General features: G+C 69.6%; 55 protein-coding genes and 3 pseudogenes (2 of these 58 cut by a window edge). 24 read left to right on the top strand and 34 right to left on the bottom strand.

Annotation, left to right across the window (positions count from 1 at the left end; translation table 11 throughout):
* From BW730_RS03750 to rimP, 3 genes are all read right to left on the bottom strand, one after another.
* Positions 1 to 469 carry the 5' portion of an LTA synthase family protein gene (locus BW730_RS03750; protein WP_077685082.1) on the bottom strand. Its footprint begins 1406 nt before the window's first position, so only the first 469 of its 1875 coding nucleotides appear in the window; its start codon is at positions 467 to 469; its stop codon lies beyond the left edge, outside the window.
* Positions 470 to 539: 70 nt separating this feature from the next.
* Positions 540 to 1514: a transcription termination factor NusA gene (gene nusA / locus BW730_RS03745; protein ID WP_077685081.1), complete on the bottom strand. Its 975-nt coding sequence runs from the start codon at positions 1512 to 1514 to the stop codon at positions 540 to 542.
* Between the two features lies 1 nt (position 1515).
* Positions 1516 to 1995, bottom strand: a complete 480-nt coding sequence (rimP, locus tag BW730_RS03740) for a ribosome maturation factor RimP (protein WP_077685080.1) — start codon at positions 1993 to 1995, stop codon at positions 1516 to 1518.
* Between the two features lie 100 nt (positions 1996 to 2095).
* Between rimP and BW730_RS03735 the strand changes: the two genes are divergently transcribed.
* Both BW730_RS03735 and BW730_RS03730 read left to right on the top strand, forming a co-directional pair.
* The gene (locus tag BW730_RS03735) at positions 2096 to 3025 is read left to right on the top strand and encodes a hypothetical protein (RefSeq protein ID WP_077685079.1); all 930 of its coding nucleotides are present in this window, start codon (positions 2096 to 2098) and stop codon (positions 3023 to 3025) included.
* A 39-nt stretch (positions 3026 to 3064) separates the two neighbouring features.
* Positions 3065 to 3505: a hypothetical protein gene (locus BW730_RS03730; protein ID WP_145952708.1), complete on the top strand. Its 441-nt coding sequence runs from the start codon at positions 3065 to 3067 to the stop codon at positions 3503 to 3505.
* A gap of 3 nt (positions 3506 to 3508) precedes the next feature.
* Here the strand turns inward: BW730_RS03730 and BW730_RS03725 are convergent, their stop codons facing one another.
* The 3 genes from BW730_RS03725 to BW730_RS03715 are packed head-to-tail and all read right to left on the bottom strand — an operon-like array spanning position 3509 to position 6571.
* Entirely contained in the window at positions 3509 to 4342 is an 834-nt protein-coding gene (locus BW730_RS03725) for a carbohydrate ABC transporter permease (protein ID WP_077685077.1), read from the bottom strand.
* The gene (locus tag BW730_RS03720) at positions 4339 to 5229 is read right to left on the bottom strand and encodes a carbohydrate ABC transporter permease (protein WP_145952707.1); all 891 of its coding nucleotides are present in this window, start codon (positions 5227 to 5229) and stop codon (positions 4339 to 4341) included. Before BW730_RS03720 ends, BW730_RS03725 begins: the two co-directional genes overlap by 4 nt.
* A gap of 58 nt (positions 5230 to 5287) precedes the next feature.
* Positions 5288 to 6571 carry an ABC transporter substrate-binding protein gene (locus BW730_RS03715; protein ID WP_145952706.1) on the bottom strand — a complete coding sequence of 428 codons (1284 nt, stop codon included), beginning with the start codon at positions 6569 to 6571 and terminating at the stop codon, positions 5288 to 5290.
* Positions 6572 to 6737: 166 nt separating this feature from the next.
* Between BW730_RS03715 and BW730_RS03710 the strand changes: the two genes are divergently transcribed.
* From BW730_RS03710 to BW730_RS03685, 6 genes are read left to right on the top strand one after another with little or no spacing between them, the layout of a single operon-like run.
* Complete coding sequence (locus tag BW730_RS03710; RefSeq protein ID WP_077685075.1) at positions 6738 to 7133, top strand: RidA family protein; 396 nt, start codon at positions 6738 to 6740, stop codon at positions 7131 to 7133.
* Complete coding sequence (locus tag BW730_RS03705) at positions 7130 to 8362, top strand: alanine racemase (protein ID WP_077685074.1); 1233 nt, start codon at positions 7130 to 7132, stop codon at positions 8360 to 8362. Before BW730_RS03710 ends, BW730_RS03705 begins: the two co-directional genes overlap by 4 nt.
* Positions 8363 to 8404: 42 nt before the next feature.
* Positions 8405 to 9112, top strand: a complete 708-nt coding sequence (locus BW730_RS03700; RefSeq protein ID WP_158522463.1) for a helix-turn-helix transcriptional regulator — start codon at positions 8405 to 8407, stop codon at positions 9110 to 9112.
* The gene (locus BW730_RS03695; protein WP_077685072.1) at positions 9109 to 10236 is read left to right on the top strand and encodes a M20 family metallopeptidase; all 1128 of its coding nucleotides are present in this window, start codon (positions 9109 to 9111) and stop codon (positions 10234 to 10236) included. Before BW730_RS03700 ends, BW730_RS03695 begins: the two co-directional genes overlap by 4 nt.
* Positions 10237 to 10287: 51 nt before the next feature.
* Positions 10288 to 10926 carry a bifunctional 4-hydroxy-2-oxoglutarate aldolase/2-dehydro-3-deoxy-phosphogluconate aldolase gene (gene eda, locus BW730_RS03690; protein WP_077685071.1) on the top strand — a complete coding sequence of 213 codons (639 nt, stop codon included), beginning with the start codon at positions 10288 to 10290 and terminating at the stop codon, positions 10924 to 10926.
* 15 nt (positions 10927 to 10941) lie between these two features.
* Positions 10942 to 12036, top strand: coding sequence for a sugar kinase (locus tag BW730_RS03685; RefSeq protein ID WP_077685070.1), 1095 nt, complete (start codon positions 10942 to 10944; stop codon positions 12034 to 12036).
* 3 nt (positions 12037 to 12039) lie between these two features.
* Here BW730_RS03685 and BW730_RS03680 read toward each other — a convergent pair whose 3' ends face one another.
* From BW730_RS03680 to dxr, 6 genes are read right to left on the bottom strand one after another with little or no spacing between them, the layout of a single operon-like run.
* A complete protein-coding gene (locus BW730_RS03680) occupies positions 12040 to 13800 on the bottom strand; it encodes a proline--tRNA ligase (protein WP_077687507.1) in 1761 nt (586 codons plus the stop codon).
* Positions 13801 to 13816: 16 nt separating this feature from the next.
* Entirely contained in the window at positions 13817 to 14101 is a 285-nt protein-coding gene (locus tag BW730_RS03675) for a hypothetical protein (RefSeq protein WP_077685069.1), read from the bottom strand.
* A 25-nt stretch (positions 14102 to 14126) separates the two neighbouring features.
* Positions 14127 to 14960: a GNAT family N-acetyltransferase gene (locus tag BW730_RS03670; RefSeq protein WP_077685068.1), complete on the bottom strand. Its 834-nt coding sequence runs from the start codon at positions 14958 to 14960 to the stop codon at positions 14127 to 14129.
* A 10-nt stretch (positions 14961 to 14970) separates the two neighbouring features.
* Positions 14971 to 16113 carry a flavodoxin-dependent (E)-4-hydroxy-3-methylbut-2-enyl-diphosphate synthase gene (gene ispG / locus BW730_RS03665; protein WP_077685067.1) on the bottom strand — a complete coding sequence of 381 codons (1143 nt, stop codon included), beginning with the start codon at positions 16111 to 16113 and terminating at the stop codon, positions 14971 to 14973.
* Positions 16114 to 16164: 51 nt separating this feature from the next.
* Positions 16165 to 17448, bottom strand: a complete 1284-nt coding sequence (locus BW730_RS03660) for a M50 family metallopeptidase (RefSeq protein ID WP_077685066.1) — start codon at positions 17446 to 17448, stop codon at positions 16165 to 16167.
* Positions 17445 to 18647, bottom strand: a complete 1203-nt coding sequence (gene dxr, locus BW730_RS03655) for a 1-deoxy-D-xylulose-5-phosphate reductoisomerase (RefSeq protein WP_077685065.1) — start codon at positions 18645 to 18647, stop codon at positions 17445 to 17447. The genes BW730_RS03660 and dxr overlap by 4 nt, the downstream gene beginning before the upstream one ends.
* Before the next feature lie 61 nt (positions 18648 to 18708).
* On the opposite strand from dxr, the gene BW730_RS03650 reads away from it, so the two are divergent.
* Positions 18709 to 19419, top strand: coding sequence for a phosphotransferase (locus BW730_RS03650; RefSeq protein WP_077685064.1), 711 nt, complete (start codon positions 18709 to 18711; stop codon positions 19417 to 19419).
* A gap of 182 nt (positions 19420 to 19601) precedes the next feature.
* Positions 19602 to 20312 carry a peptidoglycan-binding domain-containing protein gene (locus BW730_RS03645; RefSeq protein WP_145952705.1) on the top strand — a complete coding sequence of 237 codons (711 nt, stop codon included), beginning with the start codon at positions 19602 to 19604 and terminating at the stop codon, positions 20310 to 20312.
* A gap of 69 nt (positions 20313 to 20381) precedes the next feature.
* Here BW730_RS03645 and gdhA read toward each other — a convergent pair whose 3' ends face one another.
* From gdhA to rpsB, 7 genes are all read right to left on the bottom strand, one after another.
* Positions 20382 to 21719, bottom strand: a complete 1338-nt coding sequence (gdhA, locus tag BW730_RS03640) for an NADP-specific glutamate dehydrogenase (protein ID WP_077685062.1) — start codon at positions 21717 to 21719, stop codon at positions 20382 to 20384.
* A 111-nt stretch (positions 21720 to 21830) separates the two neighbouring features.
* Positions 21831 to 22952 carry a dual-specificity RNA methyltransferase RlmN gene (gene rlmN / locus BW730_RS03635; protein WP_077685061.1) on the bottom strand — a complete coding sequence of 374 codons (1122 nt, stop codon included), beginning with the start codon at positions 22950 to 22952 and terminating at the stop codon, positions 21831 to 21833.
* A gap of 22 nt (positions 22953 to 22974) precedes the next feature.
* The gene (locus BW730_RS03630) at positions 22975 to 23835 is read right to left on the bottom strand and encodes a phosphatidate cytidylyltransferase (RefSeq protein WP_077685060.1); all 861 of its coding nucleotides are present in this window, start codon (positions 23833 to 23835) and stop codon (positions 22975 to 22977) included.
* A complete protein-coding gene (gene frr / locus BW730_RS03625) occupies positions 23835 to 24392 on the bottom strand; it encodes a ribosome recycling factor (RefSeq protein ID WP_077685059.1) in 558 nt (185 codons plus the stop codon). Before frr ends, BW730_RS03630 begins: the two co-directional genes overlap by 1 nt.
* Positions 24393 to 24424: 32 nt before the next feature.
* Positions 24425 to 25135: a UMP kinase gene (gene pyrH, locus BW730_RS03620; RefSeq protein ID WP_077687506.1), complete on the bottom strand. Its 711-nt coding sequence runs from the start codon at positions 25133 to 25135 to the stop codon at positions 24425 to 24427.
* Between the two features lie 93 nt (positions 25136 to 25228).
* The gene (tsf, locus tag BW730_RS03615) at positions 25229 to 26038 is read right to left on the bottom strand and encodes a translation elongation factor Ts (RefSeq protein ID WP_077685058.1); all 810 of its coding nucleotides are present in this window, start codon (positions 26036 to 26038) and stop codon (positions 25229 to 25231) included.
* A gap of 32 nt (positions 26039 to 26070) precedes the next feature.
* Positions 26071 to 27078 carry a 30S ribosomal protein S2 gene (gene rpsB / locus BW730_RS03610; RefSeq protein WP_077685057.1) on the bottom strand — a complete coding sequence of 336 codons (1008 nt, stop codon included), beginning with the start codon at positions 27076 to 27078 and terminating at the stop codon, positions 26071 to 26073.
* Between the two features lie 301 nt (positions 27079 to 27379).
* Between rpsB and BW730_RS03605 the strand changes: the two genes are divergently transcribed.
* Positions 27380 to 28288 carry a peptidoglycan DD-metalloendopeptidase family protein gene (locus tag BW730_RS03605; protein ID WP_077685056.1) on the top strand — a complete coding sequence of 303 codons (909 nt, stop codon included), beginning with the start codon at positions 27380 to 27382 and terminating at the stop codon, positions 28286 to 28288.
* A 21-nt stretch (positions 28289 to 28309) separates the two neighbouring features.
* On the opposite strand, the gene BW730_RS03600 is transcribed toward BW730_RS03605, so the two are convergent.
* The gene (locus tag BW730_RS03600; RefSeq protein WP_077685055.1) at positions 28310 to 29215 is read right to left on the bottom strand and encodes a tyrosine recombinase XerC; all 906 of its coding nucleotides are present in this window, start codon (positions 29213 to 29215) and stop codon (positions 28310 to 28312) included.
* 99 nt (positions 29216 to 29314) lie between these two features.
* Between BW730_RS03600 and def the strand changes: the two genes are divergently transcribed.
* Positions 29315 to 29920, top strand: a complete 606-nt coding sequence (def, locus tag BW730_RS03595; protein WP_077685054.1) for a peptide deformylase — start codon at positions 29315 to 29317, stop codon at positions 29918 to 29920.
* A gap of 38 nt (positions 29921 to 29958) precedes the next feature.
* Positions 29959 to 31203 (top strand): annotated as a pseudogene (locus BW730_RS19030) (MFS transporter); the annotation flags it as partial.
* Between the two features lie 66 nt (positions 31204 to 31269).
* Here BW730_RS19030 and BW730_RS19025 read toward each other — a convergent pair.
* Entirely contained in the window at positions 31270 to 32043 is a 774-nt protein-coding gene (locus BW730_RS19025; RefSeq protein WP_226997186.1) for a TrmH family RNA methyltransferase, read from the bottom strand.
* A gap of 23 nt (positions 32044 to 32066) precedes the next feature.
* Here BW730_RS19025 and BW730_RS03585 point away from each other — a divergent pair, with 23 nt between their 5' ends.
* On the top strand, positions 32067 to 33734 hold the full coding sequence (locus tag BW730_RS03585) for a bifunctional chorismate-binding protein/class IV aminotransferase (protein ID WP_077685052.1): 1668 nt from the start codon (positions 32067 to 32069) through the stop codon (positions 33732 to 33734).
* A 23-nt stretch (positions 33735 to 33757) separates the two neighbouring features.
* Positions 33758 to 34705 (top strand): bile acid:sodium symporter family protein, encoded by a 948-nt coding sequence (locus BW730_RS03580; protein WP_077687505.1) that lies wholly within the window; start codon positions 33758 to 33760, stop codon positions 34703 to 34705.
* Here the strand turns inward: BW730_RS03580 and BW730_RS03575 are convergent.
* From BW730_RS03575 to BW730_RS03555, 5 genes are read right to left on the bottom strand one after another with little or no spacing between them, the layout of a single operon-like run.
* On the bottom strand, positions 34702 to 35916 hold the full coding sequence (locus BW730_RS03575; RefSeq protein ID WP_077685051.1) for an SPFH domain-containing protein: 1215 nt from the start codon (positions 35914 to 35916) through the stop codon (positions 34702 to 34704). The genes BW730_RS03580 and BW730_RS03575 overlap by 4 nt on opposite strands.
* Before the next feature lie 9 nt (positions 35917 to 35925).
* On the bottom strand, positions 35926 to 36402 hold the full coding sequence (locus tag BW730_RS03570; RefSeq protein ID WP_077685050.1) for an NfeD family protein: 477 nt from the start codon (positions 36400 to 36402) through the stop codon (positions 35926 to 35928).
* A complete protein-coding gene (locus BW730_RS03565; protein WP_077685049.1) occupies positions 36399 to 37184 on the bottom strand; it encodes an ABC transporter ATP-binding protein in 786 nt (261 codons plus the stop codon). The genes BW730_RS03570 and BW730_RS03565 overlap by 4 nt, the downstream gene beginning before the upstream one ends.
* A 36-nt stretch (positions 37185 to 37220) precedes the next feature.
* Positions 37221 to 38234: a LacI family DNA-binding transcriptional regulator gene (locus tag BW730_RS03560; RefSeq protein ID WP_077685048.1), complete on the bottom strand. Its 1014-nt coding sequence runs from the start codon at positions 38232 to 38234 to the stop codon at positions 37221 to 37223.
* A 4-nt stretch (positions 38235 to 38238) separates the two neighbouring features.
* The gene (locus tag BW730_RS03555; protein WP_077685047.1) at positions 38239 to 39234 is read right to left on the bottom strand and encodes an aldo/keto reductase; all 996 of its coding nucleotides are present in this window, start codon (positions 39232 to 39234) and stop codon (positions 38239 to 38241) included.
* Between the two features lie 151 nt (positions 39235 to 39385).
* On the opposite strand from BW730_RS03555, the gene BW730_RS03550 reads away from it, so the two are divergent.
* Positions 39386 to 40411 carry a zinc-dependent alcohol dehydrogenase family protein gene (locus BW730_RS03550; protein WP_077685046.1) on the top strand — a complete coding sequence of 342 codons (1026 nt, stop codon included), beginning with the start codon at positions 39386 to 39388 and terminating at the stop codon, positions 40409 to 40411.
* A 1-nt stretch (position 40412) separates the two neighbouring features.
* Here BW730_RS03550 and fabI read toward each other — a convergent pair whose 3' ends face one another.
* The 3 genes from fabI to BW730_RS03535 are packed head-to-tail and all read right to left on the bottom strand — an operon-like array spanning position 40413 to position 42733.
* The gene (gene fabI, locus BW730_RS03545) at positions 40413 to 41186 is read right to left on the bottom strand and encodes an enoyl-ACP reductase FabI (protein WP_077685045.1); all 774 of its coding nucleotides are present in this window, start codon (positions 41184 to 41186) and stop codon (positions 40413 to 40415) included.
* A 14-nt stretch (positions 41187 to 41200) separates the two neighbouring features.
* Positions 41201 to 41914, bottom strand: coding sequence for a 3-oxoacyl-ACP reductase FabG (gene fabG, locus BW730_RS03540; RefSeq protein ID WP_077685044.1), 714 nt, complete (start codon positions 41912 to 41914; stop codon positions 41201 to 41203).
* 54 nt (positions 41915 to 41968) lie between these two features.
* A complete protein-coding gene (locus BW730_RS03535) occupies positions 41969 to 42733 on the bottom strand; it encodes a DUF2599 domain-containing protein (protein WP_145952704.1) in 765 nt (254 codons plus the stop codon).
* A 54-nt stretch (positions 42734 to 42787) separates the two neighbouring features.
* On the opposite strand from BW730_RS03535, the pseudogene BW730_RS20250 reads away from it, so the two are divergent.
* The 7 genes and pseudogenes from BW730_RS20250 to BW730_RS03505 form a co-directional block, all read left to right on the top strand.
* Positions 42788 to 42949, top strand: a pseudogene (locus tag BW730_RS20250) (DUF3099 domain-containing protein); the annotation flags it as partial.
* A complete protein-coding gene (locus BW730_RS18425; protein WP_158522462.1) occupies positions 42931 to 43107 on the top strand; it encodes a hypothetical protein in 177 nt (58 codons plus the stop codon). The pseudogene BW730_RS20250 and the gene BW730_RS18425, both read left to right, overlap by 19 nt.
* Complete coding sequence (locus BW730_RS03525; protein WP_077685042.1) at positions 43104 to 43874, top strand: SURF1 family cytochrome oxidase biogenesis protein; 771 nt, start codon at positions 43104 to 43106, stop codon at positions 43872 to 43874. Before BW730_RS18425 ends, BW730_RS03525 begins: the two co-directional genes overlap by 4 nt.
* On the top strand, positions 43871 to 44665 hold the full coding sequence (locus BW730_RS03520) for a putative RNA methyltransferase (RefSeq protein WP_077685041.1): 795 nt from the start codon (positions 43871 to 43873) through the stop codon (positions 44663 to 44665). The genes BW730_RS03525 and BW730_RS03520 overlap by 4 nt, the downstream gene beginning before the upstream one ends.
* Before the next feature lie 21 nt (positions 44666 to 44686).
* Positions 44687 to 46072: an AAA family ATPase gene (locus tag BW730_RS03515; protein WP_077685040.1), complete on the top strand. Its 1386-nt coding sequence runs from the start codon at positions 44687 to 44689 to the stop codon at positions 46070 to 46072.
* Positions 46072 to 47432 (top strand): annotated as a pseudogene (locus BW730_RS03510) (glycoside-pentoside-hexuronide (GPH):cation symporter). The gene BW730_RS03515 and the pseudogene BW730_RS03510 overlap by 1 nt, the downstream one beginning before the upstream one ends.
* Positions 47404 to 49374 (top strand): glycoside hydrolase family 13 protein, encoded by a 1971-nt coding sequence (locus BW730_RS03505; protein WP_077685039.1) that lies wholly within the window; start codon positions 47404 to 47406, stop codon positions 49372 to 49374. Before BW730_RS03510 ends, BW730_RS03505 begins: the two are co-directional and overlap by 29 nt.
* Position 49375: 1 nt before the next feature.
* Here BW730_RS03505 and BW730_RS03500 read toward each other — a convergent pair whose 3' ends face one another.
* The 4 genes from BW730_RS03500 to miaA form a co-directional block, all read right to left on the bottom strand.
* Positions 49376 to 51292, bottom strand: a complete 1917-nt coding sequence (locus tag BW730_RS03500; protein WP_077687504.1) for an ATP-dependent DNA helicase — start codon at positions 51290 to 51292, stop codon at positions 49376 to 49378.
* A gap of 67 nt (positions 51293 to 51359) precedes the next feature.
* Positions 51360 to 52793 (bottom strand): GTPase HflX, encoded by a 1434-nt coding sequence (gene hflX / locus BW730_RS03495; protein ID WP_226997043.1) that lies wholly within the window; start codon positions 52791 to 52793, stop codon positions 51360 to 51362.
* Positions 52794 to 52864: 71 nt separating this feature from the next.
* Complete coding sequence (dapF, locus tag BW730_RS03490; RefSeq protein ID WP_077685037.1) at positions 52865 to 53683, bottom strand: diaminopimelate epimerase; 819 nt, start codon at positions 53681 to 53683, stop codon at positions 52865 to 52867.
* A gap of 19 nt (positions 53684 to 53702) precedes the next feature.
* The gene (gene miaA / locus BW730_RS03485; RefSeq protein WP_226997034.1) at positions 53703 to 54617 is read right to left on the bottom strand and encodes a tRNA (adenosine(37)-N6)-dimethylallyltransferase MiaA; all 915 of its coding nucleotides are present in this window, start codon (positions 54615 to 54617) and stop codon (positions 53703 to 53705) included.
* A gap of 96 nt (positions 54618 to 54713) precedes the next feature.
* On the opposite strand from miaA, the gene BW730_RS03480 reads away from it, so the two are divergent.
* Complete coding sequence (locus tag BW730_RS03480) at positions 54714 to 54899, top strand: antitoxin (protein WP_077687502.1); 186 nt, start codon at positions 54714 to 54716, stop codon at positions 54897 to 54899.
* 130 nt (positions 54900 to 55029) lie between these two features.
* On the opposite strand, the gene miaB is transcribed toward BW730_RS03480, so the two are convergent.
* Positions 55030 to 55055, bottom strand: the end of a protein-coding gene (gene miaB, locus BW730_RS03475; RefSeq protein ID WP_077685036.1) for a tRNA (N6-isopentenyl adenosine(37)-C2)-methylthiotransferase MiaB. Its footprint extends 1444 nt past the window's final position; 26 of the gene's 1470 nt are visible here — the last part of the coding sequence; its start codon lies beyond the right edge, outside the window — the gene reads right to left on this strand; the stop codon is at positions 55030 to 55032.

Below are 55055 nucleotides of genomic sequence, written 5' to 3'. Positions count from 1 at the left end.
GCACGACGATGGGGGCGAGGACGGCGAACGCGAGCAGCGCAATGACGCTTGAACTCATCTGCGACTGCAGCAGCGACGACAGCTCGCCCTGCTGGCGCCAGGCGTAGGCCATCTCGTCCCACGTGAGCGGGTTACCTGTGCGACTGACGTACTCGTGGTTGATCACCGTGAACACGCCGACGACGATCGTCGCCAGGTGTGCGAGGTAGAAGACGACGGTGCGGACGGTGCCCTTGGCGAACCAGCAGGCCAGCATCCACAGCAGCATCCACGCCGCACCGAAGGCGAGGTCGGAGGCCACCTTCGCGAGGACCTCGACTGGCCCCGCCGCGGGGAAGAAGTTACCGATCCGCAGCAGCTTCAACCAGACGCCGAGCACGGCGACGGGAAGCAGCAGCACGATCAGCCGCCCCCACACGTGACGGGGGCGGAGCAAACGCTGGGTGAACGTGGGGCGAACGGAAGTCATCGCAGCAAATCTTACGCGATGATCCGACCGCCCCGAAAAGTCCGCATCTTAGCGCGGGGAGAGCCCCGCGTCAGGACTGTGCGGTCACGTCTGGCTGAATGTCGATGCGCCAACCGGTCAGGCGGGCCGCGAGGCGGGCGTTCTGCCCCTCACGGCCGATCGCGAGCGACAACTGGTAGTCGGGCACGATCGCCCTGCAGGCCCGGGCCGACTCGTCGACGACCGTCACGGAGAGGACCTTGGCGGGCGACAGCGCGGCGGCGACGAACTTGGTGGGGTCGTCGGAGTAGTCGACGATGTCGATCTTCTCCTCCCCCAGTTCGTTGGTCACGGCGCGGACGCGCTGCCCCATCGGCCCGATGAAGGCGCCCTTGGATGAGACGTTCGGGTCGTTCGACTTCACGGCGATCTTGGTGCGGTGGCCGGCCTCTCGCGCGATCTCCTTGATCTCGACGATGCCCTTGTCGATCTCGGGCACCTCCAGCGCGAACAGCTTGCGGACCAGGTTGGGGTGCGTGCGCGACACCACGACCTGCGGGCCCCGCAGTTCGCGGCGGACGGTGACGACGTAGACGCGCAGCCTGCGGCCGTGCGAGTAGTCCTCGCCCGGCACCTGCTCGGCAAGCGGCATGATCGCCTCGAGGGCGCCCAGGTCGACGCGGACCGCCTTGGAGTCGCGGTCCTGCTGGATGGTGCCGACGAGGATGTCGCCCTCGCTTCCCGAGAAGTGGCCGAACTTCTGGTCGTCCTCGGCCTCGCGGATGCGCTGGAAGATCACCTGGCGGGCGGTGGCGGCCGCGATCCGGCCGAAGTCCTCCGGGGTGTCGTCGAAGTAGCCGATGATCTCGTCGTCGTCGTCGAACTCGGGGGCGAGCACCGAGACCTTGCCCGAGCGGCGGTCGACCTCGACCTTGACGCCACGCAGCGCGTGGGGGGTCTTGTGGTACGCGTTCAGCAGCGCGTCCTCGAGGGTCTTGAGGAGGTACTCCATCGGGATCTCCCGATCCCGTTCGATTGCCCGAAGGGCAGCCAGATCAACATCCATCTCAGTTCTCCTCGTCCTCTGCGGCCGCCCGGTTCATCTCAACCTGGACCACGGCCTTGTCGATGGTGGGCAGCGCGAGTTCGCGCTGTTCGCCGTCCACATCAAGGGTGAGCGTCTCGCCGTCGACCCCGACGATCCGCCCGATGCTCTGCTCCTCGCCGACCCACACCTTGGCGAGGCGACCGGCGTTGCGGCGGAAGTGCTTGGCCTCCGTCAGCGGCTTGGAGACGCCGCGGGTGCTCACCTCAAGCGTGTAGGGCGCGCTGCCGACCGCGGGGCTGGCGTCGAGCGCGGCCGAGATGGCCGAGGACGCCTCCGCGATGTCGTCGAGCAGGGGGCCGTGACCGTCGGGCCCGTCGCCGTCGACGGTGACCCTCAGCACGGAGCGCTTACCGATGGGGGTCACGTCGAGCCGGTCGAGTTCCAGCCCGTGCGCCGACAGGATCGGCTCAATGAGCGCAACGATCTGCGATTCCTGCATGTCGAGACTCCATATCCGGTTGTTCGCCTTGTTGTGAGGGCCAAGCATACCGGCACCCACCGGGGTCGGCCGCCGCTCAGATGGGCACTAGTCTGGGCCCATGCCATTGACCCGACGCGCCGCCCTCGCCGCCCTTGTCCTGGGCGTGAGCGGCTGCGCGGCGAGCCCCGTGATCTCCGGTACTCCCGCCTTGGCGCCATCTCCCCCGCCGCCGAGTCAGGCGCCGGAGGCGAGCGCCGCGCAGGTCGCCGTCGCCGCGTTGCGGGGCTCGGTCGAGGCGCTCTCGAAGGCGCCCGGGTTCGCTGCCGGCCCCTGGGCGACGGCGGCCCTGGCGCAGTGCGACGCTCAACTTGCGGTGCTCGCGCTGCCCGATCCGTTCGGACCCGAGGATCAGGAGCCGTTCGCGGTTGAGAGCCCCACTCCCGCGCCCCCTGCCTCCGTCGAGGCGGGTGTCGCGGCGGTCGCCGAGCAGGTTGCCGCCGCCGTCAAGGCCCTCGGCGCTGCCGCCAAGTCCGCGCCGGAGGGTGACGTGCGCCTGATGTACGCCTCCGCCGCCGCGGGCGCGACCGCGCTCGCCAACCAGTCGCTCGAGCCCGTCATCGACGGCCCGACGCCGGTGCGACTGCAGCCCGCCACGCTCGAGGCCTCGCTTCCCATCGCGCTCGGGCACGCCTGGGCGCTGATCTACGGGTTGGGCGTCGGGCTGGGCAGGCTCGGCTCCAAGGATCCGCTGCACGCCCTCGGCAGCGCCCGGCTTGCCATCGTGAAGGGCCTGCGCAACGACCTGCGGGGGGCGATCACCGGAGAGGTGCCAGACGAGCCCGCCGCCTTCACTCTTCCCAACGAGATGTCCACTCCGGACGAGATCCGCTCCGGGTGGGCGGCGCTCGAGACAAACCTGCTCGGCGGTTACGCGCGGCTGGTCGCCTCCTCCGACGAGGACGCTTGGCGACAGGCGATGCTGACGCAGGTCGGCCCGGTGCAGGCCGTCGGCGGCAGGCTGGGGATCTGGCCAGGCTGGTTCGCCTGACCCGTTGACGACCGGCGTCCCGTGGGCCATCATCTGCGCATGAGCGTGGCACGCAGCAGGTTGGGTTGGCAGGTGGCTTCGGCGGTGGTTTTGACCGCCGTCGTGGTGTGGACGATCGCGCCGACCTATCCGATGGAGTGGATGGGCGACCCGAACACAGGCGCGGCCGGCCCCGTCACCTTCCACAGTTGGTTCTCTCCGATGCCGTTCGGGTACGGCGCCTTCCACGCTCCCCTTGCCGCGCTGTGCGCGGCCATCTCCGCGATCGGCGCGTGGCTCGGGGTGTACTGGCGCAAGCCGAGCAGGGTCCCGGCCTGGTGGGCGCTGGCCGGGGTCGTGATCCTGGTCGGCTGGTCGTTCGTGATCTCCTCGTGGGGCTGGCAGGTCGTCGCGGCCTGGATCGCGCTGCTGGCGGGCGCGGCGTTGGCCTTGTCGGCCGCCCGCCGCGCCCTCCCGGACGTGATCCGGGATCGGGGTTGAGCCTCAGCCCTTGACCGCGCCTGCCGTCAGACCGGCCACCACGTAGCGGTTGCCGACCATCGCGAGCACCAGCATGGGAAGCGTGATGGTGACGCAGGCCGCCATCAGCGCGCCCCAGTCGATCGACGCGTAGCCCACGAAGTTGAAGATCGCCACGGGGAGCGTGCGGGTCTCCATGCCGGAGAGCACCAGCGCGAACACGAAGTTGTTCCACGAGAAGATCAGCGACAGCACCGACGCTGTGGCGATCCCGGGCATTCCGAGGGGAAGGATGACCTTCAGGAAGGCCCTGATGGGGGTCAGCCCGTCGACCTGGGCGGCCTCCTCCAGTTCCACCGGGATCACCTCGAAGATGCCGATCATGATCCACACCACCAGCGGCACTGCGATGAACATGTGGGAGAGGATCAGCGACGGGTAGGTCCCCACCAGGCCGAGTTTCGCGAAGATGTAGTACCACGGGACCAGCAGCGTGATGTGCGGCACGACCCTGGAGAACAGGATCAGCGACGACGTGTGGCGCATCTTGAACCGGGCGATCGCGTACGCGGCGGGAACGCCGACCAGGAGCGCGAGACCTGTCGACACCAGCGCGACGACGGCGCTGTTGAACATGAAGAACAGGAAGTTCTCCTGCGCGAGCACCTTGACGTAGTTCTCGAGCGTCGGGGTGAAGACCAGCGCCTTTGACGGGTCGTTGATGTCGATGCTCGTCTTGAACGACGAGGCGATCATCCACAGCAGCGGCAGCAGGCAGACGAGTCCGTACACCACCACCACGACACCCGCGAGCTTTGACGACGTGCCCCGACCCTCGGCCGGTTCTGACTTCTTCATCGCTTGTTCCCCAATCCGTTCAGAATGCCGATCACGATGGCGATGAAGGCGAAGAACAGGATCGAGATCGCCGAGGCCGCGCCGTAGTCGTTGTACGAGAAGTTCTGCGCGTAGGCGTAGACGTTGAGCGTCTCCGCCTCATGCCGCGACCCGCCGCCCGCACCCTTGGTGACGTACAGCAGGTCGAAGGTCTTCATCGCGTCGATGCCGCGCAGCAGCACCGCAGCCATCACCGTCGGCCAGATCGTCGGCAAGGTGATGTGCCAGAAGCGGTTCCACCCGGACGCGCCGTCGACCATGGCGGCCTCCTGCTGGTCCTGCGGGAGGTTCGCCAACCCGGCGGACAGGATGAGGATCACCATGGGCGTCCACTGCCACACGTCGACGAGCATCAGCGTCGGCAGCGCGGTCGCAGGCTCGGAGATCCACCCCTGCGCCGGGATGCCGAGCCAGCCGAGCGCCTCGTTGGCGAACCCGATGGTCGGCTCGAAGATCAGGAGCCACATCATCGCGACCGCCACCGGTGTGGCGACCAGCGGAAGCAGGAACGTGATGCGCACGAACGCGCCGGTCTTGAGGCGCGCGTGCAGGGCGAGGGCGACCACCATGCCGAGGATCATCTCGGCGATCAGCGCCCCGGCCGTGAAGATCAGGGTGCGACCGGCCGCCGGCCAGAAGCGTGGGTCGGCGGTCAGCGCCGTCAGGTAGTTCTGGATGCCGACGAAACTGAAGTCGGCCTGGATGGAGCCCCGCGCGTCGGTGAGGCTGAGAAAGGCGGTGTAGGCGAGCGGGCCGACCAGCAGGAGCGCGATATAGATCAGCGCCGGGCCGGCGAAGATCCACTTGCGGTTGCGGTTGGTCCACGCCTCCAAGGCGGTTGAGGTCATCGGGAACCCTTTCGTGTCGGTCGGCCGGCGCGCTCGTGCTCGCCGGCCGACCTGCCCGTCACTCGCCGCCTGCGGCGAGGAACTCGTCGAAGAGGGCGCTGGCCTTCTCGGCCGACGCCTTCACGTCGCCGCCCTCGATCGCGGTGATGATGGGCTCACCGACGATCTCCCGCGAGCGGGCGACGTTGAGCACCACGGGGTGGCTGTAGCCGACGCCGACCTTGGCGCTGGCGGCCTGCACCTCGGCGAGGTCCGCCGGGATGACCGAGTTCGGCGCGGCATCCCAGGCGGACGCGCGGGAGCCGATCACGCCGTTCTCCTGCACGTAGCGGGTGTTGTCCTTGTCGGTCGCCCACTTGATGAACTCCCAGGCGTTGTCCGCGTTCTTCGACGCGGAGGGAACCGCGACGGCCCAGGCGGGCACGTTGGTCGGCCGTGAGCCTGCCGAGCCCGCGGGGAACTGTGCGAACCCCAGCGAGTCGACGACCTTCGACTTCGCGGGGTCGGTCGCGTTGGTGTAGAGCGAGTCCGCCTCGGCGTAGAAGGCGGCTCGTCCCTGGGTGAACACGCCCATCGCCTCAGGCCAGGACATGTTGGTCACGCCAGGGGGGCCGTACTCGCGCAGCAGTCGGCCGTAGAGCTCGTACGCCGCGATGGCCTCGGGGGTTGCGATGCCGGAGGTGCCGTCCTCGTTGACCCAGTCCGCGCCGGAGGAGTACAGGAAGCTCGAGAACTGCGTCACGGCCGCGGAGAGTTGGCCGCGCGCAACGAAGCCGTACACCTCGCCGTTGCTCGACTCGTGGATCTGCTTCGCGGCGGCCTCGAGCTCCTCGAGCGTGGTGGGTATGGCGATCCCTGCCTGATCGAGCAGGTCCTTGCGGTAGTAGAGCACCTCCCGCTCGGTCGAGAGCGGCACCGCAACGATGCGCCCGTCGATGGTGACCGACTCCTGGGGGCCGGGCTGGAAGTCGCTCCAGTCCCACTCGGCGTCACCCTGCGCCTTCTCGGCCAGGTCCGCCAGCCACTTGTTGCGGTCGAAGAGGCGCGCCTCCTGCAGTGGCCGGATCATCATCACGTCGACGTCGGAGGCGCCCGCGTTCAGCTTCACGTTGAGCTGCTGCGACAGCTGGTCCTCGGTGTAGGTGGTCAGGTTGACCTTGATCCCGCTCTGCTGTTCGAACTCGGGGATCTTCTCCTTCATCAGATCCGTCCACGGGTGGTTCGCGAGCACCACGTTGACGCTCTTGTTCCCGCCCTCCCCCTCCGCGGACGGTGAGCATGCGGCAAGGCCTACCGCGACAGCGCCTGTCAGCGCAGCGGCAAGAACCCTTCTTATCGACATTTCGTGTACCTCTCGGATGGGGGCTTCGTCGCCCTCTGAGTGGGTCGCCATGCGTGACAACCCATAGAAACTTCTGCTACCTTAACAGAAAGTACATCTATACCAATAGAATATTTTCCAGATGCGAGACGGTCAAGACAGCCCCTCGCCCACCAGGAGGTAACCAATGACCCTCGACAAGCAGGCCTACATGTCGGCCGATGCACCGCGGCCGGCCGGCCCCTACAGCCACGCCGTCAGCGCCAACGGCCTGCTGTTCACCGCCGGCTTCGGCCCGCAGGACCCGGCCACCGGACAGGTTCCGGACGGGGTCGCCGAGCAGACCCGTCAGGTGCTCCGCAATGTCGGTGCCGCCCTCGCCGAGGCAGGGCTCTCCTTCGAACACGTCCTCAAGACGACCGTCCACCTCCAGGACCTGGACCGGGACTTCGCGGCCTACAACGAGGCGTACAGCGAGTTCTTCACCGCCCCGTACCCGGCCCGCACGACCGTCGGCTCGACCCTTGCGAACATCCTCGTCGAGATCGACGTGGTCGCCGCGGTCCCGCAGGGGCGGGGGTGAGCGGCGCCGAGCCCCGCCTCGGCGTCGAGAAGGGATTCCCCGTCTCCGCCGTCGGAGCCACCGCATCCGAGGTCGTCGACCTTGGCCTCGGGATAGGCGACCTCCTCACCCCGTTCATCGCGCTCAGCCGCGACGACCTCGAACACAACGCGGCGGTGATGGCCGACTGGGTCGAGGCGCGGGGGCTGTCGCTGCAACCGCACGCGAAGACCACCATGTCGACGCCGATGTGGGACCTGCAGTTGCGCAAGGGCGCGATCGGGCTCACCGTAGCGACCCTCCAGCAGGCCGTCGCGGCCGCCCGGGCGGGCATCGCCCGGGTCCAACTGGCCAACGAACTCGCCAGCGTTGATCAGGTTCGGGTCGTGTCGAGCCTCTCCGGAGGGGACACCAGGTTCTGCGTGTGGGCCGACTCCCCGGCCACCGTCGACCTGCTGGAGGCGGGCGCCCTGCCTGGAAGCGCCCCGCTCGATGTGCTGGTCGACGTCGGCGCCGAGGGCGGCAGGACCGGGACGCGATCGCTCGACGAGGCGAGGTCGCTCGCGCTGAGGATCGCCGAGTCCCCCGTCCTCGACCTCGCGGGCGTCGCAGGCTACGAGGGGGCGCTCGCCCACGACCGGACGAGCGAGTCCATCGAACGGGTCCGCGCCTACCTCGCGCTGCTCGGCGAGTTGTCCGACTGGATCACCGCGGAGACCGGCGTCGAGGGCGTGCTGAGCGTCGGCGGGAGCATCTACTTCGACGAGGTCGCCAGCGTCCTCGGCCGCCTCGGGCGTCGGGTGGTGCTGCGTTCGGGCGCATACCTGGTCCACGATCACGGCGTCTACGAACGGCTCTCGCCGCTGTCGCCCCGCGTCGACCCGGGTCTTGACCACCGAGCCTGCCTGGTCCCTGCGGCCCGTGGCTATGCGCGCGTGCAGTCGCACCCTGAGCCGGACCTGTTCATCCTCGAGGGAGGCAAGCGCGAGTTCGCCTACGACGAGGGACTTCCCCTTCCCCTGCGTGTCCAGCGCGACGGGGTGTGGCGCGACCTGGCCGAAGGGCTTGTCAGCGTCGCCACGAACGACCACCACACCTTCCTGCGCGGTGTCGCCGACCTGCGTGTCGGGGACCTCATTGAGCTTGGCCTCTCGCATCCATGCACAATCATGGACAAGTGGCGCTGGATCCCTGTTGTCGATGACTGGGACGGCGGCCACCTGGTCGACGCCTATCGGACCGAGTTCTGATCGGGCGGACAGTGAGAGAGGGAAACCGTGATGGTGAAAGAGATGCAGGCAAGTGGCGCAGCGCCGAGCAGCGGGTTGCAGACCCGGCTCTCGCCCTCCGAGCCGCGGTTCGAGACGATCGAGGACGTGGCGAGTGTCGCGCTTCCGATCATGCAAGCCGTCTGCGAAGCCGTGGGACGACAATGCGAGATGGTCCTGCACGACCTCACCAGCCGCGACCTGAACCACAGCGTCTACGCGATCTACAACGGCAAGCTGACCGGACGCACCGTCGGCAGCCCCTCCACCAGGTTGGGCTTCGCGGCCATGCGTGACGAGCAGAACAACCACGACGCCTTCGGCTACAGCTCACTGACCCAGGACGGTCGCGAGATGCGGTCATCGTCGCTCTACTTCCGCAACGAGGCGGGCAGCATCATCGCCGCGCTCTGCATCAACCATGACCTCTCACCGCTGCAGTTCGCGATGGCCAACCTGCAGTCGGTGATGACGCAGGAGGACCCGAGCAGGCCCCAGGAACTCCTCACCCCCGACATCGGCTCGATCCTTGAATCCATGGTGGAGGAGGCCCTCGAGTCGGTCGGCAAGCCGCCCGCACTGCTGTCCAAGTCGGAGCGCATCCGGGTGATCGCGCTCCTCGAGCAGCGCGGCGCCTTCGACATCAAGCGATCGGTGGACGTGGTGGCCGCCCGACTCGCTGTCTCAAAGGTCACCGTCTACGGCTATCTCGACGAAGTGAGACGAACATGACAGACCCCGTTGACCTGCTGCGACAACTCATCCTGATCCCGAGCGTCAACCCGCGAGACCGCGCAGAGCCGGCAGAGACGCCGCTCGCCGAGTTCGTCCGCGACTGGGCACGTGCGCAGGGCTTCCCGGCCGAACTGCACGAGGTGATCGACGGGCGCCACAACGTCGTGGTGACCGTCCCGGGCGCCGACGCCGGCAGGGCGGTCCTGCTGGAGACCCACCTCGACACCGTCGAACTGCCCGTCGGGGTCGTGACCCCCGAGGTGACGGTCGACGAGGCGACGGTGCGCGGGCGCGGTGCCTGCGACGCCAAGGGCCCGCTCGCCTGCTTCATGGCGGCCATCTCGGAGTTCCGGGTCTCTCCCCCGCCCGTGACCATCCGCCTCGCGGCGGTCATCGACGAGGAGCACCATTACAAGGGCGTCACAGGCCTCCTCGCGGACGGCTCCCTCGGCGGCGAGGACTACGTCGGGGCGATCGTGGGAGAGCCGACCGACACGAGGGTCGTCGCGGCCCACATGGGCGTCATCCGCTGCCGGATCCATGCCTCGACGCGTGGCGGCCACAGCAGCCTCGGACATCTCCAGCCCAACGCCGTCGTGGCGGTCTCCGAGGCGATCCTCGCGCTGCACCGCAACGCGGACGCGATCCTCAACGCGTCGACCAACCCTCTCCTGAGCCGGGGATCGCTCGCGGTCACCAGGATCGAGGGCGGCGAGGGCGACAACGTCATCCCGGCTCACTGCGCCGCGGTCGTCGACCGCCGACTCGCGCCGGGCGAGACGCCGGAGGAGGCCCTCGGGTCCATGCGTGCCATCCTCTCCCGCGACTGCCCCGGCGTCACGATCGACGAGCCGTTCACGCTCGACATCGCGCTCGACACCGACCCGGCCTCAACCTGGGTCCGGAGAAGCACCTCCGCCCTGACCGGCCCGCCCCATCCCGCTGATCCCGTCGGGGCCGGCTGGGGAAGCGACGCGAGCAAGATCGCGGCGGCAGGCATCGGCTGCATCGTGTGGGGCCCCGGCAGCATCGCCGTGGCCCACACGGACCAGGAGCACATCCCCGTCGCGCAACTGAGCTGGGCGACGGACCGGCTCGCCGAGTTCCTGCGCGACCTCTGACCAGAATCCCCACCGCAACGCCGTCACCAACCAGGAAGGCTCTGTTCCGCCATGCCAACTCCCGACCCGATCCTCGCCGAGGCATTCGCCCGGCGCATCGTCCCGGTCGTCGTGATCAACGACGACTCCAACGCGCTTCCGCTCGCGGACGCGCTGATCGCCGGGGACCTGCCGGTCGCCGAGGTCACGCTCCGCACCCCGGCCGCCCTCGCCTCGATCGCCGCGATGTCCACCCGCGCCGACCTGCTCGTCGGCGCAGGCACCGTGCTCAACGTCGCCCAGGCGACCGCCGCCATGGACGCAGGCGCACGCTTCCTCGTGTCCCCCGGCCTGAGCCGCGACGTGGTCGCCGCCGCCCGGGAGCGAGGCGTGCCCGTCATCCCGGGCGCGGTCACGCCGACCGAGATCATGGCGGCCCTCGACATGGGACTGGGCCTGCTGAAGTTCTTCCCCGCAGGCATCTACGGGGGCGTCGCCGCGCTCAAGGCGCTCGGCTCGGTCTTCGGGGGCGTCAGCTTCGTGCCCACCGGTGGCGTCTCCCCCGGCAATCTCGCCGAGTTCCTGGCCGTGCCGTCCGTGGCCGCCGTAGGGGGCTCCTGGATGGTCCCTGCCTCGGCAGTGGACGCAGGCGACTTCGACACCATCACCCAGCTTTGCGCGACCGCCGTCGCGCAGGCCGCCAACAACTGAGCCCAGGAGGACACCATGCTCACCATCCGACCAGCAGAAGAGTGCCGCTACGACGCCGTCAGCCTCGGCGAGATCATGCTGCGCCTCGACCCCGGCGAACTGCGGACCCGCACCGCCCGCACCTTCCAGGCGTGGGAGGGGGGCGGCGAGTACAACGTGGTGCGAGGCCTACGAAAGGTCTTCGGCCTTCGCACCGCCGTCCTCACCGCCCTGGTCGACAACGAGGTAGGCCGGCTCATCGAGGACTTCGTGCTTGCGGGCGGGGTCGACGCCTCGCTGATCCACTGGGTCGACTTCGACGGCATCGGACGCGCCGCCCGCAACGGCCTCAACTTCACCGAGCGGGGCTTCGGGGTGCGCTCCGCGATCGGCGTCTCCGACCGCGGCCACACGGCCATCTCCCAACTCTCCCCCGATGACCTGGCCCTCGACCGGCTCTTCGGCGAGCTCGGCGTGCGATGGCTGCACACCGGCGGGATCTACGCGGCCCTTTCGGAGCAGTCCGCCGAGACGGCGCGTGCCGTGATGGCCGCGGCCAAGCGGCACGGCACCGTGATCTCCTACGACCTGAACTACCGCCCATCGCTGTGGCAGTCGCTCGGCGGTCAGGCGAAGGCGCAGGAGGTCAACCGCGACCTCGCGAGCCTCGTCGACGTGATGATCGGCAACGAGGAGGACTTCAGCGCCTCCCTCGGCTTCGAGATCGAGGGCGTCGACGATGACCTGACCGAACTGCCCATCGACAGCTTCCGCGCGATGATCGAGCAGGCCGCCGCCACCTACCCCAACTTCCAGGTGATCGGCACGACCCTGCGGGCCGTGCACAGCGCCTCAGACAACGACTGGTCGGCGCTCGCCTGGTCCCGCGACGAGGGGCTCGTGCAGGCGAGCGAACGCAGGCTCGAGATCCTCGACCGGGTCGGCGGCGGCGACTCGTTCGCCTCGGGGCTGATCTACGGGCAGCTCACCGGGGAGAGCCTCGCCACCAGCGTCGAGTACGGCGCAGCGCACGGCGCGCTGGCCATGACGACGCCCGGCGACACCTCGATGGCAACCGCCAAGGAGGTGTTCCGGGTCGCCTCGGGAGGCTCGGCGCGCGTGGTGCGCTGAGCCTCAGGCCAGCAGGGCGCTGATCTCGGCGACCGCGTCGCCGACGGCGATCTCGCGCTTGTCACCGCTGCGGCGGTCGCGCAGTTCGAGCTTGCCGTCGGCGAGGCCGCGGCCGATCACCAGGATCACCGGCATGCCGAGGATCTCCGCGTCGGCGAACTTCACGCCGGGGCTGGCCTTCCGGTCGTCGACGAGGACGTCGACGCCGAGGGCGTCGAGTTCGCCCGCGATCCGGGCCGCCTCGTCGAAGACCGCCTGGTCCTTGCCCGTTGCGACGATGTGCACCTGGTACGGGGCGAGCGCGACGGGCCAGCAGAGGCCCTTGTCGTCGCAGGTGGCCTCGGCGACCGCCGCGACGGCGCGGGAGACTCCCACGCCGTAGGAGCCCATCGTCACCGTCGCCAGCTTGCCGTTCTGGTCGAGCACCTTGAGGTCGAGGGCCTCTGCGTACTTGCGGCCGAGTTGGAAGATGTGACCCATCTCGATGCCGCGGGCCAGCGTCAGGGCGCCGGAGCCGTCGGGCGCCGGGTCGCCCTCGCGGACCTCCGCGACGTCGAGGACGCCGTCGCCCACGAAGTCACGGCCCGCGGTGACGCCGCTCAGGTGCTCGTCGACGACGTTGGCGCCGGTCACCCAGTGGGTGCCGGTCACCACGCGCGGGTCGGTCACGTAGCGGATGCCGGTGCTCGACTCCTCGCCGAGCACGCGGGCGCCGTCCAGGCTGACGGGCGAGATGAAGCCGACCTTGAGGTCGGGGAACTTCGCGAAGTCCTCGGGCGTGAACGGGGCGGCCGTGGCGGGCTCGAGGGCGGCCTCGAGGCGCTTGACGTCGATCTCGCGGTCGCCGGGGAGGCCGAGCGCCAGCGGGTAGTCGGTGCCGTCGGGGTTGGTGACGAGGAACAGCACGTTCTTGAGCGTGTCGGAGCCCGCCCAGGGCCGATCCTCGCGTGGCAGGTTCGCGTTGAGCAGGTTGACGACGCCCGCGATGGTGCCGACGGCGGGCGTGGAGACGCGCGCCATCGCCGGCGCCAGAGACACGTCCTGCTCGTCCGGGACGGCGACCTTGACGGCCTCCACGTTGGCGGCGTATCCACCGGGCGAGCGGACGAAGGTGTCCTCGCCGTTCTCGGCGACGGCCAGGAACTCCTCGGACCGGGAACCGCCCATCGCGCCCGCCATCGCCGCCACGATCACGAACTCGAGACCGAGCCGGGTGAAGATCCTGATGTAGGCGTCGCGGTGCCGCAGGTAGGCGGCGTCCAGGCCGTCCTGGTCGAGGTCGAAGGAGTAGGAGTCCTTCATCACGAACTCGCGGCCGCGCAGCAGGCCCGCGCGCGGGCGCGCCTCGTCGCGGTACTTGGTCTGAATCTGAAACAGGGTCAGCGGCAGGTCCTTGTACGACGAGTACAGGTCCTTGACCAGCAGCGTGAACATCTCCTCGTGCGTCGGCCCGAGCAGCAGGTCGGCGCCCTTGCGGTCGACGACGCGGAACAGGTTCTCGCCGTACTCGGTCCACCGGTTGGTCAGTTCGTACGGCTCGCGGGGCAACAGCGCCGGGAAGTGCACCTCCTGGCCGCCGATGGCCTCCATCTCCTCGCGGACGATCGTCTCGACCTTCTGCAGCACCTTGAGGCCGAGCGGCAGCCACGTGTAGATGCCGGGGGCCGCGCGGCGGATGTAGCCTGCGCGCACCAGCCAACGGTGGCTCGGCACCTCTGCGGCGGCGGGGTCGTCGCGCAGCGTGCGGACGAAGAGGGAGGACAGGTTGGAAATCACGGCCTCACTCTAGCGCCCGGCGAAGGGCCGCCACCTCCACGATGCCGCTGGCCAGGCACACCAGGCCGATCAGCACCGACACCGATCCCCACATCCACACGCGCAGCCAGGAACGGTCGTAGACCGTGTAGACCCTCTCGCTCTCGCCGGGGAAGCCGTAGGCCTCGGCCGTCCGTCCCACGTACAGGTCGGCGTTGGCCTCCGCCTCGAGGATCACGCGGCCGTCGTCGGCGCGCCAGGTGCCGCGGGCCTTGCACGCGACGAGCGAACACTTCTTCGTCTCGGCCACGAACTGGCCGTGGACCGCGGGCGGCTCAGTAGTGCACGGTGGCGAGTGCTCCGACCTCGACGAAGCCCAGCTTCTCGTAGGCCCGGATCGCGGGGGTGTTGAAGTCGTTGACGTAGAGGCTGATCGTCGGATAGTCGCGCATCGCCAACCGCAGCATGCCTGAGAGGGCGGGCACGCTGATGCCCTCGCCGCGCCGATCGGGCGAGACCCACACGCCCTGCAGCTGTGCCTGGTCGCGCAGTTTCGGGCCGAGGTCGGCCTTGAAGATCACCTTGCCGCCCTCGACGATGCCGTAGGCCTCACCCGCGCGGAGCCGGTCCATCACGAAGCGTTCGTAGCCGGCGCCGTACTTGAACGGGGAACTGCCGATCTCGTCGGTGTACATGCTCACCGACGCGTCGAGGTAGCTCTGGTAGTCGTCCACCGTCAGCTTGCGCACGCGCGGGTCGGCGGGCGGCTCGGGCGCCTCCTCCAGCAGCATCAGCGGCTGCCGCTTGCGCACGTTCGAGACGCTCCCCCACGCCCCGCGCCACCGCTCCGCGAGGCCGACGAACAGGCCGAGCACCGAGATGGCGGGGCCGAGGATCGACGTGCAGCGCCGGATCGGCCCGAGGTGGGTGACGAATGCTGGCAGGGCCTCGGGGTCGAAGCCCGCCACGAACAGGGTGCCGCCGTCGAGCAGCAGCGAGGCGATCTGCCCGTCGCGCTCGAAGGCGTACAGCTTGCCGAGGCGACGGCGGTCGATCCCGTATGCGTCGACCTTTGACGCGAGGAACAGATTCTCGACGGGGCTACGGGCCAGATAGTCCAGCACGGAGTCCCGATCTGCCGCGCCAAGGGCATGCAGTCGGGGATTCATGAGGGAGACATTAGGAGACGCTGACCTCCGGTTGGCCAACTTCGCCCATCTCGGCCGCGAGCCGGCGCGCCTCTGTGAGCAGCGTCTCGACGATCTGGTCCTCGGGCACGGTCTTGATGACCTCGCCCTTGACGAAGATCTGGCCCTTGCCGTTGCCCGACGCGACGCCGAGGTCGGCCTCGCGGGCCTCGCCTGGGCCGTTGACGACGCAGCCCATCACCGCGACGCGCAGCGGCGCCTCCATGCCCTCAAGGCCCTTGGTGACCTGCTCGGCCAGCGTGTACACGTCGACCTGCGCGCGGCCGCAGGAGGGGCACGAGACGATGTCGAGCTTGCGGGGCCGCAGGTTCAGCGACTCGAGGATCTTGAGCCCGACCTTGACCTCCTCGGCGGGCGGCGCGGACAGCGAGACGCGGATGGTGTCGCCGATGCCCTCGGAGAGCAGCGCCCCGAACGCGACGGAACTCTTGATGGTGCCCTGGAACGCCGGCCCTGCCTCGGTGACGCCCAGGTGCAGCGGGTAGTCGCAGCGTTCGCTGAGCAGTTCGTAGGCGCGCACCATCACGACGGGGTCGTTGTGCTTGACCGAGATCTTGAAGTCGTAGAAGCCGACCTCCTCGAACAGGGACGCCTCCCACAGCGCGGACTCGACGAGGGCCTCCGGCGTCGGGGCTCCGTACTTGGCGAGCAGTCGCTTGTCGAGCGATCCGGCATTGACGCCGATCCGCAGGCTGACGTTTGCCTCTGCCGCGGCCTTCGCGATCTCGGCGACCTTGTCGTCGAACTGCTTGATGTTGCCCGGGTTGACGCGGACCGCCGCGCAGCCCGCGTCGATGGCGGCGAAGACGTACTTCGGCTGGAAGTGGATGTCGGCGATCACGGGGATCTGGGACTTCATGGCGATGATCGGCAGCGCCTCTGCGTCGTCCTGGCTCGGGACCGCGACGCGCACGATGTCACACCCGGTGGCGGTCAGTTCCGCGATCTGCTGCAGGGTCGCGTTGATGTCGGTGGTCTTGGTGGTCGTCATCGACTGGACGCTGATCGGGGCGTCGCCGCCCACCAGCACCTTCCCGACCTTGATCTGACGCGTCTTGCGGCGCGGCGCGAGGGTGACGGGGGCAGGGGCGGGCATACCGAGATTCACGGACATGCCCCCAAGATTAGTACCTGCGCCGAAGAACTCCCGCCATCATCGGCCCGCCTAGAAGAGCTGAATGGGGCTGACGATGTCGGCGATCACCAGCACGAGGCCGCCGATCAGCAGGAAGCCGCCCACGAGATAGGTCAGCGGCAGCGCCCGCGCAGTGTCGACCGGACCCGGGTCCTTGCGCCCGAAGACCTTCGCGAGGTTGCGCTTGAGCCACTCGTAGATGGCGCCCGCGATGTGGCCGCCGTCCAGGGGAAGCAGCGGCACCAGGTTCAGCAGGGCCACGAACAGGTTCACGGAGCCGAGCAGCGACAGCCAGGTCGCGGCCTTGTCGCCCGCCGACATCTGGGTGTCGACGCCGATCTCGCCCGCGATGCGTGATGCGCCGACGATCGACAGCGGCGAGTTGATGTCGCGCGGCTTGCCCGTGACGAGGTCTGCCGCCACGTTGTAGACGCGCACCGGGAAGCTGACGAGGGCGACCGCGGACTGCTCGGTCATCGTCCACATCTGTTCGACGGTCTTGATGGGCCCCCCGTGGGTCAGTTCCTGCGTCGGGGAGACGCCGAAGAAGCCTGCCTCGACGTACTTGCTCGGGTCGATCCGGTCGGGCACGTGGTTGAGCACGGTGTCGACGGTGGCAAGCGTGACCTGCCTGCCGTCGCGCTCCACCACCACGGTCGCGGGCTGGTCGCGGTTCTCGCGGATCAGGTCGCCCATCTGCAGCCAACTGGTCAACTGGACGCCGTTGAAGCTGACGAGCACGTCGCCGACCTCGACGCCCGCCTCCTTGGCGGGGGTCAGCGGGTCGGCAGCGGTGCACTTCTGGTCGGGACGGTTCGCGGGGATCGCGCACTCGGAGACGTTCGCCACGGTCAGCGTCGACTCGTAGGTGCCGTGGAAGACGTTGATGCCGAGGAAGATCAGGAAGGCGAGCAGGATGTTCATCAGGGGCCCGCCGAGCATGATGACGATCTTCTGCCACGTCTTCTTCTGATACATCAGGTGGCCGTCGTCGGCGGGCGTGATGTCCTCGTACTCGAATGAGCGGGCCTGGTCGGCGAGCCGGGTGAGCCAGTTGGGCCTCTCGACGTGCTTCTCCGGCGGGTACATCCCGACGAGCTTGACGTAGCCGCCGAGCGGGACGGCCTTGACGCCGTACTCGGTGCCGCCCTTGGTGCGCGACCACAGCGTCTTGCCGAAGCCGACGAAGTACTGCGTGACCTTCACGCCGAACAGCTTGGCTGGCACCAGGTGGCCGATCTCGTGGAAGGCGATCGAGGCCATGATGAGCGCGAAGAACAGGATCGCGAACACGATGGTGAGGAAGACGGTCATGCGCGGGCCTCCACGAGTTCGGCGGCGCGCTGGCGACCCCAGCGGTCCGCGGCGAGGACGGCGTCGACCGTGAGGTCGGCGTCCGCGACGTGCCCGTCGGCGAGGTGCTCGTCGAGGCAGGCCGCGATGATGTCGGTGATGTCGAGGAAGCCGATCCGGCCGTCACAGAACGCGTCGACGGCGGCCTCGTTGGCCGAGTTGTAGACGGCGGGGGCGGTGCCGGAGGCCTTGCCCGCGGAGCGGGCCAGTTCGACGGCCGGGAAGGTGTCCGAGTCGAGGGGCTCGAAGGTCCAGGCGGCCGGCGTGGACCAGTCGCACGGGCGGGCCGCGTCGGCGAGCCGCTCCGGCCACGTCAGGGCGATGCCGATGGGCAGCCGCATGTCCGGCGGGGAGGCCTGCGCGATGGTCGACCCGTCCTGGAACTCGACCATCGAGTGCACGATCGACTGCGGGTGCACCGTCACGACGACGTCGTCGAGCGCGACGTCGTAGAGCAGGGCCGCCTCCAGCAGTTCCAGGCCTTTGTTGACGAGGGTGGAGGAGTTGATGGTGATGACGCGTCCCATCGCCCACGTCGGGTGGGCCATCGCGTCATCAGGGGTGACGCCTTCGAGTTCGGCCCGGTCGCGGCCGCGGAACGGCCCCCCGGAGGCGGTCAGGATCAGGCGGCGGACCTCGTCGGCCCTGCCAGCGCGCAGCGCCTGGGCGAACGCCGAGTGCTCGGAATCGACCGCCACGATCTGCCCGGGGCTCGCCGCGCCGGTGACGAGCCGTCCGCCGATGACGAGCGACTCCTTGTTGGCCAGCGCCAGTGTGGTGCCAGCGCCCAGGGCCGCGAGCGTCGGGAGCAGCCCAGCGGCTCCGGTGATGGCGTTGACGACGACGTCGCACTGCATCGCCGCGAGGTCGGTGGCGGCGCCCGGGCCGAGCAGCAGCTTCGGCATCGCGAAATCCCCCTGGTTCCAGCCGTGCCCGTCGGCCGCGGCGTACAGCAGCCGCTGCAACTCCTGCGCGGCGCTCGGCTTGGCGAGCGCGACGACCTGGGGACGGAACTCGACGATCTGGGCGACAAGGGTCTCGAGGTTGCCGCCAGAGGCCGCGAGCCCGATGACGCGGAACTGGTCGCGTCGGGTCGAGATCACGTCGAGGGTCTGGGTACCGATGGACCCGGTGGAGCCGAGCAGAACGATGGTGCGCACCGGGCAAGTCTAGGCGTCCTCCGCGCACGACGAACTTGCCCCATGTGACACGATCGGAGTCATGGCTTTGGCAGCTCCTCCCCCGGCAGGCACCCCAGTTCCCGAACTCGTCACCCGGTGGGCGCGCGAGCATCGCCGCGACGTCGCGGAACTGGTGTGGCGAAACGAGCTCGGCGGGATCACTGCCCGGCTGACGGCGCCCGACACCAAGGACCTGTTCGCCAAGTGGAGCCCGGTCGACCTGGAGCCGGAGGCGGAGCGGATGAGCTGGCTCTCCGGCAGGCATCCGGCCCCTCGGGTCTTCGACTACGTCGATGACGGCGACCAGTGGCTTCTCGTCAGTGGCGCGCTGCCGGGCGTCTCCGCCGTCGACCCGCGCTGGACGGCTGACCCCGACCGGGCCGCCGCCGCGATCGGCGAGGGCTATGCGGTGCTGCACTCGCTGGACCCGTCGATCTCGATGTTCGGCGCCGTCGACTGGGTGGGCGACCAACCCGACATCGACCAACTCGTCATCGCGCACGGCGACGCCTGCGTCCCCAACACGATCATCGGGGCCGACGGCCGGTTCGTCGGCCACGTCGACCTCGGATCGCTCGGCGTCGCGGACCGCTGGGCCGACCTGGCGATCGCCTCCTGGTCGCTCGAGTGGGACTACGGCCCGGGTCACGAGAGGGCCTTCTGGGACGCCTACGGCATCGAGCCCGACCCGGACCGGATCGCGCACTACCGGCGGCTCTGGGACGAGCCGGACCCCGCCGTTGACGCCTGACGACGCCGGGATATCGTGTCGCTGCAACCGAGATCCTGGGGGTTGGGATGCGACAGTGTCGCCAGTGTGGAGCGCCGGCCACCGAAGAGTTCTGCGCGCACTGCGCGGTCTGGTTCGCGGCGCCGCCGGAACCCCAGCCCGAGCCTCAGCCTAAGGATCGTGAAGGCAGGTGGCGCGTCGCCGTGGTGGCCAGCCTTGCGGTGATCGGACTGGCTGCGGCCGTCGGGCTGGCGCTGCTCTTCCTCGGCGGCTCGGACCCGAAGGTGGCCTCCCCGGCTCCGCCTCCGTCCGCGACCAAGGCGCAGCCGACCCCGACGCCCGCGCCGCGGCCCACCGTCGTCGTGACCGTGACGCGGACCCCGAGCCCGGCCCCGGCGACGCAGCCGTCCCCGGAGACGCCCACGCCTCAACCGACCGAGCCCTCCGAGCCGCCGGTCGTGGACGAACCGCCTGTCGTGGACGACCCGCCGGTCGCGCCTGTGGAGCAGCGCTTCGACCGGTTCTACCCGTTGGGCCGCGGGGACGGCGGATACGTGGTCGTCGCGCTGCAGGGCCTTCTGGGCATGCAGGGGGTTCGCACCTTCGTCGACGGCGACTTCGGGGCGGCGACCGAGCGCTCCGTGCGCCAGTGGCAGGCTCAGCAGGGGCTGAGCGTGACGGGCGTCGTCGACGACACGACGTGGGAGACCCTGACGCCCGAACTGCGCCAGGGTGACTCGGGCGGGGCCGTGAAGGTGCTGCAGGCGCTGCTCAACGACCGCGGCTACCCCACCATCGTCGACGGCGACTACGGCGAGCAGACGGCCGCGACCGTTCGCGCCTTCCAGAGCGACAGGGGCCTCACCGTCGACGGGTACGTCGGCTCCGAGTCCTGGCCAGCCCTGCTCTCCTGAGTTCCTGGACGCGACGACGCCCCGGCCGGTCGGCCGGGGCGTCGCGCATGTCGATCGGAGCAGCGTCGATCAGACGAGGCCGAAAGCCTGGATCGCCTTTGCGACCCGGTCGAAGCCCGCGATGTTGGCGCCGAGCACGTAGTCGCCGGGGCGGTCGTAGCTCTCCGCCGTGGTGGCGCACTGCTCGTGGATGTTCTGCATGATGTCGGTCAGGCGCTCCTCGGTGTACTCGAAGCTCCACGAATCACGGCTGGCGTTCTGCTGCATCTCCAGGGCAGAGGTGGCAACGCCACCGGCGTTGGCCGCCTTGCCCGGCGCGAACAACACGCCCGCGTCCTGGAAGATGTGCACGCCGTCGGGGGTGGTGGGCATGTTCGCGCCCTCCGCGACGACCTTGACGCCGTTCTTGACCAGCGTCGCGGCCTGCTCGCCGTTCAACTCGTTCTGCGTCGCGCACGGCAGTGCGACATCGACCGGGACGTCCCAGATGGAGCCGGCGGTGCCGAGCTTCGCGGAGGAGCGCCGGTCGACGTAGTCGGAGACGCGGCCGCGCTCGATCTCCTTGATCTGCTTGAGCAGGTCGAGGTCGATGCCCGCCTCGTCGACGACGTAGCCGGAGGAGTCGGAGAAGCCGACGACGGTGGCGCCCAACTGGGCGGCCTTCTCGGCGGCGTAGATCGCGACGTTGCCGGAACCCGACACCATCACGCGCTTGCCGTCGAAGCTCTCGCCGCGGGTCTTCAGCATCTCCTCTGCGAACACGACGGTGCCGTAGCCGGTGGCCTCGGTGCGCACGAGCGAGCCGCCCCAGCCGATGCCCTTTCCGGTGAGCACGCCCGACTCGTAGCGGTTGGTGATCCGCTTGTACTGGCCGAACATGTAGCCGATCTCGCGGCCGCCGACGCCGATGTCACCCGCGGGGACGTCGGTGTACTCGCCCAGGTGGCGGTACAACTCGGTCATGAAGGACTGGCAGAAGCGCATCACCTCGGCGTCGGACTTGCCGCGCGGGTCGAAGTCGGAGCCGCCCTTGCCGCCGCCGATGGGCAGCCCGGTCAGGGCGTTCTTGAAGATCTGCTCGAAGCCGAGGAACTTGACCACGCCGAGGTAGACGCTCGGGTGGAAGCGCAGGCCGCCCTTGTAGGGGCCGAGCGCGGAGTTGAACTCGACGCGGAAGCCGCGGTTGATGTGCACCTCGCCCTTGTCGTCCATCCACGGCACCCGGAAGATGATCTGTCGCTCGGGCTCGCAGATGCGCTCGAGCATCTTCATCTCGAGGTACTCGGGGTGACGCTGGATGACCGGGCCGAGGCTCTCCAGGACCTCACGGACCGCTTGGTGGAACTCTGCCTCCCCCGGGTTCCGGGCGATGACGGCTTCGTAGACGCGCTCCAACTGCTTGTCCATTGTTCTCCTCGTATAGACGGTCAGGGCCGGAGCGGAGTTTACCCCTGGGGGGCGACCGCCCAACTCAGGTGGGTATCCATGGACGCGTGCGCGCCGGGACCACCCGGGGTGTCAGGCCTGCGACTGGCTCGCGGCGAGCTGCCCACAAGCGCCGTCGATGTCCTGGCCGCGGGTGTCGCGCAGCGTCACGGGCACGCCGCGACGATCCAGCGTGTCGATGAACGCCTTCTCGTCCACCTTGCGAGACGCCGTCCACTTCGAGCCAGGTGTCGGGTTCAGGGGGATGAGGTTGACGTGCACCCAGCCCCAGTCACCGCGCCGCTTGAGCACCTTCGCGAGCAGTTCGGCGCGCTCGACCTGGTCGTTGATGTCGCGCATCATGGCGTACTCGATGGAGACGCGCCGCTTGGTCTTCTTGGCGTACTCCCAGGCCGCGTCGACGACCTCGTCCACCTTCCACCTGTTGTTGATGGGGACGATCTCGTCGCGCAACTCGTCGTCGGGGGCGTGCAGCGACACCGCGAGCGTCAGCGGCAGCCCCTCCTCCGTGAGCTTGGTGATCTGCGGGACGAGGCCCACCGTGGAGACGGTGATGTGCCGTGCACTCATCCCGAAGCCGTTGGGGCTCGGCTCCACGAACGTGCGGATCGAGCCCATCACGGCGTTGTAGTTGGCCAGCGGCTCACCCATCCCCATGAAGACGATGTTGTTGAGCCTGCCGCTTGCGCCGGGCACCGCGCCGGTGGCGAGTTGCTGATCGGCCGCGAGCACCTGCGCGGTGATCTCCGCCTGCGAGAGGTTGCGCTTCAGGCCTCCCTGGCCGGTGGCGCAGAACGGGCAGGCCATGCCGCAGCCCGCCTGTGAGGAGATGCAGAGCGTCGTCCGGTTGGGGTAGCGCATCAGCACGGACTCGAGCAGCGAGCCGTCGTGCAACTTCCACAGCGTCTTGAGCGTGGAGCCGTCATCGGTGCTGCGGACGGTGACTTGGTCGAGCAGGTTCGGGAAGAGTTGCTCACCGAGGTCGGCGCGGATGGCGGCGGGAAGGTCGGTGAAGTTCGCGGCGTCGACCTCGAGGCGGTCGAAGACGTGCCGGGAGATCTGGTCGGCGCGGAACTTGGGAAGGCCGAGCTTGACGGTCGCCTCGACGCGCTCCTCTGGTGCGAGGTCGAGCCAGTGCTTCGGGGGCTTTCCTCTGCGGGGGGCCTCGAAGACGAGCGGGAGTTGGGTGGGCACGGCGGGGTCCTTCCGGGCGGTCTCAGCCGCCGATGGTCAGGTGCAGAATCATCCAGCCGACGGGCACCGCGACGAGCATGGAGTCCAGGCGGTCCATCACTCCCCCGTGGCCGGGCAGGAAGTTCGACATGTCCTTCAAGCCTACGTCCCGCTTGATCAACGATTCAACCAGATCGCCGACGGTGCCCGCGAGACTGAGCAGCACGCCGAGGAGCAGTCCGATGGCCCAGTGGATCTGCAGCAGGTAGATGGCGGCGAGCACGCCGACCGCGACGGAGAAGACGATCCCTCCGGCGAAGCCCTCCCAGGTCTTGTTTGGGCTGATGGTCGGGGCCATCTTGTGCCTGCCGAACAGCACCCCGACGGCGAAGGCGCCCGTGTCGGAGGCGACGACGCATGCGACGATCGTGAGGATCCGCATGGTGCCGTCCGAGGCGACGAGCAGCAGTGGCACCGAGGCGCCGAGCAGCGGGATGTAGGCGATCAGGAGTGCGCTGGCCGCGACGTCCCCCACGAAACCCTCAGGCCCGCGCCTGAGCCGCAGCGCGAGCGCGACAATCATGGTCGCGGTGAGGCAGATGATGACGAGGGTGGTCGGGTCGAGGTCGATCCTCGCGACCACGGCGGCGTAACTGCCGAGCGTGCTGACGACGGTGCCGATCACGATCGGCACGATCTCGGAGCGCATCGACTTGCGCAGCAGGGCCCGGTGCACCTCGATGGTGCCGAGCCCGAGCGCGGTGGCGACGAGGATCGCGAAGAACCACGGCGCCCAGATCAGCCCGACGGCGAGCGCGGCGAACAGCCCCACCCCCACGGCGATGGCGGCCGGAAGATCCCGGCCCCCCTTCGCCTTTTTGGGTGCCTGCTCGACCTGGGACATCACACCTCAGCCAGTTCGGCTTCCTTGTGCTTCAGCACCTCGTCGACGCTCTCGACGAACTTCTTCGTGGTGCCGTCGAGGGCCTTCTCGGCGCGGGAGAGGTCGTCCTCGCCGATCTCGCCGTCCTTCTCGAGCTTCTTCAACTGGTCCATGGCGTTGCGGCGGATGTTGCGCACGGCGATGCGCGCGTCCTCGGCCTTGCCCTTGGCCATCTTGATGTACTCCTTGCGGCGCTCCTCCGTGAGCTGCGGCATCACGATGCGCACGGCGTTGCCGTCGTTGCTCGGGTTGACTCCAAGGTCGGCGTCGCGGATGGCCTTCTCGATGGCGCCGATGGCGCTGCGGTCGAAGGGGGTGATCAGCAGCGAGCGGGGGTCGGGCGAGGTGAACTGCGCGAGCTGCTGCAGCGGCGTCGGGGCGCCGTAGTAGTCGGCGTTGATCTTGTTGAACATCGCGGGGTGGGCGCGGCCGGTCCGGATCGTGGCCATGTCCTCGCGGGCGTGGTCCACCGCCTGCTGCATCTTGGTGGCGGCTTCCTGCTGGATTTCGGCGATCATCTTGTTCTTGGCTCCTAGTGCCTGAGAGTTGTCTAGCGGGTGACGAGGGTGCCGATCGGCTCGCCCGCGATGGCGCGCGCGATGTTGCCGGGTTCGGAGAGGCTGAAGAAGACGAGGTTGAGATTGTTGTCGCGCGCCAGCGAGATCGCGGTGGCGTCTGCGACCTTCAGGTCCTCCGTGAGGAACTGGTCGTGCGTGAGCCGGTCGAACTTGGTCGCGTCGGGATGGATCTTCGGGTCCTTGTTGTAGACCCCGTCGACGCCCTGCTTGCCCATCAGCAGCACCTCTGCGCCGATCTCGAGGGCGCGCTGCGCCGCGACGGTGTCGGTGGAGAAGTACGGCATACCGGAGCCGGCGCCGAAGATCACGAGGCGGCCCTTCTCCATGTGGCGTTCCGCGCGACGCGGGATGTATGGCTCGGCGACCTGCGCCATGCTGATGGCCGACTGGACGCGGGTCTCGATGCCCGCCTTCTCACAGAAGTCCTGCAGCGCGATGGCGTTCATGACGGTGCCGAGCATGCCCATGTAGTCGGCCCGGTCGCGCGCCATCCCGCTCTTGGAGAGCTCGGCACCGCGGAAGTAGTTGCCACCGCCGACGACGACGGCGACCTGGGTTCCACCCCGCACCACCTGGGCGATCTGGTCCGCGATGTTGGAGACGATCACCGGGTCGACGCCCAGTTTGCCTCCCCCGAACTCCTCGCCGGAAAGCTTCAACAAGACTCGCTGGTAAGCCACCAGACCTCCTGGGTTGACTGTGGGTGGACATGGCACGTGCGCCGCGACCCAGGGGTCGCGGCGCACGTAACTCTACTTCACTATGAGCGAACGCGCTCAGGCGCCGATCGCGAACCGCACGAAACGCACGATCTCGGTCTCGCCGTCCTTGAGGGCGTCACCGACGGACTTCTTGTCCTCCCAGACCGCGGCCTGGTCGACGAGGACGACGTCCTTGTAGTAGCCGCCGACGCGACCCTCGACGATGCGGGGAAGGGCGGCCTCGGGCTTGCCCTCCTCCTTCGCGGTGGCCTCGGCGATGCGACGCTCGTTCTCGACCAGGTCGGCCGGGACGTCCTCGCGGTTGACCCACTGGGGCGACATCGAGGCGACCTGCAGCGCGACGTGATGGGCGAGATCCTCGCTGCCCTTGTACTCGACGAGCACACCGACCTGCGGGGGCAGGTCGGCCGCGCGGCGGTGCAGGTACAGGTGGGTGGCTCCGTCGAAGTTGGCCACGTTGGCCACCGACAGGTTCTCGCCGATCTTGACGCCAAGCTCCTGCACGGCGTCGACGACCTTGACGCCGGAGGCAAGCGCGGCCTCGTTGGCGGCGGCGACGTCGGTAGCGCCGGAGGCGAGGACGGCGGTGAGGATCTCCTCGGCCAACCCCACGAACTCGGCGTTCTTCGCGACGAAGTCGGTCTCGGCGGCGAACTGCACCAGGGCGCCGTCGCGGCCCGCGACGATGCCGTTGGTCGCCTCACGGTCGGCGCGCTTTGCGGCCTTGGCCAGGCCGGAGATGCGCAGCCCCTCGATGGCCTTGTCGAAGTCGCCGTCGGCCTCAACGAGGGCCTTCTTGGCGTCCATCATGCCCGCGCCGGTGGCGTCGCGGAGCTTCTTCACGTCAGCGGCAGTGATTGCCATGGATACTCGTTTCTATCCGTGTTGGTGGTGGATCAGTTGGCTTCGGTGGCCTCGGGCTTGGCCTCCGCCTCGAGCGCATCGGCGGCCTCGGCCAGCTCGACGGCGGGAGTCTCGACGGCCTCGGCAGCGGGGGCCTCGACGGCCTCGGCAGCGGGGGCCTCGACGGCCTCGGCAGCGGGGGCCTCGACGGCCTCAACGGTCTCAACGGTCTCGCCTGCGGCCTCGGCCAGCTCATCGGCCTGCGCGTCGGTCGCCTCGACGGCGACGGCGGAGGGCTGGTCGGTGGCGAGCAGCTCGCGCTCCCAATCGGGCATGGGCTCAGCCTGGGCCTCTTCACCGGTGCGGCCGGAGGAGCGGTCGATCAGACCCTCGGCGGCGGCGTCGGCGATGATGCGGGTGAGCAGCGCGACGGAACGGATCGCGTCGTCGTTGCCGGGCACCGCGTAGTCGACCTCGTCGGGATCGCAGTTGGTGTCGAGGATCGCGACGACGGGGATGTTCAGCTTGCGGGCCTCGTCAACGGCGAGGTGCTCCTTCTTGGTGTCGACGATCCACACGGCCTGGGGAACCCGGACCATGTCACGGATGCCGCCGAGGGTCTTCTCCAGCTTGTTCTTCTCACGCTCGAGCTGCAGGAGCTCCTTCTTGGTGAGGCCGCTGCCGGGGACGTCGGCGAAGTCCATGCCCTCAAGCTCCTTGAGGCGCTGGATCCGCTTGGTGACGGTGTGGAAGTTGGTGAGCATGCCGCCGAGCCAACGCTGGTTGACGTAGGGCATCCCGACGCGGGTGGCCTGCTCGGCGATGGCCTCCTGGGCCTGCTTCTTGGTGCCGACGAACATGACCTGGCCGCCGCGGGCGACGGTCGACTTGACGAAGTTGTAAGCCTTGTCGATGTAGCGCAGCGAAAGCTGGAGATCGATGATGTAGATGCCGTTGCGCTCGGTGAAGATGAATCGCTTCATCTTGGGGTTCCAACGACGGGTCTGGTGACCGAAGTGGACGCCTGCCTCGAGCAGCTGACGGGTGGTGACGACGGCCATGGCCGTTCCTTTCGCGGCGGGTGCGCCCGCCTGTGTAGCGTGGGCACGCGGCCCACTCGTGGTTGATCGTTGACCCCTTGAGAGGGCCTTTGCCTGATGTGCCTGACGCCCGCACCCGCCGTGAGGCGGGACCACGCGGGAGCCGACGGTCGCCCGTCAGAAACACATGCGAAGTCAACCCGTGAAGGTTGCCCGGCCATGTTACCCCGGCGCGACGACCGGCCACAAACCGGAGCGGCGCCCTTGTCCACAGGTTCCTGGTGCCGTGAAAGGGGGCGGCTGCCGGGGCGAAGAACGAGGCATGCGAACCACCGTGCGGCTGTCCCTGATCCTCGTCGCGTCCCTGCTGCTGGTTTGGCCCGCGTCGCCCGCCTCCGCGCAGGGCCTTGTGCTGACGCCCCCCGTTGCGGGAGGCGTCGCGCGCGGCTTCGACGACGTGGGTCGGTTCGAGGCAGGCCACCGCGGCGTCGACCTGCGGGGCAGCCCCGGTGAGACGGTCCGGTCGGCGGCCGTGGGGGTGGTGCAGTTCGCTGGGCTGGTGGCGGGCGTGCCGACCGTCAGCGTCGACCACGGCAACGGCTGGCGTACCACCTACCAACCGGTCGTCGCGGCGGTGGCGAAGGGCGACCGGGTCGATGCGGGGCAGCCGCTCGGGATGCTCACCTCCGGGCACTGCTCAGCCGGCTGCCTGCATTGGGGGCTGACCGACGGCACCCGCTACGCGGACCCACTGAGCTTCCTGGCCGCCCCACCGGTCAGGCTGGTGCCGCACGGCACGCAACCCGCTCCCCCGCCGCGCATCGCCGAGGCGACACTGCCCGCGGCGCGCCTGGGCGGACTGCCTGTGGCGGGTCGGTCGTCCTCGCCGTTCGGCATGCGCCGCCACCCCATCACCGGGGTGTGGAAACTGCACGACGGCACCGACATCGCCGCCCCGTGCGGCACCCCGATCGTCGCCCCCTCTGCAGGAACCGTGACGCGGGCGTACTACAACCCGGCCTACGGGTGGCGGGTCTTCCTCGACCATGGGGGCGGCCTCGTCACGGCCTACAACCACCTGCCGTCGGTCTCGGTCGCGGTCGGGCAGCGGATCGAGGCGGGCGGACGGATCGGAGCGGTCGGGACGACGGGGCTGTCCACCGGCTGTCACCTGCACTGGATGGCCTGGCGGGGCGGTCGGCTCGTCGATCCCCTGACGTTGGGCGGCTGAACGTGTCCGGGCGGTGTCGGCTCAGGCGCGTGGGTGCGCCTGGCGATAGGCGGTGCGGAGCCGCTCGGTGGTCACGTGCGTGTAGATCTGGGTGGTCGCCACCGAGGAGTGGCCGAGCATCTCCTGCACGCTCCGCAGGTCGGCCCCTCCCTCGATCAGGTGGGTGGCCATTGCGTGACGCAGCCCGTGCGGGCCCGTCTCGGCGCCAGGGCCCGCGGCACGGGTCGCCTCGTGCACCACCCGCCGCACCACGCGCGGGTCCATGGCGCCGCCGCGCGCCCCGAGGAAGACCGTGTCGGGGCTGTCCGGCCGCGCGACCTCCGGCCTGCGTTTCAGCCACGCGTCGACGGCGGCGAGCGCCGGGACGCCGACCGGCACCGTGCGCTCCTTGCCTCCCTTGCCGAAGACGGCGAGGGAACGCCGGTCGCGGTCGACGTCACGCAACCGCAGCGCGCACGCCTCCGACACGCGCAGCCCGCTGGAGTACAACACCTCGAGCAGCGCAAGATCGCGCAGCGCGATCGCGTCGCCCTCTTCGGCGGCCCGAGCCTCAGCGGACCCGAAGGTCGCGCCAAGGGCCTCCCCCGAGGGCACCTTCGGCAGCCGGCGCGACTTCTTCGGGGCCTTCAGCCGGGCCGCGGGGTCGGCGGCCAGATGCCCCTCGGCCTCCGCCCATGAGAAGAACCCGCGCACGCTTGCGACCCTGCGCTGGATCGTGGCGGAGGCGGCGCCCTCGTCGGTCAGGTCGGCCAGCCAACCGCGCAGGGCGGGAAGCGTCACGGCCGGCGCCTCCCGTTGCAAGTGGGTGGCCAGTTCGCGGAGGTCGCCCGTGTACGCGCGCACCGTGTGCGCGGACAGGCCACGGTCCGCGTCGAGATGCGCCGCATACTCCTCGATGAGGGCTCGCCATCCCGGGCTGGGTTCCATGGCCGCCAGTCTTGCGCACCCGGGATGCGGAGGCGACCAGCACACGCGGTGCGGCATACTTGGCCTCGCCGCAGCCGCCCGAGACCCTGGAGGTTCACCATGACCGATGCCGACCTGACAAAGGGTGGCAAGGTCCTGCCCATCACCCGATGGGGCGCCCCGGTCATGCACGCGCAGACGCGCCCGGTGACCGACTTCGGCGACGAACTGCACACCCTGGTGCGCGACATGTTCGCCACCATGCGCGCGGCAGACGGCGTCGGGCTCGCGGCGACCCAGGTCGGCGTCGACCTCGCGGTGTTCATCTACGAGTGCCCCGACGCGGACGACCGGATCCAGCTCGGCGTGGTCTGCAACCCGGTCGTGACGCTGCCCGAGGGCAAGGACCGCAACCTGGAGGCCGCCGAGGAGGGATGCCTGTCCTACCCGGGCGGGTATCAGAGCCTCGCGCGCCCCGACAACGCGTCGTGCACGGGCCAGGACACCGACGGCACCACGATCACGGTCACGGGGACCGGCCTGCTGGCCCGCTGCCTGCAACACGAGACGGACCACCTCAACGGGATGGTCTTCGGTGACCGTCTCTCGGCCCGCTCGCGGCGCCAACTCGACAAGAAGGTCTCGGAGCTGGCGTTCCGTTACCCCGACGACTGGCCCGTGACGCCGAAGAAGAAGATCGCCACCCCGGAGCCCGTGGAGGCCTGAGTCCGGCGCTCAGCGCCGCCGAGTCCTGAGGAATTGTCATGCAGAGAGCCCGCACCGGGCTGCTCGGCACGCTGCTCTCGCTGCGCGGGAACGGGCGGGCCAGCGTCTACACCGAACCCATGTGGGGCCTCTCGATGGCCCTGGTGCTGCCCTACGCATCCGTGTTCATGTTGGCCCTCGGGCTCAACGACTCCGAGATCGGCCTGCTCGCCACCATCTCGACGCTTTCCCAGGTCGTCTTCGGCCTGCTGAGCGGCGCGATCACCGACAAGCTGGGGCGCAGGAACACCACCGCGATCTTCGACCTGATCGCCTGGTCCCTGCCCTGCCTGATCTGGGCGTTCGCGCAGAATTTCTGGTGGTTCCTGGTCGCCTCGCTCATCAACGGCGCCTGGCAGATCACCCAGAACTCCTGGGACTGCCTGCTCGTCGAGGACGTCGACCGACGCCAGATCCCGCACGTCTACTCACTGGTCAAGGTCGCCGCGGACATGTCGGCGATCTTCGCTCCCATCGCGGCGCTGCTCGTCTACCGGATGGGCCTCGAGCCCGCCGTGCGGATCCTGTACCTCAACGCCTTCGTGGTGATGACCGCGAAGGTCTACCTGCTCTGGCGCTACTCCAAGGAGACCGCGGTCGGTGAGCAGCGCAGGGCCCAACTGCGCGGCGTGAGCCTGTGGCGCGTGCTCAAGGGCTACCGGGGCGTGCTGGGCCTGATCCTCCGCTCGAAGGGCACGCTCTTCTCGCTGAGCATCTCGGCGATCGTGGCGGCCGTCACGCTGGTGACGGGGACCTTCTGGCAGGTCGCCATCAACACCAGGCTTGGCGTGCCCGACGACCTGCTGCCGTACTTCCCGATGGTGCGCTCGCTGCTGTCGATGCTGTTCTTCTTCACCCTGATCCCGTTGCTTACGGGTGGCCACAACCTGAAGCGGCCGACCCAGCTGGGCTTCGCGGTCTACCTGGCAGGTCAGGTGTTGCTGCTGTTGGTGCCGGTGCCTGCCGGCGCGGCGACCCTCGACACGTACCTGATGCTTGCCGGCTGCCTGCTGCTGGACGCGTTCGGCTCGGGCATCCTCTTCATGCTGGCCGAGTCCCTCGTCGCGCTGCACGTCGACCGCCAGGAACGCTCTCGCGTGATGGCGATCCAGCGGACCTGCGTGATGCTGGTGGCCGCGCCGTTCGGCTGGTTCTCCGGGTGGCTGTCCAGCATGGACCGGTCGTGGCCGTTCTGGCTGACGGCGGCTCTGCTGACGATCGGGCTTGCGGTCAGCAGCGTGCTGTGGGTCACCACGCACGAACCGCACGACGATCCACACGACGACGAGGCACCCGCCCCGCGTGAGCCGTCAGCGCAGCGCGTAGCCGAGGATCGCCGCGGCCGTCGCGACGTTCAGGGAGTCGACCCGGTCGGTCATCTCGATGGTGACCCTGTCGTCGGCGGCCCGCTGCCACGCGTCGCTCAGGCCGGGGCCCTCGCTGCCGAGCAGCAGAGCGATCCGTTCGCCCGGGCGGTAGCCGCCGAGCGGGACAGACCCCGGTGCCAGCGTCGCCGCGACCAGCCGGAAGCCGGCATCCTGCAGCGCGTACAACTCGCCGTCGTCGTTCATCCTGCGCCACGGCAGTTCGAGCGAGGCACCCATCGACGCCTTGATGGCGCGCCGGTACAGCGGGTCGGCCGACCCCGCCGAGACGAGCAGACCGTCCCAGCCGAGCCCCGCGGCGACCCGGATGATCGCCCCGAGGTTTGCGTGGTCGACGATGTCCTCGCACACGATCAGACGTCGCCCGCTCGTCATCTCCCCCAGCGAGGCCTCCCGCGGCCGGTCGAAGGAGCCGAGCGCGCCGCGGTGCACGTGGAAGCCGCTGACCTGCTCGATGAGCGCCTCGCTCCCGACGTAGACCGGCACGTCGGGCCACGCGTCGAGCAGCGGGGCGAGGCCGTCCAGCCAGCGTGGCTGCAGCAGCATGGCGCGCGGGGCACAGCCCGCCGCGAAGGACCGCTCGATGATCTTCAGCCCCTCGGCGATGAACCGGTCCTCGTCGCGGCGCAACTGGGCGTCGCGCAGCCCCGCGAAGTCGCGCAGGCGCGGGTCGGTTCGGTCGTCCACCTCGATCAGCACCGCCCCAGGCTAGCCTTGCCGCCATGACTACCCGGCCGTTCGTGCTGCTCGACGACGCGCGGGCCGGTCGACTCCTGATGCTGAGCGATCTCCGCCGGGTGGACCGGGTCCCGATCGAGGCCGTCGACGAGAGCCTCGCCGACGGGTGGGCCAACGGGTGGCGGTGCTTCGCGTGGCTGCCCTACGAGGCGGGCACCGGCGCGACGGTCGGGCTGTACTGGTTCGCCCACCAGTCAAGCCCGACGGCGCTGCCCGAGGGCGGCCCAGGCCGGATCACCGGCCTCGCTCCCGACATCGACGAGGCGCAGCACGCCCACTCTGTCGCGGCGCTGCAGGAGGCCATCGCCTCCGGCGAGAGCTACCAGGTCAACTACACCTTCCGGATGCGCGGCCGCCTCGAGGGCGACCCCGTAGGGGCTTACCTGCAACTGAGAGACCGGCAGCCCGCCGAGTTCGGGGTGGTGGCCCACCTGCCGGAGCCCGCGCCGTCGTGGCTGCTCAGCCTCTCCCCCGAACTCTTCCTCCAGGTGCGCGACGGCATCGTCACCGCGCGCCCCATGAAGGGCACCGCGCCCGCCGAGGCGCCGCGCGGCTTCCTGCGGGCCGACCCCAAGAACCGGGCAGAGAACCTGATGATCGTCGACCTGCTGCGCAACGACCTCAGCCGGGTCGCCGTCCCAGGCACCGTCGCGGTGCCGAGCCTGTTCGACGTCGAGCGGGTCGGATCGCTGTGGCAGTTGACGAGCACCGTGCAGGCGAGGCTGGCCGCGGGCGTCACGACCGGCGACGTGCTGCGCGCCGCCTTCCCATGCGGCTCCATCACGGGCGCCCCCAAGCTGTCCAGCATGGGCCTGATCGAGCGCACCGAGACGTCCCCGCGCGGCACCTACACGGGCAGCCTCGGCCTGCTCGACCCGGACGGGCTGAGCCTCAGCGTCGCGATCCGCACGGTCGAGATCGACGCAGACGGCGCCGCCACGCTTGGCGTCGGGTCCGGGATCGTCGCGGACAGCGTGGCCGAGGACGAGTGGGCCGAGTCGCTGCTGAAGGCGCGGTTCGCCGCACAGCCCACGCTGAAGGAGGCCATCCGCGTCGTCGACGGCGCGGCACCGCTCGCGGCCCTGCATTCCGAGCGGCTGTCGGCCGCCGCGGCGCGGCTCTGCTTCCCGGCCGTGGACAAGGTGATCGAGGACGCGGTCGCGGGCACGCCGCAAGGAGCCTGGCGGGTCGGCGTCGACGTGGCACCCGACGGCTCGGTCACCGTCACCCGGCGCCCGCTGGAGCGGGAGGCAGGTACCGTCACGCTGCTGCTGGCCGACGCCGCGTGGCACCCCGGACCCAACGCCGACCTCAAGACCGACGACCGCGCCGCGCTCGACGACGCGTGGCGGCGGGCCGTCGCCGTCGGGGCGTTCGACACCATCGGCTACGACGAGGCCGGTCGGGTGCTCGAGGGCGGTCGGTGTAACGTGTTTGCGCTGGTGGACGGCACCTGGGTGACGCCGCCCGCGACCCTCGGCCTGCTGCCCGGCGTGCAACGCGCCGCGCTGCTCGCCGATCCGAGCCAGCTCGGCACGGATCGGGTCGCGGAGGCGGAACTGAGCCTCGACCAGTTCCGCCGCGCCCAACGGATCGTCGTCACCAACGCCGTCCAGGGCGTACTCGACGCCCGCTTGGAGGAGCACCGTTGAAGTTCAAGCTCGACCCGAACCTGATGGCCATCCTCGGCGCGCTCGCCCTTGGGTTGCTGTTACCGGTGGGCGGCCGCTCCGGGGAGGTGCTCGACATCGTGACAAAGGTCGGCATCTTCGCGCTGTTCTTCGGCTACGGGGCCCGGCTCTCGGCCGCCGAGTCGCTTGCGGGGCTGAAGAACTGGAAACTGCATCTGGCGATCCTCGCCACGACGTTCGTGCTCTATCCCCTGATCGCGCTGCCCATGATGTGGCTGCCCGACTGGGCGGCGACCGGCCCGATCCGGATGGGGCTGGTGTTCCTGTGCCTTGTCCCGTCGACGGTCCAGTCGTCGATCACGTTCACGTCGCTGGCCGGCGGCAACGTCGCCTCCGCAATGGTGTCCGCGACCGCGTCGAACGTGCTCGGGGTGCTGTTCACCCCGCTGCTCGTGATGCTGATGATCCCCGACGCAGGGGGTGGCAGCGTCGGTCTCGGCCAGCTGATGGACGTCGTGATCCAGTTGCTGTTGCCGTTCTTCCTGGGGCAACTCTCGCGGTTCGCCACGGCGAAGTTCATGGCGAAACACAAGGCGAGGCTGCGCTACCTCGACCAGTCGATCATCTGCCTGATCGTCTACGGTGCGTTCTCCGACCTGCGCGTCTCCGGGGTGTGGCGGCAACTGCAACTGCAGGACCTGCTGACGGTGGTGGTGATCGTCGCGGTGCTGCTCGCCCTGATGTTCTGGCTCACCTGGCACCTCGGCGGGTGGCTCGGCTTCCCGCGCGGCGACCGCATCGCGCTGCTGTTCTGCGGCACCAAGAAGTCGCTCGCCACCGGCGTACCGATGGCGAGCGTGCTGTTCAGCGGTCCGATCGTCAGCGTCCTGGTGATCCCGCTGATGCTGTATCACCAGGCGCAGTTGATCGTCAGTTCGATCCTGGCCGGCAGGCTGCGCGACTCCGCTCCGGAGCCTCCCGCCTCGGACTAAGGCTTGGCGGGCGGCTGGCCCAGGCCTGGGGGCTGGAACTCGACCCCCTGTTGCCGCAACTGTTCGGGCGCGGGCGCCTCGACCTGCGCAGGCTCCTGCCTGTTCTGCCCGATGGCAGGCGGCAGGGCTCCCGCGCCGCGCCTGCCGTTGCTCTTCTCCAACGACTGAGCGTCGGCGATGGCCTTCTCCACGGTCTGATTCGAGCGCTCGCGGTCCCGGCGGGCCTGCTCCGCGATCTCCGCGTGCACGTCGACCTTCTCGGGCGCCACGAACTTCTTCGCGGCCTGCGAGATGTAGTCGCGCACCTGCGGCATGTCCGTCACCTGGCCGAGCCCCTTCAGCGCGTCATTGAGCTCGGACGGCACGATCCACACCTTGTTCGCGTCGCCCTGGGCCAGCTTCGGCATCATCTGCATGTACTGGTAGGCGAGCAGCGCCTGATCGGGTTCGGCGGCGTGGATGGCCCCGAACACAGTGCCGATGGCCTGCGCCTCGCCCTCGGCGCGGAGCATCTGCGCCTGGCGTTCCGCCTGGGCGCGCAGCACCTGCGCCTCGCGTTCGCCCTGGGCCCGGAGGATGGCGGCCTCGCGGTCGCCGCCTGCCGAAAGGATCTGCGACTGGCGCTGGCCCTCGGCGAGCAGGATCTGGGCTCGCTTGTCGCGCTCGGCGCGGGCGCCCTTCTCCATGGCGTCGCGGATCGTGGGCGGCGGCTCGATGGCGCGCAGTTCGACTCGGTTGACCTTGATGCCCCACTTCCCGGTGGCCTCGTCCAGGACGGCTCGCAGGCGCTGGTTGATCTCCTCGCGCGAGGTGAGCGCGGCCTCGAGGTCCATGCCGCCGATGATGTTGCGCAGCGTCGTCATCGTGAGCTGCTCTATCGCGGCGCGGTAGTTCTGCGCCTCGTAGGCGGCCCTGACCGGGTCGACCACCTGGAAGTAGATGACCGAGTCGATCGACACCATCAGGTTGTCCTCGGTGATGACACCCTGCGGCGGGAAGGGGACGACCTGCTCGCGCATGTCGAGCGTGTAGCGGATCTGGTCGAAGAACGGGATGACCAGGTGCGGGCCGGGCTCGAGCGCCTTGCGGAACTTGCCGAGCCGCTCCACGAGGGCGACCTGCTGTTGCCTGATGATCTTGAGCGTCGCGGCGAGCGCGAGCACCAACACCACGGCAAGGACGATGACGAGGATCAGTGTCGGATCGGGCATGGCTGCCTCCTAGCGGCTGAGCGGCTTCGAAGTGGGATAGACGATGAGCGTGATGCCGTCGAGGCCGAAGACCTCGATGGCCTCCCCGGCGGAGATCGGGACGGACGGGTCGTAGGAGCGGGCCTCCCACACCTGGCCGTCGACCTTGACCTCGCCCGCGGAGCCGGTGATGGCGGCGGTGGCGAAGCCCGCAGACCCGACCAGCTTGTCGAGCGAGGAGCGGTAGCCGGGGGCGTTACGGACCTTGGCGAGCAGCGTGGGGCGCAACAGGAACAGCGTGCAGAACGCCGTCACGATGGCGACGAGCACCTGCAGCCAGACAAGTCCAGGGAAGATCAGTGCCGTGACGCCACCCATGGCGGCGCCGGAGGCGAGCATCAGGAGTGTGAGGTCGAGGGTGAAGAGTTCGGCGGCGGCGAGCCCGAGCGCAAGCACGCCCCAGGCGGCCCACAGGTGCTCGCGCACCCACGTCACAAACTCGTTCATCGTCGACTCCTGGCGCTCCAACGTCCGTCGCGGAGTTCCACACTCAAGGGTAGGCCGAAGGTCTGGCTCAGATTGTCCGAGGTCAGGACAAGACCGACCGGACCCGCCGCCACTACGCTTCCCTTGTTCAGCAGGAGCGCATGCGTGATGCCCTCAGGGATCTCCTCGACGTGGTGCGTCACGAGCACCGTCGCGGGCGACGCAGGGTCGAGGCAGATCGACGACAGGGTGTCGATCAGCGCCTCGCGGCCCGCGAGGTCCAGGCCGCTTGCCGGCTCGTCCAGCAGCAGCAGTTCGGGGTCAGTCATCAGCGCGCGGGCGATCTGGACGCGCTTGCGCTCGCCCTCGCTCAGCGTGCCGAAGGTCCGCTCGGCGAGTTGGTCGATGCGAAGGGACGCGAGCAACTGGTTCGCCCGGTCGAGGTCGTACTCGTCGTAGTCCTCGCGCCAGCGACCGACCACCGCGTAGGCGGCCGACAACACCACGTCGCGGACCCGTTCGCCCGCGGGGATCCGTTCGGCGAAGGCGGATGAGCTGAGCCCGATCCTGGGGCGGAGTTCGAACACGTCGATCGCGCCGACGACCTCGCCGAGCAGCCCGACGACACCGTCGCTCGGGTAGAGCTGGGCGCCGAGCAGTTGCAGGAGGGTGGTCTTGCCAGCGCCGTTGGGGCCGATCACGACCCACCGTTCGTGCTCGTCGACTATGAGCTCGACGGAGTTGAGCAGCACGGCGCTCCCCCGTCGGACCGACACACCTGCGAGTTCAGCAACCGCCACCATGCGTACCAACCTACCGGAGTCGCGTAACAGTAGACATCACGGTCGAGGCATCGACGAACGCGGATCCGTCAGGGGGTCCACCACGGTGGCCACGGAACCTCCGGGGATGAGCTCCGGATCGAGCCGGATGCCCGCATGATCGCGGGCCGCTCCGCCGATGCTTGCGAGGAGCTGGTCCGCGGCCGCCTCCGCCAACGCGGCGGTCGGCTGGACGATGGTGGTCAGCCGCGGCGACACGATCCCCGCGATCTCGTCCGCGTCGAAGCCGATCAGCGAGACGTCCCTCCCCAGCACGAGCCCGGCGTCCGCTACCGCCTGCAACGCCCCGAGCGTGAGCTCGTGGTTGGCCGTGAAGACGGCGCTCGGCCTTCGCTCCGCGAACAGCACCCTGGTGGCGGCGCGTCTTCCGTCCTCGACTGTGAGGGGGACGGCGTGCACGACCGCCTCTCCTGGGAAGGCCGTCTCGAAGCCCTCCGCTCGTTCCCGCAGCGACGAGACGGTGGCGGGCCCGCCGATCACGGCGACCCTCCGGTGCCCGTGATCGTGCAGATGCAGGGCCGCGATCCTGCCCGCGGCCCGGTTATCGAGGCCGACCGCCCCGCCCGGGATGCCCGCCACGAACCAGTCGACGAGCACGACCGGCATGCCCGACTCGGCCTGCGCACGCAGCGCGTCCGCGTCGCCGGGCGAGGGGACGGCGATGATGCCGTCGACGCCCTTGTCGACGAGGAAGTCGACCGTCCCGGGCTCCTCGGCGCCGTGGCTGACGCCCAGGATCAGACTGAGCCCCGCCGACCGCAACCGGCGTTCGATGCCTGCGACGATCGCCTGGTGGAAGGCATTGTCGAGCGCGGGAAGCACCACCCCGACGGCGCGGGTCCGGCCGGCGCGCAGCGACCTGGCGGCGGGGTTGACCCGGAACCCGAGGCGGGCGGCCGCCTCCTCGATCGCCGCGGCGTTGGCGGCGCGCACCGGTTTGCCGTTGTAGTGCTTGGAGATGGTCGCCAGCGACAGCCCGGTCGCCCGCTGGAGGTCCTTGTAGGTCGCCACCGCGCTATTCCACCACGGCCTCGCCCTGCCCCGCGATCACCCCGTCGACGTCCCACAGGTCGACCCACGACTCGGCCGACGGCCACAGGAAGACCTGGCCCTTGATCAGGCGGTTGTTGCGCTCGACGGCGGCGAGGGCGTCGCGCTCGCGGGGCGTCAGCGGAGGTCCTTCGAGGGCCTCCAGGTTCGCGGCCTGCTGGCCTGGCTTGACGGAGAACGGGATCGGGATCTGGCCGCGCTCCACGGCCCACTTGAGGCAGACCTGCGCGGGGTGGAGCCCCCGCGCCTCGGCGATCGCCACGATCTCCGGCGCCTCGAGGTCGACCAGGTCGTCAGGGGTGCGGTCGCGTTCCGGGCGCGAGGGCGACCCGAGAGGCGAGTAGCCGACCGGCTGGATGTCGTGGTCGACGGCGAACTGGACCAACTCCCCCTGTTGCAGGGTGGGGTGCAGTTCGAGTTCGAGGAAGCGGGGCGCGACCCGCGCGTCGCGCAGGATCAGCCGCAGTTTCGCGATCGACACGTTCGAGACGCCGAGCGCGGCGACCCGCCCCTCGTCGACCATCCCCTCCAGCGCCGCCCACAACGCCATGAAGGCCGCGTGGTCGTAGGGCTTGGCGTGCGGATCGCGCGAGTGGACGGTGACGCCGGCGGCGTGATGGTTGGGGAAGGGCCAGTGCACAAACACGACGTCGAGGCTGTCCAGGCGCAGGTCGCGCAGCGAGCGATGCACGGACGCGACGGCGTCGGCGGGGGCGTGCGCGTCGTTCCAGACCTTGGTCATCACGCGGTACTCGTCGCGGGCCAGACCCAACTCGGCCACGGTCGCCTCGAGGGCGGCTCCGACCTCGGCCTCGTTGCCGTAGACGGCGGCGCAGTCGACCAGCCGGTAGCCGAGCCGGAGCGCCGAGGCGACGGCTGCCCCGACCTCCGCGGGCGTGTAGCGGTCGGACCCGAAGGTGCCGACGCCGATGGGCGGGAAGTCGCGGGCGACGATGGGCATTGACCCCTCCTCATTGAGTAAAACCTTTCACCCAGAGACTAAGCAGCCAACCGGCCGTTCGTCAACCGTGCCGAGGACGAAGCAACTTGACGCCGAACCTGCACCCTCCTACCGTTGAGCGAAACGTTTTACTTTGAGCAAGGAGGCTCACATGTTGGCAGCATTCCTCCCCGGCGGGCGACGGGTCGACCTGGCGGAGGTCGCGGACCCCCGCCCCGGGCACGGCCAGGTCGTGCTCGCCATGAAGGCCTCGACCATCTGCGGCTCGGACCTGCGCGCCATCTACCGCGAGCACCTCGGCGAGGGGCCCGAGGCCTATCAGGGCGTGATCGGCGGCCACGAACCCGCAGGCGAGGTCATCGAGGTCGGCCCCGGCGTGACGCACCTCTCCCCCGGCGACCGGGTCGTCGTTTACCACATCAGTGGCTGCGGGGTGTGCGACGACTGCCGCGAGGGCTACCAGATCTCCTGCACGGGCGAGGCCCGCGCCGCGTACGGGTGGCAGCGCGACGGCGGGCACGCCGACCGCCTGCTCGCCGACGCGCGGGACTGCGTCGTGCTCCCCGATTCCATGACCTTCCTCGACGGCGCCTGCGTCGCATGCGGCTTCGGCACCGCCTATGAGGCGCTCCGCAGGCTCGACGTGAACGGCCGCGACGAGTTGCTGATCACGGGGCTGGGGCCGGTTGGGCTGGCCGCCGGCCTGCTGGCCGGCAGGATGGGCGTGCGCAGCATCGTCGGGACCGACGTCAGCCCCGAGCGGCGCCAGCGCGCCATGGACCTCGGCGCCGTCACCCGGGCAGTGGCGGCAGACGACGAGGAGGGCCTGGACGAGGCGCTGCCGCGCGGCGCGAGCGCCGCCTTCGACGCCTCAGGCTCGGGCCAGGCGCAGCATCAGGCGATCGCCAGGTCGCGGCGTTGGGGGCGGGTGGCGCTGGTCGGAGAGGGTGGGCGGCTCGACATCGACGTGAGCGAGCACATCATCCACAAGCAGTTGACCATCCACGGCTCGTGGGTCACCTCGACGCTGCACATGGCCGAACTGCTGCGCGACCTGGACGCCTGGGGGCTGCACCCCGAGGTGATCGTCTCGGAACGGTTCCCGCTGGAGCGGGCCGCCGATGCGTACGCCGCGGCCGACTCCGGCCGACTGGGAAAGGTGGCCGTCGTCTGGTGACTCAGGCGCCGGTCGAGTGGAGGCCGCCGTCGACGTGCAGCATCTCGCCGGTCGTGGCGGGGAACCAGTCGCTCAGCAGGGCGACGATCGCCTTGGCCGACGGGACGGCGTCGCTCGGGTCCCAGCCGAGCGGGGCGCGCTCGGCCCAGATGTCGTTGAACGACGAGGCACCGGGGATGGCCTTCTTGGCGACGGTGTCGACGGGGCCCGCCGCGACGAGGTTGCTGCGGATGCCGTCCGGGCCGAGGTAGCGCGCCAGGTAGCGCGAGGTCGACTCGAGGGCCGCCTTCGCCACGCCCATCCAGTCGTAGGTCGGCCAGGAAACGGTGGCGTCGAACGTCAGCCCGACGACGCTGCTGCCGCGCGGCATCATGGGCTTGGCGGCCATCGTCAGTGACTGCATCGAGTAGGCGGAGACGTGGACTGCGGTCGAGACCGCGTCCCAGCCGGTGGTGAGGAACTTGCCGCCGAGCGCTGTCTCCGGGTCGGCGTAGGCGATCGAATGCACGATGCCGTCGAGGCGGTCGCCGAAGTGCTCAGAGAGCTTTTCGGGCAGGGCCGCGAGGTGCTCGGGGTCGGTGACGTCGACCTCGATCAGCGGGGGGACGGTGTCGAGCTTGGAGATCGCGCGCTGGGCGGGCGCGACCGCACGGCCCGCGGCGGACACGACGACGTTGGCGCCCTCCTTCTGCGCGATGTCGACGACGGCGTATGCGATCGAGGTGCGCATGGTCACGCCGGTGACCAGGATGTTCTTGCCTTCGAGGATTCCCATGGTGGTTGCCTTTCTCAGTGACCCATGCCGAGGCCGCCGTCGACAGGAAGCACGGCGCCGGTGATGTAGCCGGCGTGGTCGCCGGCGAGGAAGAGGGCGGCCTGGGCGACGTCGTCGACCGATCCGAGGCGGCCGGCGGGGATCCGCGCCTTGTACCCGGCGATCACGTCGTCGGCCAGCACCGCGGTCATGTCGGTCTCGATGAACCCGGGCGCGATGACGTTTGCGGTCACGTTGCGGGTTCCGAGCTCGCGGCTGATGCTGCGCGCCATGCCGACCAGCGCGGCCTTGCTTGAGGAGTAGTTGATCTGTCCCGCGGAGCCGAGCAGCGCCACGACGGACGAGATGAGGATGACTCGGCCGAACCGGGCGCGCATCATGGCGCGGCTTGCTCGGCGCACGACGCGGAAGGTGCCGGTCAGGTTGGTGTCGATGACGGTGTTCCAGTCGTCGTCGGACATCCTGAGCAGCAGGGTGTCCTTCGTGACGCCCGCGTTGGCGACCACGATCTCGACGGGGCCGAGTTCCGCCTCGACGGTGTCGAACGCCTGATCGACCTGGCCCTGGTCGGTGATGTCGCACACCACCCCGAGCACGCCCTCGGGCACGTCGCCCGAGCGGTAGGTCGCGGCGACGCGGTAACCGGCGTCGCGGAACTGCAGAGCGATGGTGCGACCGATGCCCTTGGAGCCGCCGGTGACGAGTACTACGCGCGATTGTTCAGCCACGGGGAGCAACTTACCGCAGCCGGTGGCCGCGGATCCGGGTTGTCTTGGCCCGGATCAGTTGCACCTGTCGACCATGAAGCCGACCAGCCCCTTGTCGGGGCGCTCCGTCTCCAGGTTCCAACTCTCCTTCTCGGGCGCGCCGACCAGGTGGCACGCCAACTGGTTCAGGGCGCTGGGCGTCGACAGCCGGTCCTTCCTGTCGGGGTGCGCCGCGATGACCTCCGCCATCACGTCGGGGGCGAGCGCGGTCGCCCCCATCGGGTCGCCGGTCGCGAGTGAGCGGGCCAGCAGGCTCGGGTAGACGAACATGCGCGTCGAGGACTCCCACTCAGACTCGACGACCAGCGCCGTCCCTGCGAGCAGCGTGAGGCCGGTCGCGCCCTCGGGCGGCGTGACGGCGAACCCGTTCCCCTCCGTCTCGAAGGGGGCGTTGCGCGAGCCGCTCGGCGTGACGGCGAGCGGCCTGGTGAGCCAGATGCCATCGCCCGCAAGTCGCCCGGAGACGACGTCCGCAGGGGTGTCGAGGGAGAAACCGAGCGCACCAGGGCCAGAGACCGGCACGGTCAGCGCGACGGTGCCATCGTCCTGAGCCTCGGCCCGTGTGCCCTCCGGGGCCTCGACGCGGTGACCTCCCACGTCGATCTGCGTCGTCGGCGCCTCGATGGGCGGCGAAGGCGACGGCGTGGGAGAAGTCGGCGACGGCGAAACCGCGGGCGTGCCCGGGTCGACGGGGCGCGGCGACTCGGCCTGTTGGCAGGACGCACAGAGCGCTGCGACGGCGATCAACGCCACCGCCCATGGCCCCCTGTTGCGCTGCACGGACCCACCATAGTCACGCGGACCGCCCCACCGGATCGGGACTAAGCTGGGGCCATGGCACGCACGAGCGACGCGACGCTCATCACCAACGCGGGGCGCAGCCAGTCCCTCGCGCTGGCGGAGCGTCAGAAGCGCTACCTCATCACGATGGGCATCAGGACCGGCTGTTTCCTGGCCTTCCTCGTGGTGCCTGGCTGGTGGAAACTGCTGGCGCTCGGCGCCGCGGCCCTGCTGCCCGCGTTCGCGGTGCTTTTCGCGAACAACTCGGACCATCGCCCCCGGCGACGGCCGCCAAGGACGAGACGACGACCCGCAAGGCGATCACCACGGGCGTGGTGGTGCAGGGCACCGTCGAGGAGGACACCGACAAGTGAGTCGCCAGGTCAAGCGCTGGATCGCGATGGGCGTGCTCGCCGCGATCCTCGCGTTCACGTTCATCCAACTCGGCGAATGGCAGTTGCGCCGCCTCGACGAGCGTCGGGACCGCAACGCGACGGTGCTCGCGCACGAGTCGCTGCCGGTGCAGGACTACAGCGCCGTGATGACTCAGGAGATCGGCGAGGACGACCAGTGGTTCCGGGTCACCGCGACCGGCACCTACACCGGAGACCAGTTCCAGGTGCGCTACCGCTCGCTCGACGGCGCCTACGGCAGCGAGGTGGTCGCCGTGATGGAGACCGACCGCGGCGACCTGCTGCTGGTCAACCGCGGCTTCCTGACGCGTCAACCCGGCCATCCGGACGGGGAGATGCCAGCGACCCTCGACGGCACCGTCACCGTCACCGGCTACGTCCGCCGCAACGACCGCGGCGACGAGAACGCCATGACGCCGCACGAGAACCAGGTGCGCCTCACCAACTCCGACGCGCTCGGCAAGGCGATGGGCGTGACGCTCGTCAACGGCTACGTGTCGATGATCGAGTCGCAGCCCGCAGAGTCCGACGCCCTGATCCCGCTCTCGACGCCCGACATGACCGAGGGTCCCCACCTCAGCTACGCGCTGCAGTGGTTCGCGTTCACCGCGATCGGCATCATCGGCATGGGCGTCCTGATCCGCGCCGACCTGCGCGACCGCAAGAAGGCGAAGGCCAAGGCAGCCGTTGAGGAGGCATCCGAGCCCGCCGAGGAGGAGGTCGGGTGAGCGGTCTCGACTGGACCGCCTGCCCCGTCTGCCACCAGCGCCTGACCCGCCGCGACGGCGCGCTGCGCTGCGGGAACAGGCACAGCTACGACCTCGCACGGCAGGGCTACGTCAACCTGCTCGGCCGCACTCCCCCAGCCAACGCCGACACCGCAGAGATGCTCGACGCCCGCGCCCGCTTCCTGTCTGCGGGCCACTACGACCCCATCGCCGACGCCGTCGCTCGCGCGGCGCACGGGCCGAGGATCGCGGAGGTCGGCGCGGGCACCGGCTTCTACCTCGCCCGCGTCCTCGACGCTCACCCTGACGCGGAGGGCCTGGCGACCGACGTGTCCGTGGCCGCCGCGAAGCGGGCCGCGCGGTCGCACCCCCGCGCCGACGCGGTCGTGGCCGACACCTGGGCGCGACTGCCGCTGCCCGACGACTCGCTGGACACGATCGTGTGCGTCTTCGCGCCGCGCAACCCGGCGGAGTTCAAACGGGTGCTTCGCCCCGGAGGAACCCTCGTGGTGGCGCAACCGCTGCCCGGCCACCTCGCCGAACTGCGCGAACGTCACGGCCTGCTCGGCGTCGGGGAGGACAAGTCTGAGCGGCTCGCGGCCTCGCTGCCCGGCTGGGACGTGACGACACGCGAGCGGATCGCCCGCCGAGTCGAGGTGTCGGCCTCGGTGGTCGCCGACCTGATCGGGATGGGCCCCAACGCCTTCCACGGCCTGCCCGGGCACGTCGAGGCGGCCTTCCTCGATGTCGACGTCGAGGTGATCGCGCTGGTCTCCCCCACGCCCGCCTGAGGACGGCCCTAGGGTGTCCCCATGGACATCGACGACGACCTGCGCGCCTTCCTCACCCAGTTCGCCCGGTTGTCCGAGGCGGCCCACCAACTGTCCCACCAGCACGAGAACAGCCTCAAGGACGCCCTCACCAAGCACCTCGGTCGCCCGGCCGACGAGGTCGCGACCGTCTCCAAGGAAGTCGTCGGCTACCGGTTCGCCGACTACGACGTCGCCTTTGAACATCTGGCGGGCCCCGACGCGGGGTTGATCGGCCTCGGTGGGGGCGACCAGCGCCACAACGCGAGCCTCGCCGACATCGTCGGGAGCTCCTGGCAGCACATCCCCGTCGGGCAGGTCGACTGGGCCGACGTCGCGGTCGGTCCGGTCGCGACCCGGCGGGTGGTGGCGCTCGGCATCCGGCTGTTCACGTTCCGCGACGAGCCCGTCGCGGTGCTGACGAGGCGCAACTCGCGGATGCACGGCAATGGGGTCGGCGTCATCGAGGTGCTCTGCCCGGACGGCCAGGTGGCAAGCGACCTGATCGCGGAGGCCACCAGGATCGGCACTGAGCGGTCACTGCTGCGCGGTAACGTGATCACGCTCGAGATGGTCGGCTACGAGGCCGAGGGCGACGGGTTCCGGTTCCTGGCACGCCCGGAGGTGCCCGCCGAGGCCGTGGTGCTGCCCGCTGGCACCCTGGAGCGGATCACGGGGCACGTGCTGGGGGTCGCGGAGCACGCCGAGACACTGCGCCGCTACGGGCAGCACCTCAAGCGTGGCGTGCTGCTGTACGGCCCGCCGGGCACCGGCAAGACCCACACGGTGCGCCACCTGATCTCCTCCTCCCCGGGGCACACGGTGATCCTGCTCTCGGGCCAGACGCTCGCCCTGGTGCGTCAGGCCACGTCGATCGCGCGGCACCTGCAGCCCGCCATCGTGGTGCTGGAGGACTGCGATCTGGTCGCGATGGAGCGCGGCTACGACCCGTCCGGCAACCCGCTGCTCTTCGAGCTTCTCGACGCCCTCGACGGGCTCGACTCCGACACCGACATCGCGTTCGTGCTGACCACCAACCGCGTCGACGTGCTGGAGGAGGCCCTCACGCAGCGGCCCGGCCGCGTCGACCTCGCCGTCGAGATCCCGCCGCCGGACGAGGCGTCGCGCCGTCGCCTGCTCGACCTGTATCAGGGCAGCGTCTCGTTCAGCGACTCCGCGCTCGACGAGGTGGCGCGCCGCAGCGACGCCCGCACCGCGTCCTTCTTCAAGGAACTGATCCGCCGGGCCGTGCTGTACGCCGCCGAGGACGGCCTCGAGCCGACCGACGTGCACCTGCTGTCGGCGCTCGGTGCGCTGCAGTCGGACCAGGAGACGCTGTCACGCAACCTGATCAGCGGCTTCATCGACCCGACCCCGGACGGCTACTGATGAACCAGCGCCTCGCGTTCGGGCTGGGGACCCTCGGCCGCGACATGGTCGCTGCGCTGGTGTCGATGTACCTGCTGTTCTACCTGACCGACGTGCTGAACATCTCCGGCACGCAACTGGGCGCGATCACCGTCGTGCTCGTCGTGATGCGCGTCTTCGACGCCGTCAACGACCCGTTCATGGGCGTGGTGGTCGACAACACGCGCAGCAGGTGGGGCAAGTTCAAGCCGTGGATCTTCTGGGGCGCCCTGCTCTGGGGCCTTGCGACGCTCCTGATGTTCTTCGACTTCGGCGTGCACGGCTGGGGCTACGTCGTCGTGTTCACCGTCGTCTACCTGGTCTACGAGATCGCCTACACCATCAACGACATCGCCTTCTGGTCGATGCTGCCCGCGCTGACGCAGGACCAGAAGGAGCGCGAGAAGATCGGCGTGGTCGCCAGGATCTGCGCCAACATCGGCCTGTTCAGCATGGTCGTCGCCCTCGTCCCCGTCACCGGGGCGCTCACGGAGGCGCTCGGCTCGGCACAGCTCGCCTGGTTCGTGCTGGCGGCGATCCTGGTCGTGATCATGCTGGCGTTCCAATCGCTGACGCTGATCTTCGCGCGGGAGCGGGTCGCCACCACGCACGAGGCGACCCCGCTGCGGGAACTGTTCGGCGTCATCTTCCGCAACGACCAACTGCTGTGGGTCACCGTCGCGATGGTCGCCTACATGATCGGCTACGGCACCACCACGTCGTTCGGGCTGTACTACTTCAAGTACGTCTTCGGCGACGAGGGGCGTACCCGATCTTCGCGGCCGTGCTCGGCGTCACCCAGATCACCGCGCTCGCCCTCTTCCCGCTGGTGTCGAAGCGGCTCCCCCGCGCGAGGATCTTCCTGATCGCGACCGTGCTGTGCGTCGCCGGATACCTGGTCTTCCTCGCCTCGGGAACCAACCTCGCGATCGTCGGGGTCGCGGGAGTGCTGCTGTTCACCGGCCAGGGCGCCATCCAGTTGATGATGGTGATGTTCATCGCCGACTCCGTTGAGTACGGCGAGTGGAAACTCGGCCGCCGCAACGAGTCGGTCACCTTCTCGCTGCAACCGTTCATCTACAAGTTCAGCAACGCGGTCGCCAGCGGCATCGTCGGCGCGACGCTGATCGTCTCCGGCATCGACGTCGCGACCAGCGCCGCCGACGTCACCCCGGAGGGCGCGAACCTGCTGCGCTTCTCGATGCTCGTGATCCCGATGCTGCTCGTGATCGCGAGTTACCTCATCATGCGCGCCAGGTACCGCCTCGACGAGGCCACCTACGCGGGCATCGTCCAGGAACTGAAGGAGCGCCATGACGCCGCGACCACTGACAAGGCGTGACCGCCTCTCCGACGTCTACGCGACGCCCGTCGGCCGCGACGCGATCGACAAACTGCTGCTGCAGTCGGGGCTCCCGCGGCCGCTGCTGAGGGCGCTCGGACCGATGCGGATCTCGACGATCGAGCGCCTCACCAGGCGATTCACCGGGCCGGGACTCGTCGACGGCGTGCTGAGCCTGGTCAACTCGGAACCGGACAGGCCGACCGACACCCCCGCTCCCGCTTCGGTGCCGTGGTGGCGCGACGCGGTGTTCTACCAGGTCTACCCACGCTCGTTCGCCGACTCCGACGGGGACGGCATCGGCGACATCCGCGGCATCATCGACCACCTCGACCACTTGGCCGACCTCGGCGTGGACTGCGTGTGGCTGTCACCCATCTTCGCCTCGCCCAACGAGGACATGGGCTACGACATCAGCGACTACCGCGCCGTGATGGACGAGATGGGCACCCTCGACGACGTCGATGACCTGATCCGCGGCTGCCACGAGCGGGGCATGCGGATCATCCTCGACCTGGTCGTCAACCACACCTCCGACCGGCACGAATGGTTCGAGCGCGCCGTCGCCGACCCCGACGGGCCGTACGGAAGCTACTACTTCCTCGAACCGGGCGACCCGGCGCGGCCGCCGAACAACTGGACGTCGTTCTTCTCCGGGCCCGCGTGGAGGTGGATCCCCGAGGCGCGGCGCTGGGCGCTGCACCTGTTCGCCGACGGCCAGGTCGACCTGCGCTGGGACACGCCCGCGGTCCGCGACGAGGTCGCCGACATCGTGCAGTGGTGGCTGGCTCGCGGCATCGACGGATTCCGGCTCGACGTCATCAACTACATCTCCAAGCCGGAGGGGCTGCCCGACGGCAACCCGTTCGTCGGCGAGTTGATGGGCTTCACCGGCGTCGAACACTACTTCTACGGCCCCCGGCTCGGGGAGTTCCTGCGGGGGCTCCGCGCCGACGGGTTCACCAGGCGGGCTGCGCCTGCGTCGACGGTGCGGAGGCGGCTGCCGGACGGGTCGCTCGGCGACCCGCAGACCCCGGACGAGGTCGGCGTGATGGTCGGCGAGACCCCGGGCGTCGGCATCGAACTGGGCAGGATGCTGAGCGGCTCCGACCGCGGCGAACTGGACCTGGTGTTCAACTTCGACGTGCTCGACACCCCCGGCCACACCAGGTGGGACGACTACGACTTCGACCCCGACTACCTCAAGGACTACTACCGCCGCTACCTGGAAGGCATCGGCGAGGGCGACTGGATCGCGGTGTTCCTCGACAACCACGACAACCCGCGGATGCTCAGCAAGCTCGCGGGCGGCGCCGAGTCGGACCCGGCCGTGCGGACCGCCGTCGGGAGACTGCTCGCCACCGTGCAGTTGACGATGCGCGGCACCCCCTTCCTGTTCCAGGGGCAGGAACTCGCCGCGGTCGACCAGAACTTCACCCGGCTCGACCAGTTGCGCGACGTCGAGTCGATCAACAGGTACGAGGAACTTCGCGCCGCCGGGAAGGGGCCGCACGACGCGTGGGCCGAGATCATCGCAGGCTCGCGCGACCACGCCCGGGTGCCGATGCGATGGTCACCCGAGGGCGGCTTCACGAGCGGCACGCCGTGGCTGGAGGGCAGCGACGACGCGTTGGGGTTCTCGGCGGCGGAGCAGGTACTCGACGACGCGTCGGTGTACTCGTGGCACAAGAAGCTGATCGGGCTGCGGCGGGCCAACCCCGCGCTCACCCGCGGCACCCTGACGTGGCTGCGACCCGGCGTCAAGGGCTACCTGGCCTACATCCGGGAGGCCGACGGCGAGGCGTTCCTCGTCGAGTGCAACGCCTCCCCCGGCCCCCGTCGTCGACCCAAGGTCGCGGGCGACTGGGAGCCCATTCTCGGCGGGCCGAGGGCTGAGACGATGACGCCGTGGGAGTCGACCGTGAGTCGCCGGATCCGCTGAGCTACTCCTGGCCGCGGAGCCTGCGCAGCGCCTGCACCGCGATGTCGCCGTCGGTGGTCATCCAGAACTCCGGGAGAGAAGCCTTCAGGAACGAGCCGTAGCGCGCCGTCACGAGCCGCGGGTCGAGCATCGCGACGACGCCACGGTCCTCGGACCTGCGGATCAGGCGGCCAGCGCCCTGAGCCAGCAGCAGCGCCGCGTGCGTGGCGGCCACCGACATGAAGCCGTTGCCCCCCGCATCGTCGACGGCCTTCTTGCGGGCCTGCATCAGCGGGTCGTCGGGGCGCGGGAACGGGATCTTGTCGATGATGACCAGTTGGCAGGTCTCCCCCGGCACGTCGACGCCCTGCCACAGCGACATGGTGCCGAACAGCACAGTCTCCGGCTCGGCCGTGAACCGCCTGGTGAGCTCGGAGAGTTGCGCGTCGCCCTGGCACAGGATGGTCTGCTTCGGCAGTTCGCGGCGGCAGTACTCCGCGGCCTGCTCTGCGGCCCGGCGCGACGCGAACAGCCCGAGCGTGCGACCCTCCGCCGCCCAGATGAGCTGCGCGATCTCGGCGAGGGTCGCCTCGTTCATGCCGTCACGCCCGGGCGGTGGGAGCCGCTTCGCGACGTACAGGATGCCCTGCCTGCCGTAGTCGAAGGGCGAACCGACGTCGAGGCCGCGCCAGGCGAACTCGTCCGACGGCTCGGCCCCCTGCTCGATCCGGTCGGCCGCGCGCAGGCCGACGGCGGCCGCGGCAGGTTCGAACGTGCCGCCGAGCGAGAGGGTCGCGGAGGTGAGGACGGTGGTCGTCTCGGCGAACACCTGGTTGCGCAGCAGGCCCGCAACATTGAGGGGGGCGACGTAGGCAGCGCGCCCCATGATGTCGGACTGGGTGACCCAGACGACGTCGGCCTCGGCCAGTTTCGCGATCCGCTCGGCGACGTCGAAGATCTCCTTGGCTGCCGAGGCCGCCTGGACGCGCTCGTTGTCGTCGGTGACCTTGCCGAGCGCGCTGACCGCCTTGCGTGACACGTCGCGCAGTTGGGCCGCCGCGTAGGGAAGCGGCGACGAGGCCTCGGTGATGCGGGTCAGTTCGGACTCGTCGAGCGCCTCGCGCAGCACGTCGGCCTGGTCGAGGAAGTCGGTCGCCAGGTCGTCGTCGAGCCAGGTCAGGGCGCGCCGCGCGACCCGCTCGACCAGGCTGGGCGTCAGTTCGTCGGTCGCGGCGGTGGTGATCCGGCTGACCAGTTCGTGGGCCTCGTCGATGATGAGGCTGGAGTGTTCCGGCAGCGCGGTGCCGCCGTGCATGGCGTTGATGGCGAGCAGCGCATGGTTGGTGACCACCAGTTGAGCGTCGCGGGCCTCCTCGCGCGAGGCCTCCACGAAGCACTCCGCGCCGAACGGGCAGGCGGCCACGCCGAGGCACTCGCGGCTCGGGATGGAGACCTGGGACCAGCCGCGTGCGGTGTGCGTCGGGGCGTCGTCGCGGTCGGCGAGCCCGCCACGCTCGGCCTCCTCCTCGACCCACTCGCGCAGCGCGAGCACCTCGGCGCCCAGCCTCGACACGTCGTCGCCCTTGCCGGTGGCCGCCGCGTCGGCGAGCGCCTCGCTGCCGAGCAGCGAGTCCTGATCGAGGTCGGAGCCCTGCCGCGAGCGGTACAGGCACGCGTAGTTGGTGCGGCCCTTCAGGATGGCCGCCTTGGGGCGCTTGCCGGTGACCTCCTCGACCGCGTCGAGGGCCGTCGGAATGTCCTTGTGCGCCAACTGGGCCTGCAGCGCGAGCGTCGCGGTGGCGATCACGACGCGTTCGCCTTCACCGACGCAGCGCGCCAGCGCGGGCGCAAGGTAGCCGAGCGACTTGCCCGTTCCGGTGCCCGCCTGCACGAGCAGGTGCACGCCGTCGTCGAACGCCTCGGCTACGGACTCGGCCATGGCCTGCTGGCCCGGGCGCGCCTCGCCGTGGATGTCGCCGACGGCCGCCGCGAGGATCTTCGCGTGGTCAGCCACGGACGAACTCGGCTAGGTCCCCCGCGAGGTCGGGCTGGACGCGGGCGGTCACCAGCGTCCCGTCGCCGGTGTGTTCGAGCGCGTCGATCACCCCGGTCTTGTGGATGCGGTCGACGAGGTCGCCGCGCGAATAGGGCACCAGCACCGTCAGTTCGACCTGCGGGCGGGGCAGCCGCTCCTCGAGGACGGCGCGCAGTTCGTCGATCCCCGCACCGGTGCGGGCCGACACCACGACGGCGTCGGGATGGCTCGCGCGCAACGCGAGGAGGGTCGCGTCGTCTGCCACGTCGGCCTTGTTCAGGACGAGCAGTTCGGGCACCTTGGAGGCCCCAATCTCGCCGAGCACCGTGTTGACCGCCGCGATCTGACCCTCGGGGTCGGCGTCTGAGGCGTCGACGACGTGGAGAAGCAGGTCGGCGAGCGCCGACTCCTCCAGCGTTGACCGGAAGGCCTCGACGAGGTCGTGGGGCAGGTGCCGGACGAATCCGACGGTGTCGGTAAGGGTGTAGATCCGCGAGTCGCTTGTCTCGGTGCGCCTGGTCGTCGGGTCGAGCGTCGCGAACAGCGCATCCTCGACCAGGACGCCCGCGCCGGTGAGGCGGTTCAGCAGCGACGACTTGCCCGCGTTGGTGTAGCCGACGATGGCAACGGACGGGACCTGGTTGCGGCGCCGCTCGGCGCGCTTGCTCTCGCGGGTCGAATCCATCTCGCGAAGCTTGTGGCGCAACTGCGAGATCCGGGTCTTGATCCGGCGGCGGTCGGTCTCGATCTTCGTCTCGCCGGGGCCACGACCGCCGATGCCAGCGCCACCGGCCGCCCGGCCACCCGCCTGCCTCGACAGGTTGCCGCCCCAGCCGCGGAGGCGCTGCCTGAGGTACTGAAGCTGCGCGAGCTCGACCTGGGCCTTGCCCTCCGCGCTCTTCGCGTGCTGCGCGAAGATGTCCAGGATGAGCGCCGTGCGGTCGACGACCTTGACCTTTGTGCGGTCCTCGAGGTTCCTGAGCTGAGCGGGCTCCAACTCACCGTCGCAGATGACCGTGTCGGCCCCCGTCTGGCGCACCACCTCGGCGAGTTCCTCGACCTTGCCCCTGCCGATGAAGGTGGCGGGGTCCGGGTGGGAGCGGCGCTGCACCAGCGTGTGCAGCACCTCGGAGCCCGCCGTCTCGGCGAGCAGCTTCAGTTCCGCGATGGCGTTGTCGACGTCTTGTTCGGTCCCGCTCGTCCAGACGCTGACGAGCACGACGCGTTCGAGGCGGAGTTGCCGGTACTCGACCTCTGTGACGTCCTCGAGCTCGGTGCGCATGCCAGCGACGCGGCGCAGCGAATGGCGTGCCGCGAGGTCGACCTGGTCGCCGTCGTAGTTGTCCTCGCCGGTGTAGTTGTCCGCGGCGTCGTCGTCGTGGAGGGTGTCGTGAAATTCAGTCATGTCGGTGTTCATTCTCCCAGCCCGCGCGGACCTGACCAAGCGCCCGCGCTCAGCCTGTGGAAAAACGCCGGTCAGATCCAGAACTCGCCGCGACCGACGATGACGGCGGGGCCGGTCAGCCGTGCCTGGTCGCCATCGAAGGTGACCGACAGTTCGCCGCCGGGGACGGCTACCTCGACGGGTCCATCGAAGCCGCTGCGGCGGCGGTAGGCGGCCACGGAGGCGACCACTCCGGTTCCGCAACTCATTGTCTCCCCCACGCCGCGCTCGAAGACGCGCATCGACAGCCTGCCGGGCGCGTCGACGCGGATGAACTCGACGTTGACGCCCTCGGGGAAGGCACTCGTCGGCTGCCAGGTCGGGGCGCCGTGCAGGTCGAGCGCGTCGAGGTCTGCGTCGTCGGCGATGAAGGCGACCGCGTGCGGGTTGCCGACGTCGACCTTCGTCGCGTCCCAGGACTGGTCGCCCAGGTCGACGGTGACTGCCTCGTCGCTGACCGTCGCCGCGCCGATGTCGGTGCTGATCAGGCCGAATCGGGAGATCTCGACGTGTTTGATGCCTGCGCGGGTCGCCACGTCGAACGAGCCGGACGCGACCAGTTGCTCGTTGATGAGGTGCCGCGCGAACACCCTGAGCCCGTTGCCGCACATCTCGGCGACGCTGCCGTCGGCGTTGTAGTAGTCCATGAACCACAGGTGAGGATCGCCGTCCCAGTCGCGCACGCTCCCCGCGCGCACCACCCGGATCACGCCGTCGGCGCCGATGCCCGAATGGCGGTCGGTGAGCACCTGGATGAACTCCCGCTGCATCTCGTGCATGCCGTACGAGTCATCGAGGATGATGAAGTCGTTCTTCGTACCGTGGCCCTTGTGGAAGCTGTATCTGCGCATCACGACCTCCCTGAGCTGTTCAGCTTACCTGGGCCAGGATGGTCGCGGCGTTGGTGCCGTCGTTTGCGTCCAGCCAGCAGATCCGGGGGTCGCGGCGGTACCAGCCGAGCTGCTTGCGGAAGAACGACCTTGTCGCCTTCTTGACCTTGGCCTTCGCCTCGGCCTCGGTGAGGTGCCCGTCCAGGAACTCGACGACCTGCCGGTAGCCGATGGCCCGCACCGCGGTGACGCCGTCGCGCAGGCCCCGCGTCAGGAGCGCCCGCACCTCGTCGACCAGGCCCTCGTCCCACATCTGTTCGACACGGGCGTCGATCCGCGCGTCGAGCAGTTCCCGGTCGAGGGTGAGCCCGAACTGGTGCACGTCGTCGAGTTCGTAGGTCCACTCCGCGATGTGCGGTTGGTGGCCGCCGGTGAGTTCGAGCACCTCGAGGGCACGCACGGTGCGCCTACCGTTGCCCGGCTCGATCTTGGCCGCCGAGCCCGGGGCCACCGACGCGAGGTGCGCGTGCAGCGCCTCGGCGCCGACCCGGTCGAGCTCGGCCTCCCACTTGGCCCGGACGGCCGCGTCGACGCCCGGGAAGTCGAACCTGTCCACGATGGCGCGGGTGTAGAGCGCGGACCCGCCGACGAGGATCGGCACGACGCCCCTCCCGCGGAGCTCCTCGATCACGTCGCGGGCCAGCGCCTGGAAGTCGGCGACGGAGGCCGTCTGGGTCACCTCGGCGATGTCGATGAGGTGGTGCGGGATGGCCGCGCGCTCGTCGGGGGTGGGTTTTGCGGTGCCGATGTCCATGCCGCGGTAGATCAGCATCGAGTCCGCGTTGATGATCTCGGCCGCCCTGCCCCGCTCGGCAAGCGCCTTTGCCACGTCGACGGCGAGCCGGGACTTGCCGGTCGCGGTAGGTCCGACGAGGACGATGAGCGGGCTGGACACCCGGCCAAGTGTGCCACCCGAATCAGGTCCTTCCCACCGGGCCGAAAACCGGGCACAATCGTCGTCGGAACTACTTCCTAGAGAAAGGAGCTGCACATGGGGATTCTTGACAATCTCGGTGGCCTGGCGAAGGAGCATGAGGACAAGATCGAGGCCGGCATTGAGCAGGCTGGAGATTTTGTTGATGACAAGACCGGCGGCAAGTATGCCGACAAGGTCGATCAGGCTCAGAACCTTGCAAACGAGCAGCTCGACAAGCTGACGGGCCAGGACCAGCAGTGACAGTTGGGCGCCGCTGACCCGACCGATCTCGCCGACGACGGCGCATCGGCACCGAGCAGGATCGGCGCCCACACCCACCCGAGACACGAGGGCCGCCCCAGTGGGGCGGCCCTCGTTGCTGTGTGAGTTGTCAGCCGGGCTGGCCGATGCTCGGCA

This window comes from Tessaracoccus aquimaris (genome assembly GCF_001997345.1).
GTDB classification, from domain to species: domain Bacteria; phylum Actinomycetota; class Actinomycetes; order Propionibacteriales; family Propionibacteriaceae; genus Arachnia; species Arachnia aquimaris.
Note: the sequence above shows the minus strand (reverse complement) of the source record. Positions and strands in the feature narration are given on the sequence as shown.

Excerpts from the sequence above, each read along its gene's own strand:
- nusA (WP_077685081.1), bottom strand. The coding sequence starts at position 1,514 with ATGGATGTTGATCTGGCTGCCCTTCGGGCAATCGAACGGGATCGGGAG.
- rimP (WP_077685080.1), bottom strand. The coding sequence starts at position 1,995 with ATGCAGGAATCGCAGATCGTTGCGCTCATTGAGCCGATCCTGTCGGCG.
- BW730_RS03735 (WP_077685079.1), top strand. The coding sequence starts at position 2,096 with ATGCCATTGACCCGACGCGCCGCCCTCGCCGCCCTTGTCCTGGGCGTG.
- BW730_RS03730 (WP_145952708.1), top strand. The coding sequence starts at position 3,065 with ATGAGCGTGGCACGCAGCAGGTTGGGTTGGCAGGTGGCTTCGGCGGTG.
- BW730_RS03725 (WP_077685077.1), bottom strand. The coding sequence starts at position 4,342 with ATGAAGAAGTCAGAACCGGCCGAGGGTCGGGGCACGTCGTCAAAGCTC.
- BW730_RS03720 (WP_145952707.1), bottom strand. The coding sequence starts at position 5,229 with ATGACCTCAACCGCCTTGGAGGCGTGGACCAACCGCAACCGCAAGTGG.
- BW730_RS03715 (WP_145952706.1), bottom strand. The coding sequence starts at position 6,571 with ATGTCGATAAGAAGGGTTCTTGCCGCTGCGCTGACAGGCGCTGTCGCG.
- BW730_RS03710 (WP_077685075.1), top strand. The coding sequence starts at position 6,738 with ATGACCCTCGACAAGCAGGCCTACATGTCGGCCGATGCACCGCGGCCG.
- BW730_RS03700 (WP_158522463.1), top strand. The coding sequence starts at position 8,405 with ATGCAGGCAAGTGGCGCAGCGCCGAGCAGCGGGTTGCAGACCCGGCTC.
- BW730_RS03695 (WP_077685072.1), top strand. The coding sequence starts at position 9,109 with ATGACAGACCCCGTTGACCTGCTGCGACAACTCATCCTGATCCCGAGC.
- eda (WP_077685071.1), top strand. The coding sequence starts at position 10,288 with ATGCCAACTCCCGACCCGATCCTCGCCGAGGCATTCGCCCGGCGCATC.
- BW730_RS03685 (WP_077685070.1), top strand. The coding sequence starts at position 10,942 with ATGCTCACCATCCGACCAGCAGAAGAGTGCCGCTACGACGCCGTCAGC.
- BW730_RS03670 (WP_077685068.1), bottom strand. The coding sequence starts at position 14,960 with ATGAATCCCCGACTGCATGCCCTTGGCGCGGCAGATCGGGACTCCGTG.
- ispG (WP_077685067.1), bottom strand. The coding sequence starts at position 16,113 with ATGTCCGTGAATCTCGGTATGCCCGCCCCTGCCCCCGTCACCCTCGCG.
- BW730_RS03660 (WP_077685066.1), bottom strand. The coding sequence starts at position 17,448 with ATGACCGTCTTCCTCACCATCGTGTTCGCGATCCTGTTCTTCGCGCTC.
- BW730_RS03650 (WP_077685064.1), top strand. The coding sequence starts at position 18,709 with ATGGCTTTGGCAGCTCCTCCCCCGGCAGGCACCCCAGTTCCCGAACTC.
- gdhA (WP_077685062.1), bottom strand. The coding sequence starts at position 21,719 with ATGGACAAGCAGTTGGAGCGCGTCTACGAAGCCGTCATCGCCCGGAAC.
- BW730_RS03630 (WP_077685060.1), bottom strand. The coding sequence starts at position 23,835 with ATGTCCCAGGTCGAGCAGGCACCCAAAAAGGCGAAGGGGGGCCGGGAT.
- frr (WP_077685059.1), bottom strand. The coding sequence starts at position 24,392 with ATGATCGCCGAAATCCAGCAGGAAGCCGCCACCAAGATGCAGCAGGCG.
- tsf (WP_077685058.1), bottom strand. The coding sequence starts at position 26,038 with ATGGCAATCACTGCCGCTGACGTGAAGAAGCTCCGCGACGCCACCGGC.
- rpsB (WP_077685057.1), bottom strand. The coding sequence starts at position 27,078 with ATGGCCGTCGTCACCACCCGTCAGCTGCTCGAGGCAGGCGTCCACTTC.
- BW730_RS03605 (WP_077685056.1), top strand. The coding sequence starts at position 27,380 with ATGCGAACCACCGTGCGGCTGTCCCTGATCCTCGTCGCGTCCCTGCTG.
- BW730_RS03600 (WP_077685055.1), bottom strand. The coding sequence starts at position 29,215 with ATGGAACCCAGCCCGGGATGGCGAGCCCTCATCGAGGAGTATGCGGCG.
- def (WP_077685054.1), top strand. The coding sequence starts at position 29,315 with ATGACCGATGCCGACCTGACAAAGGGTGGCAAGGTCCTGCCCATCACC.
- BW730_RS03585 (WP_077685052.1), top strand. The coding sequence starts at position 32,067 with ATGACTACCCGGCCGTTCGTGCTGCTCGACGACGCGCGGGCCGGTCGA.
- BW730_RS03580 (WP_077687505.1), top strand. The coding sequence starts at position 33,758 with ATGGCCATCCTCGGCGCGCTCGCCCTTGGGTTGCTGTTACCGGTGGGC.
- BW730_RS03575 (WP_077685051.1), bottom strand. The coding sequence starts at position 35,916 with ATGCCCGATCCGACACTGATCCTCGTCATCGTCCTTGCCGTGGTGTTG.
- BW730_RS03570 (WP_077685050.1), bottom strand. The coding sequence starts at position 36,402 with ATGAACGAGTTTGTGACGTGGGTGCGCGAGCACCTGTGGGCCGCCTGG.
- BW730_RS03565 (WP_077685049.1), bottom strand. The coding sequence starts at position 37,184 with ATGGTGGCGGTTGCTGAACTCGCAGGTGTGTCGGTCCGACGGGGGAGC.
- BW730_RS03555 (WP_077685047.1), bottom strand. The coding sequence starts at position 39,234 with ATGCCCATCGTCGCCCGCGACTTCCCGCCCATCGGCGTCGGCACCTTC.
- BW730_RS03550 (WP_077685046.1), top strand. The coding sequence starts at position 39,386 with ATGTTGGCAGCATTCCTCCCCGGCGGGCGACGGGTCGACCTGGCGGAG.
- fabI (WP_077685045.1), bottom strand. The coding sequence starts at position 41,186 with ATGGGAATCCTCGAAGGCAAGAACATCCTGGTCACCGGCGTGACCATG.
- BW730_RS03515 (WP_077685040.1), top strand. The coding sequence starts at position 44,687 with ATGGACATCGACGACGACCTGCGCGCCTTCCTCACCCAGTTCGCCCGG.
- BW730_RS03505 (WP_077685039.1), top strand. The coding sequence starts at position 47,404 with ATGACGCCGCGACCACTGACAAGGCGTGACCGCCTCTCCGACGTCTAC.
- BW730_RS03500 (WP_077687504.1), bottom strand. The coding sequence starts at position 51,292 with ATGGCCGAGTCCGTAGCCGAGGCGTTCGACGACGGCGTGCACCTGCTC.
- hflX (WP_226997043.1), bottom strand. The coding sequence starts at position 52,793 with ATGACTGAATTTCACGACACCCTCCACGACGACGACGCCGCGGACAAC.
- dapF (WP_077685037.1), bottom strand. The coding sequence starts at position 53,683 with ATGCGCAGATACAGCTTCCACAAGGGCCACGGTACGAAGAACGACTTC.
- BW730_RS03480 (WP_077687502.1), top strand. The coding sequence starts at position 54,714 with ATGGGGATTCTTGACAATCTCGGTGGCCTGGCGAAGGAGCATGAGGAC.